Below are 57267 nucleotides of genomic sequence, written 5' to 3'. Positions count from 1 at the left end.
GCCGCCCCCTTCGCCCGTGGAGCCGACGCCCCCTTTGCCCGTTGAGCCGATGCCCCCTTCGCCCGTGGAGCCGAGATCCCCGTAGCCCGTTGAGCGGACGAGCCGCAAGGCGAGTCGTGTCGAAACGCACCCCTCAGCCCTTCGCCGGCCCGACGCGGGGCAGTCCCGTAGCCCGTTGAGCCGACGAGCCGCTAGGCGAGTCGTGTCGAAACGCACCCCTGGACACGAGAGCACTAGGGTCGATCGGGTGACCCGGGGTTCGGCGGAGATGCGGCGGTGGCGCGACGCGCGTGCGGCGCGTCGTGCCGCGGCGGACCGGCTCGCGGTCGCCGAATGCGCCGCCGGTGAACGACGACGCTGGTCCACCGGATTCCGGATCGGCCTCGCCGTGATCGCGGTGCTCGCCCTCGTCGGCGCCGGGGCGGCGGTCTGGTCGGCGGTGGATCGGGCCTCCCGATACACCGACGCTCAACTGGTCGACGCCGCCGCCCAGCGCGTGGAACTGCTGCTCACGGCGAATGCCGACGACCGGCAGCGGGCCCGGGAGATCCTCGACGGCGCCACGGGCGAATTCCACGACACCTTCGCGCAGTCGGCGCAGGCATACACCCGGTTCGTCGAACGCGCCGGAAGCTCCGGGTCGGCGCGAATCGACGGTGCGGCCCTCGCCTCCCGAGCGGGCGATCGCGGCGTGGTGCTGGTCGCCGCCTCGGTGCGCGTGGCCGCCGATCCCGCGAAGGCCGGGGAGCCGTCACCGACGCCCGCGGCCGGTCCCGTCGCCGTCGAGCACCGGCAACTGCGGCTGCGCGTGGTGATGGTCCCCGAGGACGGAGCCCTGAAACTCGCGGGCGTGGTGTTCCTGCCATGACGAACGACGCCGGATCCCGGCTGCCGGCGGTGGTCCGCGGGCTCCAGGCGCCGCTGACCGCGCGGTCGTGGGCAGCGATCGCCGCGGCCGTCGCGGTGCTGATGGCGGCGGCCGTGTGCTGCGCGTTCGCCTTGGACGCACGCGCACCGGTGGCGGCACGGGCGGGCACCGCGGACCAGTTGCAGCGCCAGGCGGGACCGATCGTCGCGGCGGTCTTCTCGGCCCGCGCCGAGACCTGGCAAGCCGATCGCGCCCATGCGCGCACCCTGGTGACCGGGGCGTTCGCGACCTCGGTCACCACCGGCCTGTCGGCGGGACCACCGGCCGGGGTCAAGTCGGTGCGATGGGAACCGTTGCAGGTCGGAGTGGTCGAAGCGCGGGCTCGGGCGGGTACCGCGCTGGTCGTCGCGCGTGTGGTGGTCACCGCCGGTCCGGGAGCCGAATCCAGTTCGGCGGTCAAATCGGTGAGTGCCGATTTCGTGCGGTCGGGCGACCGATGGCTGCTGAGCGGTCTGGACGAACTCCAGTGAGCACGACGGACCCGGGGCGATTGCGTGCGGCACGGGACGACTACGACGAGGCGGTGCGTGCCGAGCGACTCGCCGCGATCGCGGCGGCCGGCCGGCTGCGGCTGCGGGCGCGACGACGCCGGGCCGCCGCGCGGCTCACGGCGGTGACCGCGGTCATCGGCGCGGTGATTCTGCTCGCCGTGACGGGCTGGGCGCTGGCCTCCCGGTCGGCGGCGCAGGACGGTCTGCGCGAGCGTGACGCCGCGCGCGCCGCGGCGGCCCACGCGGTCACCGAGATGCTCACCGCCGATCCCGCGCACGCCGACGACTATCTGCCCCGGATCCGCGGGCTCACCACCGGCGAGCAGCGCGAGCGCCTGGACCAGGCGGGCCCGCAACTGCGGGCGGCGGTCGCCGGGCTCGGCGCGCCGAGCACCGGCCGGGTGATCTCCGCCGGCGCCCAGCCGGCCGACCGCGGAAAGGTCGGTGTCGTGGTGGTGGCGCAGGCGAGCGCGCCCCAGCTGGTCGGAGGCGCCCCCGGGACCGACCGCGTCGCGGTTCACCTCACGATGGTCCGCAGCGGGGACCGCTGGCTGGTCGCGGCGACGGAGAAGATCGCGTGACCCGGCGCATCGCGGTGCCGGCCGACCGGCGCTTTCTGGCCGGCTGGGCCGTCGTGGTCGGCGCGGCGGTGATCGTCGCGCTGGTCGCCGGGGTGCTCGCGCTGCGCGGTGGGAAGGACGAATCGGGCGAGCGCGCGGCCGTCGAGCACGCGGCGGCCACCGCCGCCGAGGCGCTGATGACCTTCACCCCCGCCGACGACCCCGCGCGCCGTACGGCGACGTCGTCGCAGCTCGCCGGGGTCCTCGCGGCCGACTACGAAGCGCGCGGACCGGATGTCGTCTTCCCCGGAGCGACGGCCTCGCGCATCACGATGTCGGTGAAGGTGCTCGACGTCGGCGTCACCGATCTGCGGCCCGACGACGCCCGCGCGCTGCTGTTCGTGGACCAGACCATCCGCGTCGGCGACGATCCCGAACCGGAGACGGTGGGAGTGGCCCGGTGGGCGACCATGCGGCGGATCGGCGGCCTCTGGCGGCTGGCCCGGCTGGAGCCGGTGTCGCCGCAGTAGTCCGGTGGATCGGTAGAATCGAGAAATGGTCGTCGATCGCATCGCCAAGGCACTGTCCGGTCTGCTGCTGTTCATGGGGGTGCTGCACTTCGTCGCGCCGAAGCCGTTCGACGCGATCATCCCGAAGGAGATCCCGGCCGACCCGCGGACGCTGACCTACGCGTCGGGGGTCGCCGAACTGGGCCTCGGTGCGGCGCTGCTGCCGCGCCGCACGCGCCGCCCGGCCGCCGCTCTCGCGACCGCGCTGTTCGTGGCGGTGTTCCCGGCGAACATCAACACGGTGCGCCTGTGGGTCGACAGGGGCCCGCTGCTCAAGACCATCGCCTGGGCGCGCCTCCCGCTGCAGATCCCGCTGATCGCCGGGGCCCTGATCGTGTGGCGTAAGAGCCCGTGCCCGTCCCACTCGGACGAGAACGCCGCATAGCGAGGGCTCTCCCGTGCGGGCACCCGCCGGTCTGGACGGGGATCGCCGCCGCCGGCCGAGCAGGCCGAGAGACGAGGCCGTGTCGAAGCCGGGCAGTCGTCCGGGGTGGTGGCTCCGGTACTCCGCATGACAACGGCAACATGGCCGGTCACGTGCGCGAATATGGATCGTGACCCGCCATGTTGCCGTCGTCGTGCTGAGCCCACGTCCGCCAGGCGTGGCTTCGACACTCCCCGGCTGGCGCCTCGGCGGCTCAGCCGGCGGGCAGCCGGGCCCGAGTCTTACCGCGTCGGCGGGCGGAGTGAGCGGTAGTGCGCCCGCTGGTCGGCGGTGAGGTGTTCGGTGGCGTAGCTGAGCGCCGTGCGGCCCAGATACGCGGCGTGGGCCTCCAGGTAGTCCTCGAGGAGTCGCCGGTCGACGCGCTTGCCGAGCTCGCGCAGCATCCAGCCGAGAGCCTTCTGGATCAGGTCGCGGCGGTCGTCGATCACCAGCGGCGCCACGTCGAGGATCGGCTGTGCCGCACCGGATTTGATGAACGCGAAGGTGCCGATGACCCCGACCCGGCGTTCCCACAGATCGGCGGAGGCCGCCCAGTCGAGGAGCTCGGTATGGTCGCCGCGCTCGACCAGCCAGGTGCCGAGCAGCGGGTCCGCGGAGCAGTCGACCAGGTCCCAGTTGTTCACCCGGCCGCGCCGGACCGCGTCGCGGTAGAGCTGGACCCAGTGCGCGCGCACGGCCGGTTCGGCCTTCGCCGCGCTCGCGGTGGCGACGAAGAGCCCGACCTGCCGGACCTCGTGGACCTCGTCGTCGAGCAGTGCGGTGACGGTCTCGAAAGGCAGGGCGCCGAGCCGCTTGGCGTAGGCGCGCAGGACCGGCACCCGGACGCCGGCGAACACGTCGCCCTCGCCGTACTCGCCCGGGCCGGTCTTGAAGAATCGCCGCTGCCCGGCCGCGCGCTCGGGATCGCCCAGGGCGCGGATCTCCGCCGCAAGATCGTCGGCGGATTCCCGCGATCGATCTCGACTCCGCGGGTCCTGAGCTCGCGTGGCGGAGCTTGCGACGACATGCGGTCGAAGGGCGACCGTCATGTAGCGAGACTTCCACGTTGATCGAGCGGAGTCGAGGCCCGGGTCGTCGTCGTGCCGAGCCCTCGCTCAGTCGGGCTGTTGCGGTACTCCTCGGCTAGTCCGCGTCTCCAAAATCTCTCTCCGGTCCTCGGCGGCCCGCGCAGCGCCTGGCGGCGTTGTCGTCGGTCGGCATAGCGCCGCTATGCCTCCCTCCTCCGCCTTGCCAGCCGCCCAGCGGATCCACCGATGCCTTCGGAGAAGATTTAGAGACACGGCCTAGTGTCGCGGGCTCAGCCGGCGATCGGTCTCGACGGTCACGTGAGGAGGTCGGCGACCGGGGTGGGGGTGAGCAGGTGGGGGCGGGTCTTCATCAGGCGGCCGACACGGCCGGCACCGACCACGCCGGTCAGGACGCCGTCGCGGCTGTAGTACGCCAGGAATTTCCGGCCGTCGTCGTCCACCACGTGCACGGTGTCGTCGGGCCGGGGCGAGCCGAGGAGCTGGACCTTGAGGTCGTACTGGTCGGTCCAGAAGTAGGGCACGGCCGGCGCGGGCCGCGGGTGGCCGCCGATCTCGGCGGCGGCGATCACGGCCTGGTCGACGGTGTGGTTCCAGTGCTCCACGCGGCGTCGTGCACCTCGCTCGTCCGCCCAGTTCGCGGCGTCGCCGATGGCGTAGACGTGCGGTGCGGAGGTACGGCCGGACTCGTCGCACGCGATACCGCCGCCGGTCGCCGGGTCGGCGAGTTCGATCCCCGAACCCGCGAGATAGTCCAGGTCCGGACGGCCGCCGATACCGACCACCACCAGGTCGGTGTCCACCACCGTGCCGTCGTCCAGCTCGACACCGGTGGCGCGCCCCTCGCCGAGGATCCGCGCCACCGACGTCGCCGCGCGCACGTCGACGCCCGCCTCGGTGTGCAGGCGGGTGACGAACGGGGCGACGGCCGGGCCGAGCGCCGCGGCGAGCGGCGCGGGGGCCGGTTCCACGAGCGTGACCCGCAGGCCGCGCTTGGTCAGGCTGGCCGAGGCCTCGCAGCCGATGAAGCCGGCGCCGATCACCACCGCGCGCCGGGCACCGTCGAGTTCGGCGCGGAGCGCGGCGGCGTCGTCGTAGGTCCGGATCACGTGTACGCCGGGCAGGTCGCCGCCCGCGCCGGGAAAAGGACGCGGGCGCAGTCCGGTCGCGAGGACCAGGGTGCCGTACTCCAGTTCGGCGGGTGCGTCCGCACCGGAGAGGACGACCCGGCCGCGCGCGGGGTCGACGCCGGTGACGCGGGTGCCCAGCCGCAGGTCGATGTCGTTGTCGGCGTAGTAGTCGGCGGGTTTGAGGTCGACGCGGTCGTCGTCACCGAGCAGAACGGATTTGGACAGGGGCGGCCTGTCGTACGGCGGGTGGTCCTCGGCGGCGAGGATGGTGATCGCGCCGGGAAAGTCGTTGCCGCGCAGGGCCTCGGCGAGCCGGGAGGCGCCGAGACCGCCGCCGGCGATCACCACGTGATCAGACACTCAGAACTCGACTTTCAGCTTGTCGCTGGTGGGTTTGGCCTGGCAGCCGAGGATGTAGCCGTCGGCGATGTCGTCCGGGTCGAGTGCGCCGGAATTGGCCATCTCGACGGTGCCCTCGGTCAGCGTGCACGCGCACGACCCGCATTCACCCTCCTGGCACGAATACGGCGCGTCGAGCCCGGCGGCCAGCATCACGTCGACCAGCGAGCGTGAGCGCGGCCAGACGAGGATGTGGGTGTCGCCGTCGAGTTCCACTTCCACCTCGGCGGCGGCCGCGGCCTCGTCGGCGGACAGTTCCTCGAGTTCGATGTCCTCGAAGGGATCGCCGGAGAGCGAGTTGTAGACCTCGGTGTGCACGGCGTGGTGCTCGAATCCGGCCTTCGCGAGGCCCTGGTGGACGGCGTCCATGAAGGGGCCGGGGCCGCAGAGGTAGGCCGTGTGCGTCGCCGCCATGGGCCGGAATGCGGTCGTCAGCAGCTTCGCCGACGGGCGGCCCTGGAGCGTCTCCAGCCAGTGGATCACGGTGAGCCGCCCGGGATTTCCGGCCTGCAGCTCGCGTAGCTCGCGGGCGAAGATCACGTCGTTCTCGCTGCGGTTGGCGTAGAAGAAGGTGATCGGTCCGGTGCCGGTGGCCAGCGCCGTCTTGAGGATCGACATCACCGGGGTGACGCCGGAGCCCGCGGCGATCAGCAGCAGCGGGGCGTGGATGTTCGCCGGTGTGAAGACGCCCGACGGGGGCAGGGATTCGATCTGGCAGCCGGGGGCGAGGTTGTCGCAGAGCCAGTTGGAGCCGTAGCCGTCGGCGGTGCGCTTGACCGTCACGGTGGGCAGTTCGCCGCGGCCCGGTGCGGACGACAGCGAGTAGCAGCGGGCCACCGAACCGGTCTGCTCGCTCGGGATCCGCAGGGTCAGGAACTGGCCGGCCAGGTAGTCGCTGAATTTGTCCGTGTGCGACTCCGGCAGCTCGAAGACGATGCTGCGAGCGTCCGCGGTCTCGTCGATCACCGCGGCGACCGTCAGGATCGCGCTCCGCGACGAGTGCGGGGTCAGCTCGGCCATGGGCACCCTTCCGGATAACTAGAACGTGTTCTAGTCAAGATTAGCAGGCCCCGGATCGCAGACGTATCGCGATCCGGACGGCATGTCAGGCGTCCAGGGCGCTGAGGCCGTGGGTCAGGACGGTGCAGCCCTCGTCGAGCAGCGCCAGCAGGTCCGATGAGGGGTCGGCGAGCCAGCGTTCGTAGGCGGCGAGGGAGACGCCGAGGAGTTGCCACGCGACGGTCTGCGGGATGTGGCCGTCCGGCCGCATACCGAGCCGGCCGGCGACGTACTCGGCCACGATCTGCCGCCACTCGGCGTACATCAGCATTGAATGTGCTTGCAGCGCAGGCACTCCCAGGAGGAGTTGCATGCGCCGGCGGTGGTGTTCGTGCTCCACGTCGGGGACGTCGTTGAAGTCGATGAGGGCTCGGCGGAGGGCCTCGCCGAGGGGGAGGCCCGCGGGGGTGTTGCGGAGCCGGAGCCGCATCTTCGCGAGGTGGCTGTCGAAGTCGCCCCAGGGGATCGCGTTCTTCGACGGGAAGTAGCGGAACAGCGTGCGGCGCGCGATGCCGCCGGCCGCCGCGACGTCGTCGACGCTGGTCTCCTCGAAGCCCCGCTCGATGAACAGGTCGATGGCGAGATTGCTGAGTTCGGCGCGCGAGGTCGCCTGGGGCCGTCCCGCTGGTCTCTTCATGACCTGTCCTTTCGGATGGGTTCTTCGGCTACTTTTCGGTACGGGTTGATTTTGCACCCGGTGTCATTACAGTGTGTCGTGAACCACTGGACAGCCTAGAAGGAGGTTGGTTCACATGGCCGATAAGGACACTCGGGAAGAGCTCGTCACCGAATCGCTGGTGGAGGAAGTCTCCATCGACGGGATGTGCGGCGTCTACTGATGACCACCGCGTCGACCAGTGCTTCCGGCGGCCTCGCGGCCGCCGGAAGCACGTCCTTCGATCTTTCCCGGCCCTGGCGCGTCAATCCGTCGGTGGCCATCCGCCCGGAGCCGTTCGGGGCCCTGCTGTACCACTTCGGGACCCGCAAGCTGAGCTTCCTGAAGAACCTCGTCGTCGTCGATCTGGTGCAGTCGCTGGCCGAGCATCGCGACGCGGAGTCCGCCCTGGCGGCCGCCGGCATCACCGACGACCAGCGACCGCTCTACCTGCAAGCACTGACCGCCCTGGCCGAGTCCGGGATGATCACCGTCCGCGACGAGAAGTGAACCGCGATGACCATTGAAGCCCTTCGCCCGTCCGTCTCCGATCTGCCGTCGACCGCCCCTCGGCTCGATCTGCCGACCGCGACGCCGCCCAAGGTCGGCCGCCTGGTGGATCAGTTCGAGAAGGGGCTCGACGCCCCGATCTGTCTCACCTGGGAACTCACCTACGCGTGCAACCTCGCGTGCGTGCACTGCCTGTCCAGCTCCGGTAAGCGCGACCCGCGCGAGCTGAGCACCGAGCAGTGCAAGGCGATCATCGACGAGTTGCAGCGCATGCAGGTCTTCTACGTCAACATCGGCGGCGGCGAGCCGACGGTCCGCCCCGACTTCTGGGAACTGGTCGACTACGCCGTCGACCACCAGGTCGGCGTCAAGTTCTCCACCAACGGCCTGCGGATCAATGCCGAAGTGGCGCAGCGTCTTGCGGCCACCGACTACGTCGACGTCCAGATCTCGCTCGACGGGGCGACGGCCGAGGTGAACGACGCCGTGCGCGGCCCCGGCTCGTTCGACATGGCCGTCCGCGCGCTGGAGAACCTCAAGAACGCGGGCTTCAAGGACGCCAAGATCAGCGTCGTGGTGACCCGCGAGAACGTCACCCAGCTCGACGAGTTCAAAGCCCTCGCCGACAAGTACGACGCCACCCTGCGCATCACCCGGCTGCGCCCGTCCGGCCGCGGCGCCGACGTCTGGGACGACCTGCATCCCCTGCCCGAGCAGCAGCGCGACCTGTACGAGTGGCTCGTGGAGCACGGTGACCGTGTGCTCACCGGCGACTCCTTCTTCCACCTGTCCGCCTTCAGCAAGGGCGGCGGCAGCGGCAGCGGTCTGCCCGGCCTCAACCTCTGCGGCGCCGGCCGTGTGGTCTGCCTGATCGACCCGGTGGGCGACGTCTACGCCTGCCCGTTCGCCATCCATGAGAACTTCCTCGCCGGAAACATCCTGAGCGACGGCGGTTTTCAGGAGATATGGCAGCGCAGCGACCTGTTCACGCAGCTGCGTGAACCGCAGAGCGCCGGCGCCTGCACCAAGTGCGCGCACTTCGACGCCTGCCGCGGCGGCTGCATGGCGGCCAAGTTCTTCACCGGCCTGCCGCTCGACGGCCCCGACCCCGAGTGCGTCCAGGGCTTCGGTGAATCGCTGCTGGCCGGTGAGCGCAGCAAGCCCACCGCCAACAAGGACCATTCGCGCGGTGTGCCGCTCACGCTCATGACCCGCCCGCCCTCGCGCGACTGCGACGAGAACCCGCTCGCCGGGTTCCTGCCGACGACCGCCACCGGGTGTTCGTCGGGTGCCTGCGGCACGCACTGAACCCGTTGCCCGGCAACAATTTTCGTTCCACCCCCATCCGAGAAGGTCCCCATCCCCATGTCGAAGCTGTCCGAACTCCTTGAACAGAACCCGTGGCGCCGCAACCCGTGGTTCGAGACCGTGGGGGAGGCGCAGCGTCGTGCGAAGAAGCGTCTCCCGAAGACCGTCTACTCGTCGCTGGTGGCCGGCACCCAGGCCGGTATCACCGTCAACGACAACGTCGAGGCCTTCAAAGAACTCGGTTTCGCACCGCATGTCGTGGGAGCGACGCCCGAGCGCAACCTCACCACGACGGTGATGGGACAGGAACTCTCGTTCCCGGTGATGATCTCCCCGACCGGGGTGCAGGCGGTGAACCCCGACGGCGAGGTCGCCGTCGCCCGGGCCGCCGCCGCCCGCGGCACCGCGATGGGGCTGTCGAGCTTCGCCTCCAAGCCCGTCGAAGAGGTGACCGCCGTCAACGACAAGATCTTCTTCCAGATCTACTGGCTCGGTAGCCGCGAGGACATCCTGGCCCGCGCCCAGCGCGCCCGCGAGGCCGGCTGCAAGGGCCTGATCGTCACCACCGACTGGGTCTTCAACGTCGGCCGCGACTGGGGCAGCCCGGAGATCCCGGAGAAGGTCGACGTCCGCGCCGTCGCCAAGCTGGCGCCGGAGATGATCACCAAGCCGAGCTACGCGATGAGCTGGTTCCGTGACGGTAAGCTCCTGATCCCGGACCTGTCCGCGCCGAACATCGCGCACAAGGGCGAGCCCGGCCCCACCTTCTTCGATGTGTACGGCACCTGGATGAACACCCCGCCGCCCACCTGGGAGGACCTTCAGTGGTTGCGCGAGCAGTGGGGCGGCGAGTTCATGGTCAAGGGGATCACCCGCATGGACGACGCCAAGCGGGCCGTCGACATCGGTGCCACCGCCATCTCGGTCTCCAACCACGGCGGCAACAACCTCGACGGCACCCCGGCCACCATCCGGGTGCTCGGCCCCATCGCCGACGCGGTCGGCAAGGATGTGGACGTGCTGCTCGACGGCGGCATCCGCCGCGGCAGTGACGTGGCCAAGGCGCTCGCCCTCGGCGCGAAGGCCGTGATGATCGGCCGCGCCTACCTGTGGGGCCTCGCCGCGAACGGCCAGACCGGTGTCGAGAACGTCCTCGACCTGCTCCGGATGGGCCTGGATTCCTCGCTGATGGGACTCGGGAAGGCCGACGTCGCCGATCTCGATCGTTCCGACCTCATCATCCCGGAGGGCTTCGAGCGCGTCTTCGGCGAGTAGCGGTCGCTTTCTGAACCCGCGAACGGCGGGCCCGGATTCCGGGCCCGCCGTTCGTGTCGCGTTCGAGTGCGTCGGCGTCGTCCGCGGCGGGTGCCGCCGCAACGGTCCCGGCCGCCCGCCGGTCACGACATGGCGAGCGCCTCGGTCGGCGCGATCGCGACCGCGCGACGGCTCGGTGGGAGCGACGCGAGGAGCACCAGAACGGCGGTCGCCGCCAGGGTTCCGACCAGGGCAGGCCACGGCAGTCCGAGTTCGAAGCCGGAGGTCACGGAGCCGACGAGTGACTGACTGCCGACAGAACCGAAGATGAGCCCGAACCCGAGTCCGGCGAGCGCCGCGGTTCCCGACAGAGCCAGCGATTCGAGACTGATCATGGCGCGCACCTGCTGCGCGGTGAAACCCATCGCGCGGAGCATGCCGATCTCCCGGGTCCGGGCGATCACGGTGAGCGACATCGTCGAGACGAAGCCGACGCCGGCGATCACCGCCGAGATCGCGATCAGCGCGATCAGCACCGCAGAGGTCGCGGACAAGAGACGCTCGGTGTCGGCCATCTGAGCGGGCGTCAGGTCGTGCCACGACCGGACCGAACGCTCCAGCGCGTTCATCCCGGCCGCGATCGTGGTGATCAGTGTGACACCGATCAGCAGGCCGACCGTCGACCTGGATGTGCGGGCCGGATCGCTCACCGCGTTCTTCCGGGCGACGAGCGCGGCCGGACCGTTCCCACCGAGCCGTGCCGTCGCGGTCACCAATCGCGGCAGAAACAGGCGTGCGCCGAGCAGCACGCCGACGCCGACGGTGGCCGCGCCGAAGAAGGCGAATCCGAAACCCGCGAGGCTGCCGCGTTCCCCGAGGACGCAGGCGGCCGCCAGCATCGCGGCACCGAGCATCGCGGTGATCGCCGCGACGGCGCCACGCAGACCGGACCGGACCGGCGCAGCGCCGCGCAGTGCGGTCGCGCCGAGAGGACGGCGCGCACCGATCACGGTGGCCGCCGCCGCGGTCGCCACCACCGCGAGAGTGACGACGATCGCACCGGCCGGAACCACCGCGTAGTGTCCCGCCGGGATCTGATCCCGGGCGCGCAGCACCGCGCGCACGATCACGAGGATCACGGCACCACAGGCCACTCCCACCAGCGCGCCGAGGGTGGCGACCCGGACCACCGCCCGCAACAGGCCGGCGCGCAACTGGCGGCTGTCCGCACCGATCAGCCGCAGCAGGGTCAGCTGGCGGAGGCGACCGGCGATCACCGTGTCGACACCGCCCGCGATCACGATCGCCGCGACGAACAGCGCGATCATGATGAACACCGCCGCGACCACGTCTAGTGCGGCACCGGCCGATCCGCCACGCGAGGCGGACAGTCGTTTCAGGATGTCGCTCGCGCCGAACAGGGTGGTCCCGTATGCCGCCGACAGTGCGCTGACCACGCCGATGGTCGAGACCTCGCGGAGGCGGCCCACGATCAGCCGTGCGCTGGTGGCCCTCATGCCGCCACCTCCAGGTTGATCAGCAGGTCGGAGATCTGCCGCGGGTCGAGCCTGCCGTATTCGCCGGCCACCCGTCCGTCGGCCAGGACCACGATGCGGTCCGCGTACGACGCCGCCACCGGATCGTGGGTCACCATGGCGATGCCCTGTCCGTACTCGCGGGCGGCGGTGGTGAGCAGTGCCAGTACCTCGCGACTGGTCCTGGTGTCCAGGGCGCCGGTCGGCTCATCGGCGAGGATGATCGTCGGCCGCCCGGCCAGTGCGCGCGCGATCGCGACCCGCTGCTGCTGACCGCCGGAGAGCTCGGCCGGCTTGTGGTCGAGCCGGTCTCGCAGACCGAGGACACCGATGAGGTGGGCGATCCAGGCCTGGGTCTGCGCGTCGATCGTCCGTCCGGCGAGGATGAACGGCAACCGGATGTTCTCGTCCGCGGTGAGGGTCGGCACCAGATTGAACGACTGGAAGACGAATCCGATGTGATGGCGGCGAAGTGTGGTCCGGCCGGTGTCGTTCAGGCCGGCGATCGGCGTGCCGCCGACGTAGATCTGGCCGGAGGAGACCTCGTCGAGGCCGGCGATCACGTTCATCAGGGTCGACTTCCCGGAGCCGGAGGGACCCATGACGGCGGTGAACTCCCGGCGGTTCAGGTCGAGGCTGACATCGCGCAGCGCGTGGACGGGATTGCGGGCGTCGCCGTAGACGCGGGAGACGTTGCGGACCGTGACGGCGGAGCGTCCTGATGTGGTGTTTTGCATGGTTTCCACGGTATTTCCGCTGATCAACGGCCACATCGGCCGCGATGTGCAATTGCGTTCATCCGCAGGACGGACCCCGGGTCATCCTTGAGATGTACGCGGAGCGGTCCGGTCTTCGCCGGATCGTCTCAGACGAGGCCGTGTTCGTATGCGTAGACCACCAGCTGCACGCGGTCGCGGAGATTCAGTTTGGTCAGGATCCGGGAGACGTGCGTCTTGACCGTCGCCTCGGACAGATACTCGGCGGCCGCGATCTCGGCGTTGGACAGCCCCTGGGCCGCGCGCACCAGGATCTCCCGTTCGCGGGGAGTGAGCGCGTCGTATTCGGGTCCGGGGCCGCCGCTCCGGACGCGGGTCTGCTCGAACAGCCGCCGGGTCGCCGAGGCTGCCACCACCTGGCTGCCGTCGGCCACCGCGCGGATCGCGGCCAGCAGGAAATCGGGCTGGGCGTCCTTGAGTACAAACCCGCTCGCACCGGCCTCGATCGCCGACGCGGCGGCGTCGTCGTCATCGAACGTGGTGAGTACCAGCACCTTCGGGGCCCCGTCGCCGCGGGCGGCGACCAGGCCCGCGGTCGCGGTGATGCCGTCGATGCCGGGCATGCGGACGTCCATCAGGATCACGTCGGGGCCTGCCTCATCGACCATCGCGGGCACGTCGCGGGCGCTCGAGAGCTCGGCGACCACGTCGATGTCGGGCTGGCTCGCCAGGATCATGGCGATGCCGTCGCGGAAGAGCGGTTGGTCGTCGACGAGCGCGACGCGGATCATGGGCGGGGCCCTTTCGGTGTCGGCACGGACAGTTCCAGTACCCAGTGGTCGCCGGCCGCTGCGCTGCGGACGGTGCCCCCGACCGTCGCCGCCCGCTCGGTCATCCCGAGGATGCCGTGACCGGCGCCGATCGCGCGGTGCGGCTCGGCGGGAACGGCGTTGCGCACGGTCAGCGCGGCCCCGTCGCGCCAGTCGTCCACCACGATCACCGGCTCACTCAGATCGCCGTGTTTGAGGGCGTTGGTGAGCGCCTCGGTGAGGATCCGGTGGACCGTCGCCGCGACGGCCGCATCGGCGTTCGCGGGGTCGCCCAGTTGCTCGGTAGCCAGGGTCATGCCCGCGGCGCGCATCCGCTCGAACAACCGGGTGCGGTCGTGCGCGGTGGCCTGCGCCGCCGTATCGCCGCTGCGCAACTCCTGCAGGACGCCCCGGACCTCGCCGAGCGCTTCCCGCGCGGTTCCGGCGATCACCCCCAGTGCGGCCGCCGCGTCGTCCGGCGACGACGCGAGCGCGAAGCGCGCGCCCTCGGCCTGCGCGATCACCACGGCGAGCGAGTGCGCGACGACGTCGTGCATGTCCCGCGCCAGGCGGGAGCGCTCGGCCTGCTCGTCGTACAGCTCGAGCAGGCGGCGCCGCTCGAGTTCGGCGATGGTCTCGGCGACGCGCGCCTCCTCGACGGTGCGGCGCTGGTACCGGGTGAATCCGTACGTCCAGCCGCCGACGACGACGATGGCGCTGCCGGCGTAGGCCGCCGCGAAGTCGAGCACGCCGGGGTCGTTGCCGAACTCGCTCACCGAGCGGTGGATCAGTGTCCAGGCGGCGACGGCGGAGCCGGCGATCGCCACGGCGAGCGAGATCCGCCGCACGGCCTGGTGCGCCGAGCCGCCCGCGACGAAGAACAGCAGCGCGTATGCCAGGCTCGGAATCACGGCGACCTGGAGGAAGCCGACCTGCAGGGCCGCCGAGATCAGGGCGAGCGGCATCATGATCGACGGTGCGATCCGGCGGCAGGCGACCGCGACCGCCACCAGGACGCCGACCGCGATCGTGACCGGTGTCCGCGGGTATTCGACGACCGCCGCGGCGGCGACCACGACGCCGAGGGTCACGTCGACCATGACGGACCTGGGCGGGATGCCGGGAGCGGCGAGCGGGTCGTGCACGACTCCTAGCCTGCCACCCTTCGGGCGGAAGTCAGACCTTGGAGTGGCCCATGTCGATCTGGAACTCGGCGCCGGTCACCGAGGGCGCCGAGGCGAGATAGAAGACGGCGTCGGTGAGTTCGTCGAGCGCCGCGACGGGGTGATACGGGAGCAGCGCGGGGAAGTGCATGCCCCAGTCCTGGAACGCCTGCCTGGCCGACGTGTCGTTCAGTCCCATCGGGGTGTCGACCGCGTACGGGTGCACGGTGTTGACCCGAATGTGCTTGGGGCCCAGCTCTTTCGCCGCGGTCTGGGCGAGGCCGCGCAGGCCGAACTTGGACGCCGAGTACGACGCCTGCACGGGCATCGCCTTCAGCCCGGCGACCGACGACATGATGGTGATCGACCCGCCGTTGCGCGCCTCGAGCATCTGCGGGATGGTGGCCTTGAGGGTCTTCCAGGTGCCGACCAGATTGACGTCGACGACGTCGCTGAACTGCGCCTCGGTCATCTCCCAGACGAGTCCCCAGGTGAGGATCCCGGCGTTCGCGACCACGTGGTCGAGACGGCCGAACCGTGCCGCGCCGTCCGCGGCGAGCTGCTCCTGGAAAGCCAGGTCGCGGATGTCTCCCCGGCGGGCGAGGATCTCGCCGCCCTCGGCCTCGACGAGCGCGATGGTCTCCGCGAGATCGTCCTCGGTGGCCGGCGGATACGTCGCGTGGTCGACGACGGGTCCGGCCACGTCGATCCCGATGACCGCGGCGCCCTCCCGCGCGAATCGAATGGCGTGATTACGCCCCTGCCCCCGCGCGATCCCGCTGATGTAGACCACTTGCCCGTCGAACCTGCCCATGCCCGGAACTGTAACACGTTCTAGTTCCGTGGTCGGCCCGGGTCGTGTCGGTTGGGCTCATGTCGATCGAGCCCCATGCCGGTCGAGACCACCCGCAGGTCACGGGGTCTGGGTCTCGACGGAGACGTGGGCCGAGCGGAGTCGAGACCCCGACCGTCGTAGGTAGCGCTCGACCGTCATAGACGGTGCTCGACAGTGGGGGCTGGGCGTTGGTGTCTCGGCTCGGCTGTCGTCGGCTTCGCCCGAGCGCCCATGTGCTCTGGCTCGGCTGGGGCATGGCGTCATGCCCCAGCCGAGCGGAGTCGAGACCGCCCGCTGGTCGTGGGGGCTGATCTCGACGGAGATGCGGGTCGAGCGGAGTCGAGACCTCGGCCGTCATAGCCGGCGCTCGGTCAGGGGTTATGCTCGGCCGTCTGCACTTCGCGCGACCGTGGTCGCCCCGGCCGGTTGTCCGGAGGTCAGTCGTTCCAGAGGGCGGCGGGATCGGTGGCGACCCGGGTCGGGGGCTCCGGCGTCCGGGTGGCGGAGCGCGCGAAGCGCGGCGCCACCTGCGCCTGCATCACGCCGTCGATCTCGACCAGGGTGCCGCGCGCGGCGAGGTGCGGGTCGTTCGGGGCCTCGGTGAAGTCCAGAATCGGCGACACGCAGGCGTCGGTGCCGTCGAAGACCGCGGTCCACTCGTCGCGGGTCTTGGTCTTGAAGACCTCGGCGAAACGCTCCTTCATCTCCGGCCAGCGGGAGGCATCGATCTGGTGCGGCAGCGACTCGGGGTCGATCCCCAGACCCTCGAGCAGCAGAGCGTAGAACTGCGGCTCGATGGAGCCGACGGCCATCCACTTGCCGTCGGAGGTCTCGTACACCTCGTAGAAGGGGGCGCCGGTGTCGAGGAAGTTGACGCCGCGCTTGTCCTGCCACATACCGGTGCCGCGGAAGGCCCACATCATCTGGCCGAGCACGGAGGCGCCGTCGACCATGGCGGCGTCGATCACCTCGCCCTTGCCGGAGACGCTGCGCTCGACGAGTGCGGCCAGGATCCCGATCACCAAGAACATCGAGCCGCCGCCGAAATCGCCGACCAGATTCAGAGGGGGAGTGGGCTTCTCATCGGTGCGGCCGATCGCGTGCAGCATGCCGGTCAGCGAGATGTAGTTCATGTCGTGCCCGGCGAGCTCGGCGCGCGGACCGTCCTGCCCCCATCCGGTCATGCGACCGTAGATCAAGGAGGGGTTGACGGCGGCGAGGTCATCGGGCCCGAAACCGAGACGTTCCATCACGCCGGGGCGGAAGCCCTCGAGCACCACGTCGGCCTTGGCGACCAGATTGAGGATGGTCTCCCGGTCGGCGGGGTTCTTGAGATTGGCCTCCACCACGCGCCGGCCGCGCAGCAGCGCGTCCGGCGTGGTGCCCTCGGCGGGCAGCTGATTCGGTCGCTGCACCCGGACCACGTCGGCGCCGAGATCGGCGAGCAGCATCGCGGCGTGCGGGCCGGGACCGATCCCGGCGAACTCGATGACGCGGATGGCGGCGAGCGGGCCGGAGCGGCCGGACGGCTGACGCGAAGGCGTGGTCATGTGCTGATCTCCTCGGTGGGGACGGCGATGGCGGGACCCTCGACGAGGGGATCCCATCGGCGAGTTCCAGCATGGCACAGTGTGATCTGGGCTACGGCTGTGGTCCCTGGTTCGCAAGGGGCTCGGCGGGCGCGAGGCTCGATGAATCATCCCGAGCGGAGGGTTCACCCCGACGGCGTGCGTCGGTAGAGTCGTCGCAATGGAAACGGCGACGGGGGCACTCAGGCAGGTGAACTCGTCAGTGCGGCATCTCGCCTCATCGGTGTGGCCGGACGTGGCATCGGCGGACGAGCCGACCCTGCTGGTTCCCCTGGGCTCGACAGAGCAGCACGGTCCGCATCTGCCGTTCGGCACCGATTCGCAGATCGCCGAGGCGGTCGCCGCGCGCGGACTCGTCGCCGTCTCGGCACAGCCGGGAGCGCCGTCCTGCCTCCTCGCCCCGACCGTTCCCTACGGGGCGTCCGGCGAACACGAGGGCTTCCCGGGGACGGTCTCCATCGGCACCGAGGCGCTCGCCCTGCTCCTGCTGGAGTTCGGCCGCAGCGCATGCCGCTGGGCATCGCGCCTGGTCTTCGTCAACGGCCACGGCGGCAACGCTCACGCGCTGGTGTCCGCCGTCGGCCGGCTCCGCGACGAGGGGCGCGACGTGGCCTGGTTCCCCTGTATGTTCGATGGCGCCGACGCGCACGCCGGTCGCACGGAAACCTCTGTGCTGCTTGACATCTCGCCGTCGCAGGTGCGGATGGATCGCGCCCGGCCGGGCGACACGCGGCCGATCGGGGAACTGCTGGACGATCTTCGCGCGCACGGTGTCGCCGGAGTGAGCCCGAACGGGGTGCTCGGCGATCCGACCGGCGCCACCGCGGAGGCGGGGAAGCGTGATCTGTCGGCGGCGGCCGATCGGTTGTCCGCCGCGGTGCTCGGCTGGCACGTGGACCAGACCGGACGGCTCCGATGAGCGCGCCCGCCACCGGGCCGGCGACCGACGTGCTGCCCGACGGCTTCCAGGTACAGATCGACCAGAGTTGTGTGCGTCGGCGCGACCTGCGCTATCTGGTCGGCGGATCGCCGACCCGCGTGCTGAAACTCTCCGACGCGGCCCTGGGGATGACCTCCGCCGACGGCCGGATCGCCGTGCACGACCCGGCGACTCGATCTCTGGCGCGCACCCTCCTGGACTCCGGCATCGGGCTGCCGAGACCGATGGGCGGCCCCGCGCACGACTCGGTGACGATCGTGATCCCGGTGCGTGACAACCAGGCCGGGATCGACACCCTGCTGCGGGCCCGCGGGGCGACCAGGATGATCGTGGTCGACGACGGCTCGGCCACGCCCATCCACGCCGAGGGCGAGGGGGTGACGCTGATCCGGCTGCCGGAGAACCGAGGTCCGGCCGCCGCCCGCAACGCAGGTCTCGCCGCGGCCGCCACCGATTTCGTGGCTTTCTTGGACTCCGACACCGTACCCACCCGCGACTGGCTCACCATGCTGCTCGGGCACTTCTCCGATCCGAAGGTCGCGATCGTGGCGCCGCGGATCGTCGGACGGCGCCGTCCGTCCGGCGGATCGGTGGTCTCGCGCTACGCGAATGCGCACTCGTCGCTCGACATGGGGCCCCGCGAAGCGATGGTGGCGTCCGGCACGGCGCTCGCGTACGTTCCGAGCGCGGCGATGGTGGTGCGGCGCGAGGGATTCCTCGGATTCGACGAGTCACTGCGCGTGGCCGAGGACGTGGATCTCTGCTGGCGCACCCAGCACGCCGGCTGGCGCGTGTACTACGACCCGGTGGCGAAGGTGCGTCACGACCACCGGGAATCGCTGTCGGAACTGCTCGATCGTCACCGCTACTACGGCACCGGGGCGGCCGAGCTGGCCGCGCGGCACGGCCCGGTGGCGGCGCCGGTGATGTCGACCGTGCCGATGGCGGCGGCCGTGATCGGGCTGCTGACGCGGACTCGGCTCGGTCTTCTGATCTCGGCGATCCTGGCCCTGCACTCGATCTACCGGACCCGGAACGCACTGGAAGGCGTGCCCGGCCGCGAGATGATGGCCGCCGGTTTCGTCGGCCGTGGCCTCGCATTCGGCCTGTTGCAGGCGGCGCAAGCTCTGCTGCGGCACTACTGGCCGGTCACGCTGGTGGTCTCGCTGTTCTGGTCGAGGTTCCGGAATCTGGTGTGGCAGTTGGCGATCGCCGAAGGCATCGCGACCTGGGTTCGGGTCCAGTTGCTGGAGTCGCGGGCCCCGGCGATGGGGCCGGTCGGCTTTCTCCTGATGCATCGGCTCGATGATCTGGCGTATGGCACCGGACTCTGGCAGGGCGTTGTGAAGCAGGCCAGCCCGAGCGCGCTGCGACCGATGCTGCGGCTCTAGGCCATGTCTCCTGAGTCTCTTTCCGGTCCTCGGCGGTCCGCGCAGCGCCTGGCGGCGTCGTCGTCGGCCGGCATGGCGCCGCTATGCCTCCTTCCTCTGCCTTGCCGGCCGCCCAGCGGATCCGCCGATGCCTACGGAGAAGACTCCGGACACACGGCCCAGGGCCGTCACCGGCGATGAGTCCGGAGTTGCCGCGGTCCGCGGACGTCGTGGTCGTGGGCGCTGGGACGGCGGGCGCCCTGGTGGCGGCCCGCCTGGCCGAGCGCGGTGACCGCTCGGTGCTGTTGGTGGAGCGGGGCCCCGTGGAACCACCCGGTCCCGAGACCACGATGCTGCGCCGTCTGCCGCTCGGTGATCCGGTGCGGGCCGCGGCGATCCCGGAGGCCGGTGGGCGGCCGGTGGTCCGCGGTCGCGGACTGGGCGGGTCATCGGCGATCAACGGCGGATACTTCCTGCGTCCGCACCTCGCGGACTTCGCCGACTGGCCGCAGTGGTGGACGCCGGAGCGTCTCGGTGCGGGCTATCGCGCGGTCGAGGAACTGCTGGGGGTGTCGGAGTTCGCCGATGACGAGCTCGGCGACGTACCGCGAACCTTCGAGGAGTACTGGTCGGCGGACGCGGGCGCTCGCCTGCTGCCCGATGGTCGTCCGGCGACCACGGAACAGCACGCCACGGGGGAATCGGGGACGGCGGCCGAGTGGGCGCGGCCGGGACTGCTTCGGGTGCGGACTAACCGGCGTGACGGCCGGCGGGTCACGACCGCCGAGGCGCTGGCATCCGCGGAGGGGAGGGCGCCGGCCACGCTGAGTCTTGCCGGGGAGGCGCCGGTTGATGAGGTACTGGTGCGCGGGGGCCGGGTCACCGGAGTCCGGATCGGCGCGGACGTGGTCACCGCGGGGGCGGTGATCCTGTCCGCGGGGACGCTCGGGACGGCGGCGCTGCTGGCACGCAGCGGTGTGCTCGCCGGGCTGGGGCTGGATTCGCTGGTGCCGCAAGAACATGCCGAGCGGATCGTGCGCTTCGCGCCGCGGCACCCGGTATCGGCGCCCGCGCTGCTGCAGTCGGTGGTTCACGCCGACGATGGAATCGAGATTCGTTGCTACGGTGACGATTTCGCGAGCTTCATCGACGGAGTGCCCTCGCGGGGGATTCCCGTAGGGGTGACCGATCTGGCGCACGCGGCGGCCGGATCGTGGCGGGACGGCCGTCTCGATCTGGGCGCGCCGGACGCGGCATCGCTGGCCCGGATGGAGCGCTGGGTGTCGGTCGTGTCCGAGATGCTGTCGTCGCCGGAGTTCGGCGAGTTGGTGGTTCCCGGTTCGGTAGAGGTGGACCCGGTGGTGGGGATGTCCCAGCACGCCTCGGGCACCCTCCCGCTGGGTGTGCTGGTCGATCCCCTGGGTGGTGTGCCCGGTGTCGCCGGCCTGCGGGTCGTCGACGGTTCGGTTCTCCCGCCGGGCCTGGCCAGCGGCCCGCACGCGACGATCGCGATGCTGGGCTGGGTCATCGGCGGCGCCATCGAATAGCCCGCGACGCCGGCCGGTCGTCTCGAGGAGTGCTCCGGCAGCAGGCTGAGCCCGGCGACGAGAGAACCGGTGTCGAAGACCGTCCGTGCGGTGGCCCGGTTTGAGTCCCGGCTGGTCCCTGCTGGGGCGACGGCCGGGTCGGTGGGTTGTGGTTCCACTCCGCTCGACCGTCATGGGGGAGTCTCGGTTTGACGGTGGATGTGTGGCCTCAGTGGAGATGTGGATCGAGGTCTCGGCTCCGCTCGACCACCAAACTCCGCCGAGGAGACCGCGACCGGCATCGGCGGCCTTGGTCAGCGGAGCGTGCAGAACCCTCGGAACGATGCAGTCGTCCGGGCCGCCTCGAACGTCGACGACAATCGCCTGCCGGATCGCGGAACTCTCCGCTGGGAGCGGCCGCAGAGGATGTTCTTTCGAGCCCTCCGCAGCCCGCTCTCGTGATCGGTGCGATCGCTAGTGCCGAGCGGCCGCGGAGGAAGGACATCCTCCGCGGCCGCGTCCGAAAAGCAAGAGGGATCAGAACAGCGTGACCCAGTAGTCCCAGAAGCGTTGTCCCCCACAGACGATCACGATCGCGTACCAGACGATCAGCAGCATCCAGCTCAGGTCGCGGGCCAGGCGGCTGCGCGGGCCGTCGCCGAGGGCGCGGGAAAGGCTGAGGTTCAGCAGGATCGGGGTGATGGTCCACACCACCATGCAGTACGGGCAGAGCGCGTTGATGCGGTAGATGCTCTGGAACGCCAGGTAGTTGACGAAGACGAACCCGATGGACAGGCCGAGGGTCTGGCCGATCCAGTACCAGCGCGGCAGCTGGACGCGGCCGACCGAGAGCACCGCGGTGGTCAGGATGACCGCGAACGCCGGCATGCCGAGCAGCGGGTTGGGGAAACCGAAGAACCGCGCCTGCTCGGTCACCATCACCGAACCGCACGACAGGATCGGGCTGAAGTTGCACGACGGCGTATTCGCCGGGTTGATCAGCAGATCGATGCGCTCGATGGTGAGCGTCGCCGACGCTGCCATGCCGAGGACACCGCAGACCAGCATCACCCACGACGTGACGACGCCGATCGGCCGCCGCGCCAGCAGCGGGTGCACCGCCGGACCGACGGCATCGTCGGTCACGTCGGCCGATGCGTCGGAGATCTCCGAGGCGACGGTGTCCGCGAGGTCGGGGACACCGTCGACCGCCGAATCCGGTGTGGAGGTGCCGGATTCGGCGGTCACGATCCGGCCTTGACGGCGTCGTCGATCTGCTTCTGCAGGTCTTCGGGGCTGCTCAGCTCAACGACCTTGCCGTTGATCCGCACGTTCGGAGTGCCGCTGAAGCCGGGCTCGCTCATCACCTTTTCGGAGTTCTTGACGATCCAGTTGCCGTAGTCGATGTCCCGCACGCACTTGTCGATGCCCTCGACACCGGCCTGCTTGGCGATCGCGAGGATCTGCTTGTTGGGCAGACCCGTGCCGCCCTCGGCGGGCTGATCGGCGAACATCAGGTTGTGGAACTCCAGCCATTTGCTGAAGTCGTGATCCTTGCCGGTGGTCTCGGCGACGCAGAGAGCGGCGTTCGCGGCGCGAGTCGAGTAGCGGGTTCCGCTCGACGAACGGTCGAGCATGTTGATGGTGGTGTAGTCGAGCGCGACCTGCGGGTTGTCGTGATACGTGGCCAGTGTCGGGCCGAAAGCGGTCTCGAAGGCCTTACACGCCGGGCACTGGAAGTCCTCGGTGATCGAGACCACGACCTTCGGTGTGGTGCCCGCCGGGGCACCGGTGAACCGGATCGCACCGTCGGTCAGGACGGTCGGCGTCGCGTTGCCGAGGTTCAGCGGATCGGCGCCGTCTCCCTGCTTCTTGTGGCCGCTGGTGGCCCAGAAGATGACGCCCACGGCGACGGCGATGAGCACGATGGTCGCGACGATCATGATCAGGATGGAGCGGCGCCGCTCGGCGGCCCGAGGGTCGATAACCCGGTTGGAACTCACGTCAATGTCCTTCAGCGCGGATACGCCCCGACGAATCGGGGCAGGTCGGGGACAACCCTACTGGGCGTTCCTGAGACGACGATAGGGTCCTCAGCCCTTGGCGGCGTCTATGGCACCCCGCAGGTCCTCGGCACCGCTGACGGAGAACTCGGTGCCGTTGATCAGCACGGTCGGGGTGCCCTTGAACGACTTGTCCGCCAGTACCGCGCGAGTGTTCGCGGTCACCTGCGCACCGTGGGCTTCTCCGGCGACGCACTCGGACAGGCCCGGGAACTGGCCGTCGCCGAGCGCGGCCAGGCGGGAGTCCGGCAGCCCGGCGCCGCCCTCGGCGGGCTGCGCTTCGAACAGCCGCTCCAGATAGGCGCGCCACGCCCCGGTCTTGCCCGCCAGCGCGGCATCGGCCCACGCGCAGTAGAGGGCGTTCGCGGCGCGCGACGAGTACCGGTCCGGGCCGGCACGGTCGAGGAAGGAGATCACCCGATAGTCGACGGCGACCTGCGGATCGGAGGTATAGCTCGCCAGTACCGGTCCGGCGATCCGATCGAACGCGCGGCAGGCGGGGCAGGCCGGATCGAGGATCAGCGTGACGACGGCACGCGGAGTGGCGCCGGCGGGTGCCGCACTGATGCGGAACGGCTCCGACAGGTTCGCCTGCGGTGCGGTTCCCGGCGCGGGCGCCGGCGTGGAGTCGATGGCGGATTGCCACGGCCCCGCCGCAGCAGAGGTCGTCGTGCCCGAGGCGGCCGGTGCGGGGAGGTCTTTCGCCCGCTGGCGAGCGTTGTCGCCGCACCCCGAGGCCAAGAGCGCCGTGGCGAGCAGGGCCGCGGCCAGAGCGGTGCGGATGGGATTCACGACTCCGCCGCGGTGACCCACGTGGTGATCTCGGCGTGGACCACCTCGGTGCCGGCGGTGTCGCAGACGCGAACCGACACCGTCACGTCCGTGCCGTCGGTGATGGTGGCGAAGTCGATCGGCTCGGCGAGTTCGGCATGCGCGGTCAGCCGGGTCTTCGCCTTCGCCAGGTACTGCACCTGCATCGCCTTGGGGATCCAGCGGTGCGACGTCGGAGTGGTGGCCTCCATCAGCATGCCCATGGCCGCCTCGGCGAGATTGCAGGCGGCGATCGCATGGAAGGTGCCGATGTGGTTGTGGACACCGAACCAGTTGGGGCTGGTCACCCGGCAGTAGCCGGGCCGCATCTCCTGGACCAGCGGCAGCACCGTGCCGAAATACGGCACCTTGGCGACCATCCCGAGGGAGAACAGGGTGTTTCCCAGCAGGTTCGACGGGAGGCGCTTGCGCAGCGCGTAGGTGGGCGAGTCAGCAGACATGAGGCGATCTTACTCGCCGGTCAGGTCGCCGCGTCAGCGACGGAAGGCCGCGCGCATCGCCTCGCGGTTCACCGCGGCGACGGCGGCCAGATCGATGTCCGCGGGGCAGACCTGGGCGCATTCGCCGAAAGTGGAGCAGGGGCCGAAGTCGTCGTCGAGCTGTCCGGTGATCGCGCGGGCTCGCCGGGAGCGCTCCTGCTTCCCGTAGGTCAGCATCGACAAGTGCAGCAGCTTGGCGCCCGCGAACAGATGCGCGGCACCGTTCGGGCACGCGGCGACGCATGCCCCGCAGCCGATACAGGCGGCGAAGTCGAGCGCCTCCTCGGCCACGTCGTGCGGAATGAGGCCGGTGTCGGCATCGGCGGCCTGGCCGGTGCGCACATCGACGTGGCCGCCCGCCTCGATCACCCGATCCAGGGCGGAACGATCGACGGCGAGGTCGTGCACCACGGGAAAGGCGTTGGCGCGCAGGGGTTCCAGCCGCAGGTGAGAGTCTTCGGGGAACTGCCACAGGTGCTGCATGCACGACGGCGTGTTGGGCACCGGGCCGTGCGGGCGGCCGTTCACCGTGATCCCGCAGGCGCCGCAGATGCCCTCGCGGCAGTCGGAGTCGAAGACGATCGGCTCGGTGCCCGAGTCGACCAACTGCTCATTGAGCAGATCGAGCACCTCCAGCAGGGACATCTCCGGACGCACCCCGTCGACCAGGTAGGTCACGAAGGCGCCCGGCGCGTCGCCGCCGGGCTGGCGCCAGACTTCGAGGGTGAGTTGCTCGTCCATGGGGGCCTATCGGTAGTTCCGCGTTTGCAGTGGTACACAGCGGAATTCGAGCGGTTCGCGATGCCGGACGAGGCCACCGGCGGCGGTGGACTCCCAGGCCGAGACGAAGGCCCACTCGTCGTCGTCGCGCAGCGCCTCGCCGTCCGGGGTCTGGTGCTCGGCACGGAAATGTGCTCCGCACGACTCGTCGCGGTCGAGTGCGTCGACACACATCAGACGCGCGAGTTCGAGGAAGTCCGCGACCCGTCCGGCCCGCTCGAGTTCCTGGTTGAACTCGGCCGTTCCGCCGGTCACGCGCAGATTAGACCAGAAGCGCGCGGACAGCTCGTCGATCGCCTCGATCGCGGTGGTCAGCGAGGCCGCGGTGCGAGTGACGCCGCACCCCGCGTAGAGGATCGCGCCCAGTTCGCGATGGAAGGCGATCGGTCCGGTAGTGCCGCCGATCGAGGTGAGACGGTCGATGCGCGCGCGGACGTCGGCCGCGGTGGCGCGCACGGCGTCGTCGTCCTGGCTCAGCACCGGCGTGCCGAGCAGGCCGGCGAGGAAGTCCGGCACCGATCGCGGCAACGTGAACCAGCCGTCGACGCATGCCGACAACAGCGAGTTGGCGCCCAGCCGGTTGGCCCCGTGGTAGCCCCAGCCGGCCTCGCCCCCGACGAAAAGCCCTGGGACAGAAGTCATCTGATTGAAGTCCGACCAGAGGCCGCCCATCGTGAAGTGCGCGGCGGGCGCGATCCGCATGGGCGTGGAGTACGGGTCCTCGCCGGTGGCCGACCGGTACATGTCGAAGAGGTTGCCGTAGCGCTCGGCGATCACCGGCCGGCCGAGGCGGCTCAGCGCGTCGGCGAAGTCGAGGTAGACGCTGTTGCGGAGCGGGCCGACGCCCTGCCCGCCGTCGATCTGCTCGCGGGCCGCCCGCGAGGCGACGTCGCGCGGGGTGAGGTTGCCGAAGGCCGGATACTTGCGCTCCAGGTAGTAGTCGCGCTCGGCTTCGGGGATCTGGCCGGGCGGTCGGGTGTCGCCCGCGGCGGCCGGCACCCAGATCCGGCCGTCGTTGCGCAGCGACTCGCTCATCAGCGTGGTCTTGGACTGCCACGGCGCGCTGACCGGCAGGGCGGTCGGGTGGAACTGCACGAACGACGGCGACGCCAGGTACGCCCCGCGCCGATGAGCCCGCCAGGCGGCGGTCGCGTTCGAGTTGCGGGCGAGCGTCGACTGGTAAAACACCGTGCCGTAGCCGCCGGTGGCGAGCACCACGGCGTGCGCGGTCCGCGCGCCGATCTCGCCTGTCACCAGATCGCGCACGACGATGCCCTGCGCCCGGCCGTCGGCGACGATCAGGTCGAGCATCTCCTGACGGGTGTGCAGCGTGACGGTGCCCGCGGCGACCTGCCGCAGCAGCGCCTGCGAGGCGGCGATCTGCAACTGCTGCCCGGTCTGGCCGCGCGTGTAGTAGGTCCGCGAGACCTGCACGCCGCCGAAACTGCGGGTGGACAGCGGGCCGCCGTATTCGCGGGCGAAGGGCGCGCCGAGAGCGTTGAGATGGTCGATCACCCGGGCCGACTCCTCGGCGAGCCGGAAGGCGTCGGCCTCGCGGCCGCGGAAGTCGCCGCCCTTCACGGTGTCGGTGACGAACCGCCGGATCGAGTCACCGTCGACCGTGCGGGCGCGGGCGGCGTTGATCCCGCCCTGCGCCGCGACGCTGTGAGCGCGACGTGGCGCGTCGTGAAAGGTGAAGGCGTGCACCCGAAAACCGAGTTCGCCCAGGGCGGCCGCGCACCCGGCACCGGCCAGCCCGGTGCCGACGACGATCACCTCGAGCCGACGGCGATTGCCCGGGCCCACCAGTCGGTAGTCGTCGCAGCGCCGGCGCCACGCGGTGGCCGGGTCGCCGGCGGGCACGTTGCCGGACAGGTCCATGTCAGCCCACCCCGCCGGCCAGCACGGCGATCGGGATACTGGCGTTGCCCAGCATCACCGCCGCGGCGAAGACCATCCCGGCCAGCGCCCAGACCCGGCGGGTGCGCCGCCCGGTGACGCCGAAATCGGTGGCCAGCGTCCACAGCCCGTGCACCAGATGCAGCCCGAGCAGCAGCATGACGGCCAGGTAGAAGAGTGCCATCGGCCAGCGCTGAAGGCTCTCCACCAGGTTGTGATAGGCGGGTGAGGTCTGCTCGGTGGCCGACTCGAAGCCTTGCGCCGCAACGGGTTTCGTCCCGGTCGTGAGGTCGAGAATGTGCACGACCACGAAGATCAGCAGCACCAGCCCGGTGACCGGCATTCCAGTGGCGGGCAGTCTGCGCCAGCCCATGCCTCGGCGGCGGAACCGGCCCTTCGCGCGATGAGCGCGGCCGATCAGCGCCAGAGACGCCCCGATGTGCGCCGCCAGACAGAGAATCAGGACCACGCGGAAGATCCAGAGCGCTCCTCCGTAGGGCAGCAGCGGTTCGGCGAGGGTGCGCAGCCAGTGCGCGTACGCGTCGAAATGCGCGGCGCCGGTGTAGACCTTCAGGTTTCCGACCATGTGGACCAGGACGAACAGCGCGAACACCGTGCCGGTGACGGCCATGGTCACCTTCAGCGTGACGTTCGACGGCCGCGGTGGGCGCGCTTCCGGGCGCCGGGCCACCGGCCGCGGTGCCGGTACCGCGATCGGGGTGCTGGACGATCCCATGATCCGACGGTAACCGGCATTCCGGCCCGGGACCGGGTGACCGGCCGAGCTCGGGACCATCGGCCCGGCCGGGCGCCGAGATACGGGGTGTGGCTTCGACTCGACCTTCGTCGCTGCGCTCCTCCGGTCGGCTCAGCCGGCGGGGACGGCTGGGTCGGGCGATGGTGTGCGTGACCGGGGGCTTCGACGTGGCTTTCGTCGTTGCGTTCCTTCGGTCGGCTCGGCTGGCGGGGACGGCCGGTCGGGGAAGGTGTGCGTGGCCGGGGGCTTTGGATGCGGCGTTGGTCGTTGCGTTCCTTCGGTCGGCTCGATTGGCGGGGACGGCCGGTCGGGGAAGGTGTGCGTGGCCGGGGGCTTTGGATGTGGCGTTGGTCGTTGCGTTCCTTCGGTCGGCTCGATTGGCGGGGACTGCCGGTCGGGGAAAGTGTGCGTGGCCGGGGGCTTTGATGCGGCGTTGGTCGTTGCGTTCCTTCGGTCGGCTCGGTCGGTGGGGCCGGTTGGTCGGGCGATGGTGTGTGTGGCCGGGGGCTTCGACGCGACTTTCGTCGCTGCGCTCCGTCGGTCGGCTCGACTGGTGGGGACGGCTGGTCGGGCGATGGTGCGTGGCCGGGGGCTTCGGCGCGACCGCGGTCGCTGCGCTCTTTCCGGTCGGCCCGGCCTGCGGGGGATCGGGGGTCAGTCGTCGAGAGGGCCGGTCGGCAGCATGCGGCGGACCAGCTTCCCGGTGGGGTTGCGGGGAAGATCCTCGACGAAGACCACGTCGCGGGGGACCTTGTAGCGGGCGAGGTGCGCCTTGACGTGGGCGCGGAGTTCGTCGGCGTCCGGAGTGGCGCCCTCGGCGGCCACCACGAAGGCGCGCAGCCGGGTGCCGTATTCGGCGTCGTCGACGCCGATCACCGCGATGTCGTCGACACCGGGGTGCTCGGCGAGCAGGTTCTCCACCTCCTGCGGGTAGACGTTCTCGCCGCCGGAGACGATCATGTCGTCGTCGCGCCCGGCGATGAACCACAGGTCGTTCTCATCGACGTAGGCCATGTCGCCGCTGGACATGTAGCCGTCGATGAAGTCCTTGTTCCGGCCGTCGGTGTAGCCCTCGAACGGGGCGCCGGTGCGGGCGAACAACCGGCCCTTGGTGTTTCGCTCCCGGATACGGTTGCCGTCGTCGTCGAACAGGGCGAGGTGGCTGGTGACCGGCGGTTTGCCGATGGTGCCGGGAGCCTGCCGCAGCTCGGCGGGCTGCGCCACCGAGGCGACACCGACCTCGGTGGAGCCGTAGAGGTTGTAGAGGACGTCGCCGAACGCCTGCTGAACCTGGGCGCACAGCGCGGGGGACAGGGCCGAACCGGCGACGACGATGGACTTCAGGTTGCTCAGGTCGTACCGGGCGATCACCTCGGGGCCGAGAGCCACCATCCGGTGCAGCATGGTCGGCACCGCGACAAGGGCCTGCGACCGGTGTTCGGCGAGCGCCGCGAGCGTCTTCTCCGCGTCGAAGCGGCGCATCAGCACCGTCTCGTTGCCCATCGCCAGGCCGACTCCCCACAGCGCGAAGCCGGTGGCGTGGAAGACCGGCGACACGATCACGATGGAGCCACGCTGCGGAAGCGCGATCCGGTCGACGATCAATGCACTCGCGAACGGCGAGAAGGTGGAGCGGCCCGCGCCCTTCGGCAGCCCGGTGGTGCCGCTGGTCAGGATCACCATGCCGGCCCACGCGTCGGGGGCCGGCGGCATCGCGGTCCGGCCGGACTCGACCACCTCGTCGAGGGTGGGGATGTCGCCGCGGATCGGCTGCTCGCCCTCGACCCAGGTGACGATCCGCGGCAGGTCGCCGGGCAGGGTGTCGGCGAGGTGGGTGAACTCCTCGTCGTGCAGCATCGCCTCGATGTGTTCGCGCTCGGCGACCTCGGCGAACTGGGTGGTCCCGAAGCCGGTGTTCATCAGCGCCAGACGGATTCCGGCGCGGCCGGTGGCGCACAGTGCCATCGGGAGGGCCCGGTGGTCGCGCGCGATGATCCCGATCACCGATCCGGGCCCGAGGCCGCTGTCGAGGAGATGATTCGCCAGCGCGTTGACCTGCCGGTCGAACTCTCGCCAGGACAGCGTGCCGCGCTCGTCACTGATCGCCGGGAGGTCGGGCATGTCCGCGGCGTTGTGCTCGAGCACCGCCGCGGCCGGTCCGACGCGCTTGTTGTTCTTGATCGTCTTCGCCAGGCGCCCGGGGTCGCCGAGTCGGAGGATCCCGGCCCTCCGCAACGTCTGGATGGCACCGAAGGTGTCTGACAGCTGTTCGCGGATCGCTCCGAGATTCGGCATTCGTGTGGCCCTCACTCGCGGCCGCTCGCCGCGCTAGACACTCGATTCACATTTTGTTTCAAGTCACGCTACCCGGATTCGGCACGGACGGGTGAGTGGTCTCGACGGCGACGTCGGTCGGGCGGAGTCGTGACCGCGGCCGGCGTGACGGCGGCCGGCGTGACGGCGGCCGGCGTCGGCGTCAGGCGGGGAGGAGTTCGGAGCGGCGGGCGCGGACCTCGCCGATCACGGCGTCTCGGAGGGCACGGACGACCGGATCGGTCACCCGGTCGCGATGTGCGGCGAGGGAGTAGCCGAGCCGGACGTCCACCTCGCGGCGGAGTACGCGCCGCAGCCCCGGATGCCGGTCGGCGACGAAAGCCGGGAGCAGGCCCACGCCGCCGCCGGCCAGGGTGGCCTCGACCTGGGCGAAGACATTGGTGGACATGAACCGCGGCGTCACCCCGGGCAGGTGCTTGTCGAGGTCCAGTTGGCCGACCTGAAGCAATGAGTCGACGTACCAGATGATCGGGTGATCGCGGACGTCGTCGACCGTCGCCGGCACTCCGTGGTCCGCCAGGTAATCGGCCGACGCGTAGAAACCGAGCGCGTATTCGCTGATCGGTTCGCTCACCAGCCTGCCGCCGAGCGGCGTTCCGACGGCGATCGCGAGGTCGTAGCCGGACTGGTGAACACTGAGCTCTCTTGTCGCCGTGAGCAGTTCGACGGTGAGGCCGGGATGCGCGGCACGCAGCCGGACCAGCGCGGGCGCCACGAAGTAGGTGCCGAAGGCGTCGGGCGCGGTGATCCGGACGTTGCCGCGCAGGGCGTCGCCGGCCGTCCCGGTGACCGCGCGGATCGCGCCGTCGACCGCGCTCTCGATACTGCGGGCGGTCTCCGCGACGGCGCGCCCGGCGTCGGTCAGTTCCCAGCCGGTGGGGCCCTGCCGGATCAGCGGAACACCCAGCGCCTGTTCCAGCGCGCGGATCCGGCGGCTCACCGTGCTGGCGTCGACCCCGAGGGCGGCGGCCGCCGCACTGCGGTTCCGGCTGCCGGACACGGCGAGGAGATAGCGCAGGTCGTCGGCGCGGACGGTGCGCGGATCGACGCTCCGGGGCGGCAGATCGGCCATGAGCCGAGCCTACGGCAGGAACGCACATCGCGGCCCCCAGGCCGGAGGCAGAATTGCACGGGCGCAGGTGCGGACTTGGTCGTTGACCCGTGCTCGCCGGGCCGGTGACGATGGACACACCGGTGCTGGACCGGGCCGAGAGGAGAACCCACCGATGACATCGCCGACCGTCGCGTCCGACCCCGTGCTCGTGCGCGTCGACGGCGGACTCGCCGAGCTGACACTCAACCGTCCCGCGTCGCTCAACGCACTCGATCGCGCCATGGTCGGCACGATGGCCGACCGGCTCGACGACTGGCGGCACGACGACGCGATCCGCGCGGTGCTGGTGTCCGGCGCCGGTGACCGCGCGCTGTGCGCAGGCGGGGACATCGTCGCGATCCACACCGACGCGCTCGCCGTCGCGGGAGCCGGCGATGCCGCTGCGGCGGCCAGTGAATCGGCCGGATTCTGGCGCGACGAGTATCGGTTGAACGCGGCCATCGCTGAGTACCCCAAGCCGTATGTGGCGTTCATGGACGGATTCGTGATGGGCGGCGGTGTCGGCATCTCCGCGCACGCGAGCGTCCGGATCGTCACCGACCGCACCCGCTTCGCCATGCCGGAGGTCGGCATCGGCCTGGTGCCCGACGTCGGCGGCACCCTGCTGCTGTCCCGGATCCCCGGCGAACTGGGCACCTACATCGCGCTGACCGCGGTACAGCTCGACGGTGCCGACGTGATCGCGGCGGGGCTGGCCGACCACTACGTCCCGGCCGACCGCCTCGACGACCTGCGCGCCGCGCTCGCCACCGCACCGGTCGACGACGCGGTGGCGCGCTTCGCAGTGGAACCGCCGCCGTCGGCGCTGGCCGCTGCGCGCGAGTGGATCGCCGGGGCGTTCGCCGCGGACTCGGTCACCGAGATCGTCGAGCGTTGCCGGGCCCTGCAGACCCCGGAGGCGAACAAGACCGCCGACCGGATCGAAGGCAAGTCGCCGACCTCGGTCGCCGTCGCGCTGGCCGCACTGCGGGCGGTCCGCGCCGACGACTCCCTCCGGGACATCCTGCGCCGCGAGTACCGGACGTCGCTGCGCTGCCTACAGCACCCCGACCTGGCCGAGGGCATCCGCGCGCAGGTGATCGACAAGGATCGGTCGCCCGACTGGCGGCCCCCACGCGAGCCGTCGGCCGCCGAGGTCGCCGCCTTCTTCGCGCCACTAGCCCCCGACCTGGAACTGACCTTCACCGACGAGGAGCACGCCCGATGACCGACCCGGCACGACCCACCGACGACTACACGACGATCGTCGCCGAGACACGCGGCCGCGTCGGCCTGATCACCCTGAACCGGCCCGAAGCGCTCAACGCGCTGAACACACGGCTGATGCACGAGGTGGTCGCCGCCGCGACGTCGTTCGACGAGGATCCCGGCATCGGGGCCATCGTGATCACCGGCTCGGACCGGGCCTTCGCCGCCGGCGCCGACATCAAGGAGATGGCGGACAAGTCGTTCAGCGAGATGCTTGCCGAGCAGTTCTTCGGCGAGTGGGACCGGCTCGCCGCGCTGCGCACCCCGACGATCGCGGCGGTCAACGGCTACGCCCTGGGCGGCGGCTGCGAACTCGCCATGCTGTGCGACCTGATCGTCGCCGGCGACACTGCCGCGTTCGGCCAGCCGGAGATCAATCTCGGCGTGATCCCGGGGATCGGCGGTTCGCAACGACTGACCCGAGCCGTCGGCAAGGCCAAGGCGATGGACCTGATTCTGACCGGGCGGCGGATGGACGCCGCCGAGGCCGAACGCGCGGGTCTGGTCGCGCGCGTCGTGCCGGCCGCCGAGACGCTCGACACCGCCCTCGGCATGGCCGCCGAGATCGCGGGCAAGTCGTCGCTGGCGACCGCCCTGGCCAAGGATGCGGTGAACCGCGCCTTCGAATCCGGTCTCACCGAGGGCGTCCGCACCGAACGCAGCCTCTTCTACTCCGTCTTCGCCACCGACGACCAGACCGAGGGCATGACCGCCTTCGTCGACAAACGCACGCCGAACTTCCGGCACCGCTGACCCCACCACCAGGAGAGATTCCATGACCGAGCAGATCCCCTACTTCATCAAAGGCCACCGCAGCGCGACGATCGGCGACGCCGCGCCGTCGGGCCGCACCGCCGACGTCTTCAACCCGAGCACCGGCCAGGTGCAGGCGCAGGTGCCGCTGGCCTCGACCGACGAGGTCGCGGCCGCCGTCGAGATCGCCTCGGCCGCGCAGCGAGAGTGGGCGTCGTGGAATCCGCAGCGGCGGGCGCGGGTGCTGATGCGCGCCGTCGACCTGATCAACCGGAACATGGACGAGTTGGCCACCCGGCTGTCGTTGGAGCATGGCAAGACCCTCGCCGACGCCAAGGGCGACGTGCAGCGCGGCCTCGAGGTTCTGGAATTCTCGATCGGCATCCCGCACCTGATCAAGGGCGAGTTCAGTGAGGGCGCGGGCGCCGGTATCGACGTGCATTCGATGCGGCAGCCGCTCGGCGTGGTCGCAGGCATCACACCGTTCAACTTCCCCGCGATGATCCCGCTGTGGAAGATCGGCCCGGCGCTGGCCTGCGGTAACGCCTTCATCCTCAAGCCCTCCGAGCGCGACCCCTCGGTCCCGGTGATGCTCGCCGAACTGTTCACCGAGGCCGGCCTGCCCGACGGCGTGCTCCAGGTGGTTCACGGTGACAAGGAGGCGGTCGACGCGCTGCTGACCCACCCGGACGTCAGGGCCCTCGGCTTCGTCGGCAGCTCGGACATCGCGCAGTACATCTACGCGACCGCGGCCGCCAACGGGAAGCGCTCGCAGTGCTTCGGCGGTGCGAAGAACCACATGGTGGTGTTGCCCGATGCCGACCTGGACCAGGTGGCCGATGCACTCATCGGAGCCGGCTACGGCAGCGCCGGTGAGCGCTGCATGGCGATTAGCGTCGCCGTTCCGGTCGGTGAAGAGACGGCTAACGCGTTGCGCGACAAGCTGGTCGAGCGAGTCAAGACGCTGCGGGTGGGCCACAGCCTCGACCCGAAGGCCGACTACGGGCCGCTGGTCACCGCGGCGGCGCGCGACCGCGTCGTCGACTACATCGGTCAGGGCGTGGCGCAGGGCGCCGAGCTGCTGGTCGACGGCCGGGAGCGGGCGGCCGACGAGTCGTCGTTCGACGGCGAGGAGCTCTCCGGCGGCTTCTTCATCGGCCCCACCCTGTTCGACAACGTGACCAAGGACATGTCGATCTACACCGACGAAATCTTCGGTCCGGTACTCGTCATCGTGCGGGCCAAGGACTACGAGGAGGCCCTCGCGTTGCCGTCCGAGCACGAATACGGCAACGGTGTCTCGATCTTCACTCGTGACGGCGACGCCGCCCGCGACTTCACCTCGCGGGTCGACACCGGCATGGTGGGCGTCAACGTGCCGATCCCGGTACCGGTCGCGTACCACACCTTCGGCGGCTGGAAGCGGTCCGGCTTCGGCGACCTGAACCAGCACGGCCCGTCGTCGATCATGTTCTACACCAAGACCAAGACGGTCACGACGCGCTGGCCCTCGGGCATCAAGGACGGCGCGGAGTTCGTCATCCCGACGATGCACTGAGGCGGCGACCATGGGTGAGTTGTCAGGATCTCTGACGGGTCTGGACGACGACGAACGCGTGATCGTCGAGACCGCCGCGGGTTTCGCCGCGAAGCGGATCGCGCCGTTCGCGAGAGAATGGGATACGGCCAAACACTTTCCGGTCGATGTCCTGCGTGAGGCCGCCGGCCTCGGCATGGGCGCCGTCTACTGCCGGGAGGACGCCGGCGGCTCCGGGTTGCGGCGGCTCGACGGGGTGCGAATCTTCGAACAGCTGGCGTACGCCGACCCGGCCGTCGCGGCGTTCTTGTCGATCCACAACATGTGCGCGTGGATGGTCGACGCCTACGGCACGGATTCTCAGCGGATGTCGTGGGTGCCTCGGCTGGCGACCATGGAGACCATCGCGTCGTACTGCCTCACCGAACCCGGTGCCGGTTCGGACGCCGCCGCGTTGACGACCAAGGCCCGCCGCGACGGCGACGACTACGTGCTGAGTGGCGTGAAGCAGTTCATCTCCGGTGCCGGAAGTTCCGACCTGTATGTCGTGATGGCACGCACCGGTGGACCGGGCCCGAAGGGCATCTCCACGTTCCTTGTCGAAGACGGTTCTCCCGGCCTGAGTTTCGGCGCGCAGGAAGTGAAGATGGGCTGGCACGCCCAGCCCACCGCCCAGGTGATCTTCGACGACGTCCGCGTCCCGGCCGCCAATCTTCTCGGCGGCCGGGAGGGGATCGGCTTCGGCATCGCGATGAGCGGACTCAACGGCGGGCGGCTCAACATCGCGGCGTCGTCGCTCGGCGGTGCACAGGCCGCGTTCGACGCGGCGGCGTCGTACGTCGCCGGACGAAGAGCGTTCGGCGAGGCGCTGATCGACGAATCGACCATCCGCTTCACCCTCGCCGACATGATGACCGGCCTGCACACGTCTCGGCTCACCCTGTGGCACGCGGCGCGAGCGCTCGACGACGGTGCCGCCGACCGCGTGGAACAGTGCGCGATGGCCAAGCGGTACGTGACCGACACCTGCTTCACCGTCGCCGATCAGGCGTTGCAGCTGCACGGCGGTTACGGGTACCTGTCCGAATACGGGATCGAGAAGATCGTCCGCGATCTGCGCGTGCACCGGATTCTGGAAGGCACCAACGAGATCATGCGCGTGGTGCTCGGCCGCTCGGTCGCCGCGCGTTTCACCCAGGATCAAGGAGCACTCCGATGACGACGATCGCCTTTCTCGGGCTCGGCAACATGGGCGGCCCGATGGCCGCGAATCTGGTCGCGGCCGGACACACCGTCCGCGGCTTCGACCCGGTACCGGCGGCGGTTGAGGCCGCCCGCGCCACCGGTGTGGTGACCTTCTCCTCGGCCGGTGAGGCCGCGGCGGGTGCGCAGGTGGTGATCACCATGCTGCCGAACGGGTCGGTGGTCCACGCGGCGTACGACGCCGTGCTGCCGGCCGCCGAGCCGGGTGCGCTGCTGATCGACAGTTCCACCATCTCCGTCGACGACGCCCGCGCGGTGCACGCGCGCGCGGTGGCGGCCGGGCACGTCCAGGTCGACGCGCCGGTCTCCGGCGGAGTGAAGGGCGCCGTCGCCGGGACCCTCGCCTTCATGGTCGGCGGCGATGACGACGTGATCGACTGGGTGCGCGAGGTGCTCGAGCCGATGGCCGGCAAGGTGGTCCACTGCGGCGCCAGCGGCGCCGGGCAGGCGGCGAAGGTCTGCAACAACATGCTGCTGGCCGTCCAGCAGATCGCGGTGGGGGAGGCCTTCGTGCTCGCCGAGAAGCTCGGCCTGTCGGCGCAGTCGCTGTACGACGTCGTGACCGGTGCCACCGGCAACTGCTGGGCCATCCAGGTGAACTGCCCGGTTCCCGGTCCGGCGCCGTCGTCGCCGGCCAACAACGACTTCAAGCCGGGCTTCGCGACCGCCCTGATGAACAAGGACCTGGGCCTGGCGATGGACGCCGTCGGTTCCACCGGCTCACAGGCCCCGCTCGGCGAGCACGCCGCCCGGCTGTACGCGGCCTTCGCCGAAGACCATGCGGGCCTGGACTTCTCGGCGATCATCGAGACCCTGCGGGACTGACCCGTCGTGGGGTAGCAGCGGGTAGACACATGAGCAGCAGTCGCGGGCGCTGCTCATGTGTCGAAGCGCTGCTACGGCCGCGGGCGCACCGATTTGGGTTGCAGCGCGGCGTCGTGCATACTTGGGGGGTTGCCTCTCGCGAGGCGATGAACTCCACCGGACCGCGAACGCGGAGCCGGGCGTGTAACGCGTGCTCTTCTCGATGAGAATCACGGTCACGACACGCCCGACCGCGGGTGCCGGGGGAAGCGTACAACGACGAAAAGAACAGCGTCGATCGCGCCCGCATGGTCGGGCCGTGGTCATTGTGGCTCACGTTGCCGCCCGTTGCTCCCCGAGCTTGTCGAAGGGGGCGGGTGTTGAGCCGCGCGGTGTTCTGTTCGTCGAGAGACATACAGACGGAAGAGGACACAGCGTGGCGGGACAGAAGATCCGCATCAGGCTCAAGGCCTACGACCACGAGGCGATCGACGCTTCTGCGCGCAAGATCGTGGAAACCGTGACCCGTACGGGTGCACGGGTGGTCGGCCCGGTGCCGTTGCCCACCGAAAAGAACGTGTACTGCGTCATCCGTTCGCCGCACAAGTACAAGGACAGCCGCGAACACTTCGAGATGCGCACGCACAAGCGACTCATCGACATCCTCGACCCGACGCCGAAGACGGTCGACGCGCTGATGCGCATCGACCTGCCGGCCAGCGTCGACGTCAACATCCAGTGACGGGGGACTGAGCGAATATGAGCAACCAGACTGCAAAGAAGGGCCTGCTGGGCACCAAGCTCGGCATGACCCAGGTCTTCGATGAGAACAACCGGGTCGTCCCGGTGACCGTCATCGCGGCCGGCGGCAACGTCATCACCCAGCTCCGCGACGAAGAGCGCGACGGCTACACCGCCGTGCAGCTCGCGTACGGCGCCATCGACCCCCGCAAGGTGAACAAGCCGGTCTCCGGCCAGTTCGCCAAGGCGGGCGTCACCCCGCGCCGCCACCTCGCCGAGATCCGCGTGCAGGACACGTCGGACTTCGAGGTGGGCCAGGAGCTCGGCGTCGACATCTTCGCCGACGGCGCCAAGGTCGACGTGACCGGCACCTCCAAGGGCAAGGGCTTCGCCGGCGTCATGAAGCGTCACGGCTTCGCCGGCCTGGGCGCGAGCCACGGCGCGCACCGCGTGCACCGCTCGCCCGGTTCCATCGGTGGCTGCGCCACCCCGGGCCGCGTGTTCAAGGGCATGCGGATGGCCGGCCGGATGGGTAACGACAAGGTGACCACCCAGAATCTCACCATCTACAAGGTGGACTCCGAGGCCGGTCTCCTGCTGATCAAGGGCGCGATCCCCGGCCGCAAGGGCGGCATCGTGGTGATTCGCGACGCTGTGAAGGGTGGCGACAAGTGAGCACCGAAACCGCAACCACGCTGACGCTCGACGTCCGCACCCCGGCCGGTGCCACCAACGGCACCGTCGAGCTGCCGGCCGAGCTGTTCGACCAGGACGCGAACATCGCGCTTCTGCACCAGGTGGTCGTCGCCCAGCAGGCTGCGGCCCGCCAGGGCACGCATTCGACCAAGACCCGCGGCGCCGTCCGCGGCGGTGGCGCCAAGCCGTACCGCCAGAAGGGCACCGGCCGCGCCCGTCAGGGCTCGACCCGCGCACCGCAGTTCGTCGGCGGTGGCACCGTGCACGGTCCGCAGCCGCGCGACTACACGCAGAAGGTCAACAAGAAGATGAAGGCCGCCGCCCTGCGCGGTGCCCTCTCCGACCGGGCGCGCAACGAGCGCATTCACGTGGTCACCGAGCTCGTCGAGGGGCAGACCCCGTCGACCAAGGCCGCGCGGACGTTCCTCGAGGCGATCAGCGATCGCCGCAAGTTCCTCGTCGTGCTCTCCCGTGAGGACGACGCCGCTCGCAAGAGCATCGCGAACCTGCAGAACGTGCACGCCATCGCGCCGGACCAGCTGAACACCTACGACGTCCTCGATTCCGATGAGGTCGTGTTCAGCGTCGAGACGCTGAACGCCTTCATCGAGGCGCACACCAAGAAGGAGGCCTGACATGACGACGCACGCTGATCCGCGCGACATCATTCTGGCGCCGGTGATCTCGGAGAAGGCTTACGGCCTGCTCGAGGAGCAGCAGTACACCTTCGTGGTGCACCCGGACGCCAACAAGACCCAGATCAAGATCGCCATCGAGAAGATCTTCGATGTGAAGGTCGAGAGCGTCAACACGGCGAACCGCAACGGCAAGCGCAAGCGCACTCGTTACGGCTACGGCAAGCGCAAGGACACCAAGCGCGCCATCGTGACGCTGCGTGACGGCAGCAAGCCCATCGAGATCTTCGGGGGCCCGGTCGCCTGACCGGAGCGCTCAGAGAGGGACTTGAAAACCTATGGCTATTCGTAAGTACAAGCCGACGACGCCTGGCCGTCGCGGCTCGAGCGGAGCCGACTTCTCCGAGGTCACTCGTGACCACCCGGAGAAGTCGCTGGTCCGCCCCCTGCACAGCAAGGGCGGGCGTAACGCGCACGGCCGGATCACCACCCGGCACCGCGGCGGCGGGCACAAGCGTGCCTACCGCGTGATCGATTTCCGTCGCAACGACAAGGACGGGATCAACGCGAAGGTCGCTCACATCGAGTACGACCCCAACCGCACCGCGCGCATCGCGCTGCTGCACTACATCGACGGCGAGAAGCGCTACATCATCGCGCCGAAGAACCTGAAGCAGGGCGACATCGTCGAGTCGGGGCCCAACGCCGACATCAAGCCGGGCAACAACCTGCCGCTGCGCAACATCCCGACCGGTACCCAGGTCCACAACGTGGAGCTGCGTCCGGGCGGCGGTGCGAAGATGGCTCGCTCGGCCGGCGCCTCGATCCAGCTCCTCGGCAAGGAGGGTCCGTACGCGACCCTGCGTATGCCGTCGGGTGAGATCCGCCGCGTCGACGTGCGCTGCCGCGCCACCGTCGGCGAGGTGGGCAACGCCGAGCAGGCGAACATCAACTGGGGCAAGGCCGGCCGTATGCGGTGGAAGGGCAAGCGCCCCACCGTCCGCGGTGTCGTGATGAACCCGGTCGACCACCCGCACGGTGGTGGCGAGGGCAAGACCTCCGGTGGTCGCCACCCGGTCAGCCCGTGGGGCAAGCCCGAGGGCCGCACCCGCAAGAACAAGGACAGCGACAAGCTGATCGTCCGCCGCCGTCGTACCGGCAAGAACAAGCGATAACTAGGAGGAGGTAAAAAATGCCACGCAGCCTGAAGAAAGGCCCGTTCGTCGACGACCACCTCCTGAAGAAGGTGGATGTGCAGAACGAGAAGGGCACCAAGCAGGTCATCAAGACCTGGTCGCGCCGCTCGACCATCATCCCCGACTTCATCGGTCACACCTTTGCCGTCCACGACGGACGCAAGCACGTGCCCGTGTTCGTGTCGGACAACATGGTCGGCCACAAGCTGGGCGAGTTCGCCCCTACCCGCACCTTCAAGGGTCACATCAAGGATGACCGGAAAGCGAAGCGCCGGTAAACCATGGCTACTCAGACAGACAACGCAGTGCAGAGTGCACGCGCCACGGCGAAGTTCGTGCGCGTCACGCCGATGAAGGCCCGTCGTGTGATCGACCTGATCCGCGGCAAGAACGTCGACGAGGCCCTGGACATCCTGCGGTTCGCACCGCAGGCCGCGTCCGAGCCCGTCTCGAAGGTGCTGGCCAGCGCCGTCGCCAACGCCGAGAACAACCTCGGCCTGGACCGTCGCACCCTGGTCGTCACCGAGTCGTTCGCCGATGAGGGCCCGACCATGAAGCGGTTCCAGCCGCGCGCTCAGGGTCGTGCCTTCCGTATCCGCAAGCGCACCAGCCACATCACCGTGGTGGTCTCGAGCGTCGGCACGGTCGGCGATCGCAAGCGTTCGCGTCAGCAGAAGAAGAAGGGAGCCTGAGCATGGGCCAGAAGATCAACCCGCACGGCTTCCGTCTCGGCATCACGACCGACTGGAACACCCGGTGGTACGCGGACAAGCAGTACGCCGAGTACGTGAAGGAAGACGTCGCGATCCGCAAGCTGCTGAACACGGGCCTCGAGCGCGCCGGCATCTCGGGTGTCGACATCGAGCGCACCCGTGATCGGGTCCGCGTCGACATCCACACCGCCCGCCCGGGCATCGTCATCGGCCGCCGCGGCGCCGAGGCCGATCGCATCCGCGGCGAGCTGGAGAAGCTCACCGGCAAGCAGGTGCAGCTGAACATCCTCGAGGTCAAGAACCCCGAAGCGGATGCGCAGCTCATCGCCCAGGGTGTGGCCGAGCAGCTGAGCAACCGCGTGGCCTTCCGCCGCGCGATGCGCAAGGCGATCCAGTCCGCCATGCGACAGCCGGGCGTCAAGGGCATCCGTGTCCAGTGCTCCGGCCGTCTGGGCGGCGCCGAGATGAGCCGCAAGGAGTTCTACCGCGAGGGACGCGTGCCGCTGCATACGCTGCGCGCCGACATCGACTACGGCTTCTTCGAGGCTAAGACCACCTTCGGCCGCATCGGCGTCAAGGTGTGGGTCTACAAGGGCGACATCGTCGGTGGACGCCGCGAGCAGGCTGCGGCCGCTCCGGCTGCCGAGGACCGTCGTTCGCGCCGCCCGAGCCGTCCGCGTCGCAGCGGGTCGTCGGGCACCACCGGTACCAGCACCGAGGCCGGTCGCGCAGCGGCCACCGCGGAAGCCACCGCGCCTGCTCCCGAGCAGGCCGAGAACCAGGAGGGCTGAGGCATGTTGATCCCTCGTCGGGTCAAGCACCGCAAGCAGCATCACCCCAGCCTGAAGGGTCAGGCCAAGGGCGGAACCAAGGTCACCTTCGGCGACTACGGTATCCAGGCGCTGGAAAGCGCTTACATCACCAACCGTCAGATCGAGTCCGCTCGTATCGCGATCAACCGCCACATCAAGCGTGGCGGCAAGGTCTGGATCAACATCTTCCCGGACCGCCCGATCACGAAGAAGCCGGCCGAGACCCGCATGGGTTCCGGTAAGGGTTCGCCCGAGTGGTGGGTCGCCCCGGTCAAGCCGGGTCGCGTCCTCTTCGAGATGACCTTCCCCAACGAGCAGGTGGCTCGCGAGGCTCTGCGTCGCGCGCAGCACAAGCTCCCGATGAAGACCCGTATCGTGACCAGAGAGGAGCAGTTCTGATGGCACTCGGAATCGCTGCGGGCGAACTCCGCGATCTCAACGACGCCGACCTGGTCGACCGTCTGAAGGAGTCGAAGGAAGAGCTGTTCAACCTTCGTTTCCAGATGGCCACCGGCCAGCTCGACAACAACCGCCGCCTGCGGACCGTGCGTCGCGAGATCGCCCGGATCTACACCGTCATGCGGGAGCGTGAGCTGGGCCTGGCGTCCGGACCGGACGGTGACGACGCATGAGTGAGGACCAGAACGTGAACGTCGAAGAGCGCGGCCGCCGCAAGGAGCGGATCGGCTACGTCGTCAGTGACAAGATGCAGAAGACGATCACCGTCGAGCTGGAGGATCGCAAGAGCCACCCGCTGTACGGCAAGATCATCCGCACCACCAGCAAGGTGAAGGCGCACGACGAGCAGGAAGTCGCCGGCGTCGGCGACCGCGTGCGGATCATGGAGACCCGCCCGCTGTCGAAGTCGAAGCGCTGGCGCCTGGTCGAGGTGCTGGAGAAGGCCAAGTAGGTTTCTTTCGCTCCTGGAGCTGGTTCGCTGGCTCGTTGAGTTTGTCCATACCCAGAAGGTCCGGTATCCCTGTTCGGGACCGGACCTTCTGGCATCCGGTCTGCACTACCCCCGAACCGGGAGAGTTCTTTGTGCCCGTGAGCACGCGGATCGTTTGGTCGCTGCCGCACAGCGGTGCGGCGCGGTGGACGGGAACGAGAAGGAGGGGGGCCAATGCGCCGGACACTGTCGGCAGCGGGCAGTCGGGACGATCACAGGTACACCGACTGCTACGACATCGACACGCAATTGCGGATGTTGCGATTCGAGCCGAACGGCCCGTTGGTCCGCGCGCGGAGGATGGCGTTGGTGGCGCGCTGGTATGGGTTGAAGCACTATTGAGGGTACCCCGCCGCCCGGGCGGATGTGGCTCCGCAAGCTCGGCGGCGGCAGAGTGCTCCCCGACTTCGCGTGCGTGGGTTCGATCAAGGGCGGGACGTCTGATCTCGCGGCCAATCTGTTTTCGCACCCGAGCGTCGTCCCGCCCTTCGCCAAGGAGGTTTTCGACACGGATCCGGAAGTGCGGCGGGAGCACTACCCGACGGTCACGGAGATGCGTCGCGTGCGCCGGCAGACGGGGAACGCCCGCACGGGCTACTTCACCCCCGCGCTCACGTTTCTCGACCTGCCCGGCCGATACCGGGCGGCGGTGCCCGACGCCAAAGTGGTCCTGGTGCTGCGGGATCCCGTATCGCGGGCGTATTCGCAGTACAAATGGGAGCTGCTCGTCGGTGGCCCCGAGGCTGCGGTCGCGCCGGCGTACGCGGCGTTCGTGGAGGCGTCGTTGGCCGCATACCCAGAGCCTGCTCCCACCTACTGCGGTCTGCCATTGCTCCGATCCGGTGAGTACGACGTACTGACGGCAGCGTGGCTCGCCGCGTTCGGGCTGGATCGGATTCACCTGGTGCGTTCCGAGGACTACTTCGCGGATCGCACCACGCTGGCCGGGATCTATGAGTTTCTGGAGCTCCCGGCGATTGACTTTGTGCCGGTGCCGAGAGTCAACGAGAATCCCTTGGTGACGCCGGGCGAGGATCCTGCGTCGAAGGCACTCCTTGCGGAGTTCTATCGACCTCACAACAGGCGCCTAGAGGAATCGTTCGGCCGCGACATGGGATGGACGTGAGGTCGAAGCCAGGCAACTGAGCGGCGCCTTTCGGCGACATTGGCTGCGGGCTCGACGTGGGGGGAGTGGCGCATGTGATTCGCTGGCCCCGATTCGGGTGACAACCGTGTGGACGAAATTCTTTCTCACTTGCCGCAAGAGTCCGTCTCAGCGGGGCCTGTGTTGCGATCCGCATTAGCATCGATGCTGATTCCCGACCGCTGACTCCCATCCGGGTCGGGGGGACCCGAACCGTGGTCCCCGACGATCCGGTCCGGCTGCGGCACGACGAAAGTTGATAGAAGTATGCGCCACCACCCGCGCGCGGCATGGCGCCGCGTCCTGATCGCACTGCTCGCCGTCGTGGCGCTTCTTCCGATCGCCGTCGGCGAAGCGGCTGCGAAGCCGGACTCGCCGGACGAGGTTCGTGCGACCGTTCAGCGGAACCGGGACGACGTCAAGATCGCGGTGGCGAACGGCTCCGTGGCGGTCGAGGACGGTTACCTGCTGTTCAAGAACAGGGCCGGCAAGGTGGTAGACAAGCACAGCCTGATCTTCGTCGCACCCGATAAGGCCGAGTACGACATCGCGGCGACCGTGCGGGGCAACACTGCGACCCTGGTGCCCAGCAAAGTAGCCAAGAAGCGTAAGCCGGGGCAGATCATCTGCGGCCCGCAGACTCGAGCGCAGCGCGATCATGAAGCACGTCAGGCGCTGCTGAGTGAAATCAGTATCTCGACAGCCATCGGCGCCCTGATCGGGACCGCAGTCGGTGCGATCCTCTCGATCGCGCTGACCGCCGGTGGCGGCCTTCCGATCGGCGTGCCGATCGGCGCTCTTGTGGGAGCCGGCATCGGCCTCGGAGGTGCCGTCGTGAACGGCGCGTTCGATCGCTACTTCAAGAAGGTGAACAGCAAGTTCGAACCCAAGTGGTGCTGAGTCGATATCGGTGACCGGCCCCGACTGTCGGGGCCGGCAACGTTACCGGGGAGTAGACGTACGTTCGGTGGAACTTGCGTGCTGTTTTCCCTGGTCGCTGACCGAATACCGTGTCATGCGTTACGAAGTGTGACGCTCACGACGATAGACTCATGGGTGGATTCGTCTGACGCCACGAAGCGGTCGGCAGCGGGGCGGTCGATCCTCACGACTGTGCAGACCCAGCCGGAAGGACCACATGCAGGCTTTTGAGAGGCGTCCCGAAGGCGGGACGACGCCTGAGCTGTCTCATGCCTCCGCGGGGCAGCGGCCCCCGCGCGACCCGCTGGTCGACACCGTGCCGTGGATTCCGGACGACGATCCGACGCTCAATCAGCTGCGGGCGTGGCGCGATCAGCTGAACAGCGACTCTATCGAGACGCGGCAGCCGCTTTCCGGCGCCCCGAACGCGGCCGATTCCGCGCCCCCTGGGTCCGGACCGGAACCCGCGAGCAACGTCGGTGCCCACGCCGTCGTCAAGCACGCCGGCGCCGGCGACGACGATCTGCCGAGCACCACATCCGGTGAACGCCGAGGTGCTCCGACTCGCAGGGGTGGCGCCGCGGCGGCGGGTGGTCGCCGGCATCGGCGCGTCGGGCCGGCTGAGTCCCGGTCGACCGGTGCATGGGTGATTCCGGGTTTCAGCCGAACCCGTCCAGAGCCGTCGACCATCGACGTCTCCGCCCCGGCGGTGGAGCGACCGCTGCCGTCGCGGCATCGCGCCGGCTGGGACGTCAGCGGCCAGAAGGAACAGAATCCTCCCGCCCCGATCGAATCCCGGGAGGAGTTCGTGGCGGCCCAATTGGCGACGACGGCCTTCCCCTCCCTGGATCTCGTCCCGGTCGGTGAGAACGTCGATCTCGAGATCGCCATCGAAGCCAATGGTCTGCGGAAGAAGTTCAGGGACTTCACGGCCGTCGACGGCGTGAGTTTTCAGGTCCCCAAGGGCCGGATCGTCGCGATTCTCGGGCCCAACGGGGCCGGCAAGACGACGACGGTCAACATGCTGTGCACCCTCCTCGCTCCCGACGGTGGTTCCGCGTCGGTCGCCGGTCACGACGTGCAACGCGAGGCGCCCGCCGTGCGTCGAGCGATCACGCTGACCGGACAGTTCGCGGCCCTCGACGAGCAACTCACCGGTCGTGAGAATCTGGTGATGTTCGGCCGTCTGCTCGGCCTCACGAAGAAGAAGGCGCAGGTCCGGGCGGGTGAGCTGCTCGAGTTCTTCGGTCTGGAGTCAGCGGCCTCCCGCAAGGTCCGCGAGTATTCCGGCGGTATGCGCCGACGCATCGACATCGCGTGCGGCATGGTGACCAGGCCGGAGGTGGTGTTCCTCGACGAGCCGACTACGGGCCTCGACCCGCGCAGCCGCCAGGATGTCTGGGCGTTCGTCGAGCAACTGCGTGCGCTGGGTGTCACGATCCTGCTGACCACCCAGTACCTGGAAGAAGCCGACATGCTCGCCGACCGCATCGTCGTGATCGATAAGGGCAAGGTGATCGCGGAGGGAACCTCCGACGAGCTCAAGGCGGCCACCGGAGCCGCCTACTGCGAGGTGACTCCGGTCCATCCCGCTTACGTGCACCGCCTGCGCGCGGCGCTCGGCGACCTGCTCGGACCCACCGCGGCGGAGCTCGACGTTCCGCCGGACGGCACGGTCTCGGTCCCGGCGCCCAACGGGCCGGCCACCCTCGCGGAGGTGCTCAAGCGGGCGGAGCAGGACCAGATCCCGCTCGCCGACGTCGTGCTGCGCAGGCCTTCGCTCGATGAGGTGTTCCTGTCGCTGACCGATCCGGACGCGGCTGGCGCGGACTCGACGCCCGCAGGGGACGGTCGATGACGGCGGTCTCCGAGTCAATCGCAATCTCCGACGCTGGCTGGTCGCCGCCACGGCCGAACGCGATTCAGCAGTGGTGGGTCCTGACGTCGCGCGGAATCCTCAACGCGTACCGGAACGGCGAGTTCATCTTCTGCTTCGTCTCGCCGGCGATGCTGGCGGTGTGCTTCTACCTGCCGCTTCGCCAGGTCGTGGATGAGGCTGCGAGCATCGACTACGCCCAGTTTCTGATGCCGATCATCATGCTCCAGGCGATGGCTTTCGTGGCGTCGTCGGCCGCGCTGAAGTCGGCGATGGACGGCCATGCCGGGGTGCACGACCGGTTCCGGTCGCTTCCGATGGCCGCAGTGATTCCCTTCCTCGCACGCACGGCGACCATCGGGGTGCTGCTGCTGGTGGCCCTCGCCTTCGGTCTGATCTCATGCGTGATGATCGGCTGGCGGCCGATCCCGGTCGACGAGGGCGGCGGTGGTATGCGGGGCGCCCTGCTCGCCGTCCTGATCGTCGGTGCGATCGGCTGGGCGCTCTCGTTCATCTCGGACGGCATCGGCATGGTGAGCAACAGCCCGACCGTGACGAGCCAGCTCGTCGCCTTTCCGACCCTGATCCTCGGAATGCTGTCGGGCGGATTCATGCCGCTGGCGCTGTTCCCCGAATGGATTCGCGGGTTCGTGCGGAATCAGCCGATCTCGCAAGTGGTCAAAGCGATGCGGGAAGCGATGGAGGGAACCGCGACCTGGGCGACCGTCAAGCCCACGTTCTGGTGGTTCATCGGGTTGGTGTCGATCGGCCTGCTGCTATTCGGGATCGCGGCCAGGAAGGAGCGGTAGCGGTGTCGGTTCTCGCGAATGCTCCCGTCCTCGACCAGCAGGCCAGCGCTCTGCCAGAGCGGTCCGTCCGCGCGTGGTGGTGGCAGACCCGGGTGCTCATCGGTCGTCAACTGCTGGTCGCCTTCCGGGACCCGGCGACCCTGATTCAGGTTCTGGTCTTTCCCGCGCTCACGATGCTGATGTTCAAGGTGGTACTCGGCGACGTCGTCAGCAAGGCGACCGGCACCGACAGTGTCTACGGCACCGTGCCGTTGATCCTCCTCACCAGCACGATGTTCGGGTCCGGCGTGTCGGCGATCCGCGTCGTGATCGAGCGGTCGACCGGCCTGCTGAGCAGGCTGTATGTGCTGCCCATCAATCGCGGCGCGGACTTCTCGGCCCGTGTTCTCGCTGAGACGGTCCGGGCGCTCGCGACCTCCATCGCGCTGGTCGCGGCGGGGTTCCTGATCGGGTTCAGATTCACACAGGGCATCGGGCCCGCGCTGGGCCTCTTCGGCGTTGCCATGCTGTACGCGACGGCGTTCGCCATGGTGACCCTCGCGGTGGCCGTGATCTCCCGCCCGGGGCTGCCGCTGGTCGCCTACATCGGGCTGCTGACCACACTGATGATGTTCTTCAACTCCGGCTTCGCTCCGGTCGACGGCTACCCCGGCTGGCTGCAGCCGATCGTCGCCAATCAGCCGATGTCGCCCGCGATCGAACTGATGCGTTCGCTGGCGGCGGGTGGTCCGATCACCGAGAATCTGATCAAGGTGATCATCTGGGCCTTCGTGGCCCTGGCCCTGACGACATACCCGGCGATGCGCGGCTACCGCAAGGCGGCTGCGAACGCATGACGATGTCGATCGAACGAACGGTTCTGTGGGAAGTGTGTCACAGTACCTACTGCGAAAACCGCAGGTCATCCTGGCCACCTCGCACCGGGACCGGCAGAGAGGTCACAGGTTTGGTGCTTCCGCTGTCGCCGGGCAGGAAGAATGGGACCGTTACGAGATGGCATGTGGAACGAGAGGGAGGGGCCGCACCCGACGGACGGTTTGAGTACGGCTGGGCCCCGTACGGGGTTGACGCGGTAGTGAACGACGAGCGGGTGCATTGAGAGGTGAGAGCGCAGTGGCGCAGCAGGTAGACGCCGGGAATGCGGCGAGGGAAAGCTCGGGAGTGGCCGGTCGGCGACCCGGGTTGCTTCCGCTGACCCCGGCCCAGCGCGGAATCTGGTTCGCCGATCGCCTGACGCCCGATTACTCGGTCAACATCGCTCAATATGTCGACATCCGGCACGAACCGGGCGAACTCGATCTGGATCTGCTCGCCGACTGCACTGAGGTCGTCGGCCGGGAGCTCGAATCGCCGTATCTGAGGATCGTCGAAGTCGATGGCATTCCTATGCAGTACGTCGATCCGGAGTACGACCAGAAGGTCGAACGGATCGACTTCCGGTCCGCCCCCGATCCCCTCGGCGAGGCCAAACGCTGGATGCTCGCCGAGTACGGTCGCACGATCGACCTGATCCGGGATTCCCTGGCCGCGTCGGCGCTGATTCGGGTCGCCGACGACCACACGATCTGGTACTTGCGTGGACATCATCTGGTGATCGACGGTTACGGCGCCATGACCATGCTCAAGCGAGTGCTGCGCCGCTACAACGCACTCCGTGCCGGGGGCGTGGTCGATGCGAAGCCCGGCGCGACGCTCGCCGAACTCAACGAGTACGCCTACGGATACGAAGACAGCAGGCGGCGGGAGACCGACCGGGCGCACTGGTCCGAGCGGGTCCGGGACCTGCCCGAGGGGATCGGCCTCGCCGACCCGAAGGGCGCCGTCTCGCCCTCGTTCGAGAACATCGTGAGCGAACGGGTGCTCACGGCGGATCTGCAGAACGGCATCGAAGCCCTCGCTCATGCTCTCGGCAGTTCTCCCGCGGTGGTGGTCACCGCCGCGTTCGGCGCCTATCTCGCGAGGATGAGCGGCTCCGACGACGTCGTCCTCAGTCTGCCGGTGGCGGGCCGGCTCACGGCGAAGATCAAAGACTCGGCGGGCATGGTCTCCAACGTGGTCCCGGTACGACTGCAGGCGCACGCGGCGGCCACCGGCCGGGAGCTGATCGCGGCGACACTGCTGGAACTGACGGGTGCGCTCCGCCATCAGCGGTACCGCTCTGACGACATCCGCCGGGATGCGGGCCTGTCGAGTGCCTCGATGTCCTTCGGCCCGACGGTCAACATGATCTTCTTCGACACGCCGCTCGCCATCGACGGCGGGGAACTCGACTACCACATCCTCGCGGCCGGAGCGCTGGAAGACCTGCTCGTGATGCTCTACCAGCCGGGGCCGGACGCTCCGCTCTCGGTGGATCTACACGGCAATCCGGGCCTCTACACCGGGGAGACGCTGGGCGCGCACCACGTGCGGTTCATCAGCTTCCTCGAACGATTCGTTCGCACCATGCTCGACGATCCGGATCGGTCCCTCGCCGAACTGAGCCTGGTGCCGCACAGCGAGCGTGAGGCGCTCACGCGGCGCGCGCGCGGTGCCCAGCCGTCCACCCTGCGGGACATCCTGAACCGGGGCGAGGCGCTGCGCCCGCCCGACGCGGTGGCCGTCATCGGCGCGCAGAGCATCGGGGCGCAGCAGTTCGAGCAGGCGACCAACCGGCTCGCCCGCGAGCTGATCGCCCGGGGCGCCGGACCCGGCTCCGTGATCGCCGTCGACATGGCGCGGTGCGAATGGTCGGTGGTTGCCTGCGTCGCGGTAGCCAAGACCGGCGCCGCCTTCGTCAGCGTCGATCCCCGGCACCCGGCGGAGCGGCGCGAGATGATGCTCGCCGACGCCGGAGCGATTCTCGGCCTGGCGCTCGGTGGCGTCGGGATCGAATGTCACCTCGGCACCGACTGGATCGTCATTGACGACCCGCAGGCGCAGGAGGCGCTCACGGCACACAGTGCCGAGCCGATCACGAAGGCCGAACTCCTCCGGACTCCGCAGCTCGACGATCCCGCCTATCTGATCTACACCTCCGGCTCGACGGGTACGCCGAAGGGCACCGTCGTGCCCAACCGCGGTCTCGCCAACCTTGTGGAGAACCAGCAGCGGGTCTTCGGTCTCACCGAGAACTCACGTGTCCTGCACGTCGCCTCGCCGAGCTTCGACGCGTCGGTCTTCGAGATGCTCATGGCGCTCGCCCCCGGTGGCCGGCTCGTGGTCGCCGAGGTGAACACCTACGCGGGTCAGGAATTGGAACGCCTGATCACCGAGAACGGTGTGAGTCACGCCGTCATGACGCCCTCGGCGCTGCGCACCATCGATCCCGCCGCGGTGCCCTCGCTGGAGGTGGCCCTCAGCGCAGGCGAGGCCTGCCCGCCCGACCTCATGCGCCAGTGGAGGGCGGCGGACCGCGCCTTCTTCAACCTGTACGGACCGACCGAAGCGACGGTCTGGGCGACCGGCGACGGCCCCTACGAGCAGGACGACGAGATCACCATCGGTCGCGGCCTCGACGGGGTCGGCGCACTGGTGCTCGACGCCGCGCTGCATCCGGCCCCCGTCGGCGCGACGGGTGATCTCTACCTCACCGGCGATCAGCTCGCTCTCGGGTACCTCCACAACCCCGGCCAGACCGCGACCGCCTTCGTGGCGAGTCCGTTCGAGCCTGGCACGCGGATGTACCGCACAGGCGACCGCGCCGCGCGCCGCGCGGACGGGCGGCTGGACTTCCGCGGACGGAGCGACTTTCAGCTCAAGATCCGCGGGATGCGGATCGAGCCGGGCGAGGTCGACGCCGCGTTGCTGTCGCACCCGGACGTCGGCAACGCGTTGAGTCTTGGTGCGCAAGGGCCCGCCGGCGACACGGTGCTCGTCTCCTACGTGAGTCTCGTCGAGGGTTCGGACATCGGGCCCGACGAGGTGCTGGAGTTCGTGTCCGCGCACCTGCCGCCGCACCTGGTGCCGCACACCGTGATGGTGATCGACGAGTTCCCGACCACGCTCGTCGGCAAGATCGACCGTCGGCGGATGCCCCGGGTGGAGTTTCATTCGTCCAGGTCGGAGTACCTTGCACCGCGAACCGCGCTGGAAGAGACCATCGCTCAGATCTACGCCGAGATGCTCGACGTCGAACGGGTCAGCGTCCGGGACAGCTTCTTCGCGCTGGGCGGAACGTCGCTGTCGGCGGCGCGGCTGGCGGCCCGGCTGTCCGAGGCGGTGGGTCGTTCGGTCACCGTGCGCACCATCTTCGACGGCGACGACGTCGCCGGCGTCGCCGCCGAAGTCGAGAAGCTGACTGACACCGATCGCGGTCCGGAGTTGACGGCGCTCGACCACCCCGGCCCGGTGCCCGTCTCCGAAGCCCAGCGCGGCATGTGGCTGCTCAATCAGGCCGACATCGACTCGGCGGCGTACAACCTCCCGCTCGTCCTCCGGCTGCGGGGATCGCTCGATCTCGCCGCGCTGCGGGGGGCCGTCGCCGACCTGGTGGAACGCCAAGCGCCGCTGCGCACCCGCTACCCGATGCAGGGTGGCACCCCGATGATGGTCGTCGAGCCGGCCGAGGTGATGCTGGCGGCCCTCGACCTGGAGCCCGTCGACGTCACCGGGCCGCTTGAGGCGGCGATCTCCGAGGTCACCGATCGTGGCTTCGACGTGGCGACGACCGTGCCCGTCAACATCCGGCTGTTGAAGGTCGCCGAGGACGATCACGTGCTGGCCTTCGTGATCCATCACATCAGTGCTGACGGTGCGTCGATGGCGCCGCTGGCGCACGACTTCATGGTCGCTTACGGTGCTCGCCACTCGGGCGAGAGTCCACGGTGGTATCCGCTGGCCGTGCAGTACGCGGACTACGCCGTCTGGCAGGAAGGGCGGCTGTCGGCGTCCGACGACGGGGTGACCCTGCGTGACCGGCAGGTGAACTACTGGCGCGAGCGCCTGACCGGAGCGCCGGAGTCGATCGATCTGCCCGCCGACCGGCCGCGGCCGGCCACCTCGAGCGGTGCCGGCGGAACCATTCATTTCGATCTGCCCGCCGACCTGGTGGTGGACTTGGAGAAGGTCGCGCGTCAGCACAACGCCACGCTGTTCATGGTGACCCATGCGGCACTCGCCCTGCTACTCGGAAGGCTCAGCGGCAGCACCGACGTGGTGGTGGGCACGCCGCACGCGGGACGCGGGCAGGCCGTGCTCGACGACCTCGTGGGCATGTTCGTGAACACGCTGGCCTTGCGTACGGCCATCGACCCCGGCATGCCGTTCGGCGCGTTCCTGGAGCAGGTGCGCGATGACGATCTGGCCGACATGGCGCATGCGGACGTGGCCTTCGAGTCTGTCGTCGCCGAGCTCGGCGTGCCGCGCTCGAATGCGTTCAATCCGGTGTTCCAGGTGGTGTTCTCGTTCCAGAATCTCGAATTCCCGGCGGTGGCCCTCGATCGTCTGACGATCACCGCAGTGCCTGAAGCCGACACTCCGGCCAAGGTCGACCTGCAGTTGACGCTGTTCCCCAGCGACCCGATCGCGCTCGGTGCACGCACCGCCGACGACGCGATCCGCGCGGAGCTGCTGTATTCGGCGGACCTGTTCGACCAGCGCACCGTGCAGGTGTTCGCCGATCGCTATCTGCGGGTGCTGGAGACGATCGCCGCCGATCCCGAAACGATCCTGGGTGACATCTCGATCGCGACGCCGGACGAAGTGGCCGCCGCCGAGGACGCCGTCACCGAGATCGATACCCCGCTCAGCGACTTGGTCGTGCAGGCCGCCGCGGCCGCTCCGCAGATGCGCGCGGTGTGCGCGATGGGCACGGAGGTCGACTTCGCGACGCTCTCCGGAACGGCTTCGGTGATGGCCGCGGCCATGGCCGATGCGGATGCGGCACTGACCACGGCGCTGCTCACAGTGGTTCCCGGGCTTGCCGCGGCCGGCGCCGAGGCCCTCGGTGATGCACTCGGAGAATTGCGCCGGCACGCCTTGGAGGCCACCGGCGTACTCGAACCGGAGGGATCCCAGCCGAAATGACACTTCCCACGCCAACGGGACTTGAGTTCGCTCGGCTGTGGGGAGGCTCCCCGGCCGTCGTCGACCAGATCGCCTTTGTGGCCGCCGTCGATCCAGACCGGATCGCCATCGATCGCGAAGGTTCCCCGGTCACCTTCGCGAGCTTGCACGCCCAGGTGTCGGCGACCGCGGGTGTGCTCGCGGCACAGGGTCTGGACGCGGGTATCGCGGTCAACGCGGCGATCACCGGAGCCCTCCCGGTCACCGAGCTCTCACCAGATGAGATCGCGGCGCGTTCGGCCGCGGTCCTGTCCGGGATCGCCGCCGCGGTGTACGACGCTGCGGGCAGCGAAGACCTCGCCTCGATGCCGGGGATCTTCCGCGGCGTGGCCCGCCGTCAACCCGACCGGGTCGCCGTCTCGGACCTCGACGGAGGCTCGCTGACCTACCGGGAGCTCGATGAGCGCTCGGACACCCTCGCCGCGGGGCTGATCGCCGCGGGGGCGGGCCCGGAGACCCGGGTCGGCGTGGCGCTGCCGCGCACCGTCGACCTGATCGTCGCCCTGGTGGCAACGCTCAAGACCGGTGCCGCCTATCTGCCGCTGGACACGTCGCACCCGGTCGACCGGCTGCGTTCGATCATCGACGACGCCGCGCCCGTGCTGATCCTCACCGATCCGGCCGGGCGGGAACTGTGGGCGGGCACCGGTTTTCCGCTGATGACCGTCGACGAGGCGGCCGACGGGGCGACCGAGCCGGCGCGGTCGATGATCCCGCGCGCGGTCGACCCGCGCCACGCCGCGTACGTGATGTACACGTCGGGCTCCACCGGCCGGCCCAAGGGCGTCGTCGTGACGCACGCCGACCTGGTCGCCCTGCTCGCGGCGCTGGCGAACGAGTACGACTATTCGCCCGACGACGTGTGGAGCATGTTCCAGTCGTACGGCTTCGACCTCTCCGTCGGCGAGATCTGGCCGGCGTTGGCCTTCGGCGGGCGTCTCGTCGTCCTCGACTACCTGACCACGCGGGCTCCCGACGAGTTCGTCAAGGTGCTCGAGCGCGAGCGGATTTCCGTCGTCAACCTCACCCCGTCGGCGTTCTATCAACTGGCCGCGGCGGTCCGCGAGCCGGCGCCGGGAAGGTTGTCGCCGTCGGTGCGCTCGATGATCTTCGTCGGGGAGGCCCTGGACTTCGCGCAGGTGCGCCGCTGGTTCGACGATCGCGAGCGGTACGACGGCAATGACGGACCTCAACTCAACAACATGTACGGCCCGACCGAGGCGACCGTCTATCTGACGCGGCGGGAGCTGACCCGGGAGTTCGTTCGCGAGACCCTCGCCAGCGACGTGGGCACTGCGCTGCTGACGTCGCGCGTCTACGTGCTGGATGCGCGCTTGAAGCAGGTTCCCGACGGGGTGCCGGGCGATCTCTACCTGGCCGGTGACCAACTCGCGCGCGGTTACGACGGCCGCTTCGATCTCACCTCGACCCGCTTCGTCGCCGATCCGTTCGGCGAGCCCGGCGACCGCATGTACCAGTCCGGCGACGTGGCGATCATCCGCGGGGGCGGCCTGGAGTTCCTCGGCCGCGCCGACGATCAGGTGAAGGTGCGCGGCTACCGGATCGAGCTCGGTGAGGTCGAGGCCGCGCTCGAATCCGCCGACGGTGTCAACGCCGCGGCCGCCGCGGTGAAGCAGCGCGACGGCTTTCCGGAGCAACTCGTCGGGTACGTGGTCGGCACGATGCCCGACGGCGGCTCCCTCGATGCGGCGAAGGTACGCGAAGCGGCATCTTCGAAGGTGCCCGACTACATGGTCCCGGACGTCGTGATGGTGCTGGACCGGCTGCCCCTGAACGTCAGCGGCAAACTGGACCGCCGCGCGCTGCCGAAGCCGGTCGTCGCCTCGCAGGCCGAGTTCGTGGCCCCGGCGAACCGGGTGGAGCAGCAGCTCGCCGGGATCGTCGGCGAGATGCTGGGCCTCGACCTCGTCAGCGTGACCCAATCGGTGTTCGAACTGGGCGGAAACTCGCTCCTGGCCGCCAAGATCGTCGGACGCGCCTGCGAGGTGCTGGGCGTCTACGTGAACATGCGCGACATCTTCGCCGCGCCCACCGTCCGCGGACTCGCGGCGAAGGTGAGCGACCTGGGCGCGGCGTTGCCCGCGCTGACCGCTCCGGACGCCCGCCCGGACCTGCTGCCGTTGTCGTTGGCGCAGGAACGGATGTGGTTCATCAACCGGTTCGATCCGGACGACCCCGCCTACAACATCCCGATGACGCTGCGCATCGGGGGAGACCTGGACCTCGACGTGCTGCGCGCCGCCGTCGGCGACGTGGTGGCACGGCACGAAGTGCTGCGCACCGTCTTCGCCGACGTCGACGGCGTCGCGGTACAACTGATTTCGCCGGTGACCGACATTCCGGCGAAGCTCGATTGGCGAATCCTCGACTCGGCGGAGCAATTCGCCGGGGCCGCGGCGGAGGGGTTCGACGTCACGACGTCGTGGCCGATCCGCGTGCTGGTCTGGCAGAGCGCGCCCGGGGAACATCTCCTCGGGCTGATCGCCCATCACATCGGCGCGGACGGCGAGTCATTGCTGCCGCTGGTCGCGGACCTGGTGACGGCCTACACCGCGCGGCGAGGCGGTGAGATCCCGAGCTTTTCGCCGTTGGCGATCCAGTTCGCCGATTTCGCGCTGTGGCAGCGCACGGCGCTCGGCAGCCCGGACGACGCGGCCTCGGTGCTCGGCGCGCAACTCGCGTACTGGCGTGGACGACTCGCCGGCCTCCCCGACGTCTTGGAACTGCCCGCGGATCATCCGCGGCCGGCCCGGGCGTCGCACCGCGGTGAACAGATCGACTTCGGGATCTCGGCCGCCGTCGCCGGCCGGCTGACGGCACTGGCGCGGGAACTGGACGCGACGCCCTTCATGGTGCTGCACGCCGCGCTCGCGGTGCTGCTCGCCCGGCTGTCGGCCACCGACGACATCGCCGTCGCGACACCGACGGCGGGCCGCGGCCAAGAAGTCCTCGAGCCGCTGGTCGGCATGTTCGTCAACACTCTGGTGCTGCGTGCGCACGTCGATCCGGCCGCCTCGTTCCGCACGCTGGTCGAGCGGATTCGCACCGACGACCTCGACGCCTACGCCAACGCGGACATTCCGTTCGAGGCACTCGTGCAGGCGCTGGATCCGGTCCGCAGCGAAGCGTTCTCCCCGCTCGCCCAGGTGATGCTGTCGCTGGATCCGGCGGCGTCCGCGGCCGCCGCCGGGCTCGAGGTCGCCGGGCTGTCGATCGTGCCCGCGCCGGCGCCCGTCGTGCCCGCCCAGGTGGATCTGACGGTGACGATCGCGAGTGCCGCCGAGTCCGAGGCGTGGAGCGGAACGATCATCTACGCGACCGACCTGTACGAGCCGGCGTCGGCGGAGCGGTTCGCCGAGCGGTTCGTCCGGCTGCTGGGCGAGTTGACCGCACACCCCGACACCCCCGTCGGCGACGAGCCCTTGGTGCTCGACGCGGAGGCGGCCCGGGTCCTCGCGGCCTCGGCTGGACCGGTCGTCGACGTTCCGGCCGGCCGGCTGGCCGATGTCGTCGCCGCCTGCTGCGCGCGGACTCCGTCCGCGCCCGCGGTGGTCTTCGAGGACCGGATTGTCTCCTACGGCGAGTTCGGCGCGCGAGTGGCCGCCCTCGCGCGGGAGCTGATCAGCGTGGGCGTGGGCCCCGATGTGGCCGTGGGTGTGTGCCTGGAGCCCAGCGTGGAGCTGGTGCTCGCGGTTCACGCGATCTCGGCGGCCGGTGGCCAGTATGTGCCCGTCGGTATGGATGCGCCACGCGAACGAGCGGTGGGCATGCTGGCCGCTGCCGGGGCGTCGCTCGTGCTGGTCGCCGCGGGAGATGTGCCCGCGCCGCTGGCCGGCGTGGCGGGTGTGCGACTGCACGAGGTCGATTCGTCGGCCGAGGTGGATCGTGCGGCGGGACCGGTGACCGACCGCGAGCGCTTGGCGCCGGTGCAGGGTGATACCGCCCTCTACACGCTCTTCACGTCCGGATCGACGGGCGTTCCCAAGGGCGTGACGGTCGCGCACGATGCGGTGGTCAATCGCCTCGAGTGG

The 57267-nt window shown here is 69.6% G+C and carries 55 protein-coding genes (2 of these 55 running past the window's edge); 36 read left to right on the top strand and 19 right to left on the bottom strand.

Going from position 1 to position 57267, the window contains the following annotated elements; genetic code table 11:
* The 6 genes from MYK68_RS17405 to MYK68_RS17380 all read left to right on the top strand — a co-directional run.
* On the top strand, position 1 holds a 1-nt sliver of the coding sequence (locus MYK68_RS17405; RefSeq protein WP_247865005.1) for an SDR family oxidoreductase. Its footprint begins 872 nt before the window's first position; only 1 of the gene's 873 nt is visible here; its start codon lies off the left edge, out of view; its stop codon straddles the left edge of the window (only 1 of its three bases is visible, at position 1).
* Positions 2-247: 246 nt separating this feature from the next.
* Complete coding sequence (locus tag MYK68_RS17400) at positions 248-868, top strand: Rv1363c family protein (RefSeq protein WP_247865004.1); 621 nt, start codon at positions 248-250, stop codon at positions 866-868.
* Positions 865-1398, top strand: coding sequence for a hypothetical protein (locus tag MYK68_RS17395; protein ID WP_247865003.1), 534 nt, complete (start codon positions 865-867; stop codon positions 1396-1398). The genes MYK68_RS17400 and MYK68_RS17395 overlap by 4 nt, the downstream gene beginning before the upstream one ends.
* On the top strand, positions 1395-2000 hold the full coding sequence (locus MYK68_RS17390) for a hypothetical protein (protein WP_247865002.1): 606 nt from the start codon (positions 1395-1397) through the stop codon (positions 1998-2000). Before MYK68_RS17395 ends, MYK68_RS17390 begins: the two co-directional genes overlap by 4 nt.
* A complete protein-coding gene (locus MYK68_RS17385; RefSeq protein ID WP_247865001.1) occupies positions 1997-2509 on the top strand; it encodes a hypothetical protein in 513 nt (170 codons plus the stop codon). Before MYK68_RS17390 ends, MYK68_RS17385 begins: the two co-directional genes overlap by 4 nt.
* Positions 2510-2534: 25 nt before the next feature.
* Positions 2535-2933 carry a DoxX family protein gene (locus MYK68_RS17380; protein ID WP_247865000.1) on the top strand — a complete coding sequence of 133 codons (399 nt, stop codon included), beginning with the start codon at positions 2535-2537 and terminating at the stop codon, positions 2931-2933.
* Positions 2934-3214: 281 nt separating this feature from the next.
* Here the strand turns inward: MYK68_RS17380 and MYK68_RS17375 are convergent, their stop codons facing one another.
* The 4 genes from MYK68_RS17375 to mftR form a co-directional block, all read right to left on the bottom strand.
* Complete coding sequence (locus MYK68_RS17375) at positions 3215-4021, bottom strand: DNA alkylation repair protein (RefSeq protein WP_247864999.1); 807 nt, start codon at positions 4019-4021, stop codon at positions 3215-3217.
* A gap of 293 nt (positions 4022-4314) precedes the next feature.
* Positions 4315-5508 carry an NAD(P)/FAD-dependent oxidoreductase gene (locus MYK68_RS17370; RefSeq protein WP_247864998.1) on the bottom strand — a complete coding sequence of 398 codons (1194 nt, stop codon included), beginning with the start codon at positions 5506-5508 and terminating at the stop codon, positions 4315-4317.
* Positions 5509-6567, bottom strand: a complete 1059-nt coding sequence (locus MYK68_RS17365) for a ferredoxin--NADP reductase (protein WP_247864997.1) — start codon at positions 6565-6567, stop codon at positions 5509-5511.
* Between the two features lie 85 nt (positions 6568-6652).
* A complete protein-coding gene (gene mftR, locus MYK68_RS17360; protein WP_247864996.1) occupies positions 6653-7243 on the bottom strand; it encodes a mycofactocin system transcriptional regulator MftR in 591 nt (196 codons plus the stop codon).
* Between the two features lie 115 nt (positions 7244-7358).
* Between mftR and mftA the strand changes: the two genes are divergently transcribed.
* The 4 genes from mftA to mftD are packed head-to-tail and all read left to right on the top strand — an operon-like array spanning position 7359 to position 10354.
* Positions 7359-7445, top strand: a complete 87-nt coding sequence (gene mftA, locus MYK68_RS17355; RefSeq protein WP_247868093.1) for a mycofactocin precursor MftA — start codon at positions 7359-7361, stop codon at positions 7443-7445.
* Positions 7445-7771: a mycofactocin biosynthesis chaperone MftB gene (mftB, locus tag MYK68_RS17350; protein WP_247864995.1), complete on the top strand. Its 327-nt coding sequence runs from the start codon at positions 7445-7447 to the stop codon at positions 7769-7771. The genes mftA and mftB overlap by 1 nt, the downstream gene beginning before the upstream one ends.
* Positions 7772-7777: 6 nt before the next feature.
* Positions 7778-9079, top strand: a complete 1302-nt coding sequence (gene mftC, locus MYK68_RS17345) for a mycofactocin radical SAM maturase (RefSeq protein WP_247864994.1) — start codon at positions 7778-7780, stop codon at positions 9077-9079.
* Between the two features lie 57 nt (positions 9080-9136).
* Positions 9137-10354, top strand: coding sequence for a pre-mycofactocin synthase MftD (gene mftD, locus MYK68_RS17340; protein WP_247864993.1), 1218 nt, complete (start codon positions 9137-9139; stop codon positions 10352-10354).
* A 122-nt stretch (positions 10355-10476) separates the two neighbouring features.
* On the opposite strand, the gene MYK68_RS17335 is transcribed toward mftD, so the two are convergent.
* From MYK68_RS17335 to MYK68_RS17310, 6 genes are all read right to left on the bottom strand, one after another.
* A complete protein-coding gene (locus MYK68_RS17335) occupies positions 10477-11850 on the bottom strand; it encodes an ABC transporter permease (RefSeq protein WP_247864992.1) in 1374 nt (457 codons plus the stop codon).
* On the bottom strand, positions 11847-12605 hold the full coding sequence (locus tag MYK68_RS17330) for an ABC transporter ATP-binding protein (RefSeq protein WP_247864991.1): 759 nt from the start codon (positions 12603-12605) through the stop codon (positions 11847-11849). Before MYK68_RS17330 ends, MYK68_RS17335 begins: the two co-directional genes overlap by 4 nt.
* A gap of 128 nt (positions 12606-12733) precedes the next feature.
* A complete protein-coding gene (locus MYK68_RS17325) occupies positions 12734-13375 on the bottom strand; it encodes a response regulator transcription factor (protein WP_247864990.1) in 642 nt (213 codons plus the stop codon).
* Positions 13372-14538: a sensor histidine kinase gene (locus MYK68_RS17320; protein ID WP_247864989.1), complete on the bottom strand. Its 1167-nt coding sequence runs from the start codon at positions 14536-14538 to the stop codon at positions 13372-13374. Before MYK68_RS17320 ends, MYK68_RS17325 begins: the two co-directional genes overlap by 4 nt.
* 31 nt (positions 14539-14569) lie before the next feature.
* Complete coding sequence (locus MYK68_RS17315) at positions 14570-15370, bottom strand: mycofactocin-coupled SDR family oxidoreductase (protein WP_247864988.1); 801 nt, start codon at positions 15368-15370, stop codon at positions 14570-14572.
* A gap of 458 nt (positions 15371-15828) precedes the next feature.
* Positions 15829-16941 carry a CaiB/BaiF CoA transferase family protein gene (locus tag MYK68_RS17310; protein WP_247864987.1) on the bottom strand — a complete coding sequence of 371 codons (1113 nt, stop codon included), beginning with the start codon at positions 16939-16941 and terminating at the stop codon, positions 15829-15831.
* Positions 16942-17140: 199 nt separating this feature from the next.
* Between MYK68_RS17310 and mftE the strand changes: the two genes are divergently transcribed.
* The 3 genes from mftE (at position 17141) to mftG (ending at position 20837) form a co-directional block, all read left to right on the top strand.
* Complete coding sequence (gene mftE / locus MYK68_RS17305) at positions 17141-17899, top strand: mycofactocin biosynthesis peptidyl-dipeptidase MftE (RefSeq protein WP_247864986.1); 759 nt, start codon at positions 17141-17143, stop codon at positions 17897-17899.
* Positions 17896-19311 carry a mycofactocin biosynthesis glycosyltransferase MftF gene (gene mftF / locus MYK68_RS17300; RefSeq protein WP_247864985.1) on the top strand — a complete coding sequence of 472 codons (1416 nt, stop codon included), beginning with the start codon at positions 17896-17898 and terminating at the stop codon, positions 19309-19311. The genes mftE and mftF overlap by 4 nt, the downstream gene beginning before the upstream one ends.
* Positions 19312-19487: 176 nt before the next feature.
* A complete protein-coding gene (gene mftG, locus MYK68_RS17295; protein WP_247864984.1) occupies positions 19488-20837 on the top strand; it encodes a mycofactocin system GMC family oxidoreductase MftG in 1350 nt (449 codons plus the stop codon).
* A 516-nt stretch (positions 20838-21353) separates the two neighbouring features.
* Here the strand turns inward: mftG and MYK68_RS17290 are convergent.
* The 9 genes from MYK68_RS17290 to MYK68_RS17250 form a co-directional block, all read right to left on the bottom strand.
* On the bottom strand, positions 21354-22064 hold the full coding sequence (locus MYK68_RS17290) for a vitamin K epoxide reductase family protein (RefSeq protein ID WP_247864983.1): 711 nt from the start codon (positions 22062-22064) through the stop codon (positions 21354-21356).
* On the bottom strand, positions 22061-22819 hold the full coding sequence (locus tag MYK68_RS17285; RefSeq protein ID WP_247864982.1) for a DsbA family protein: 759 nt from the start codon (positions 22817-22819) through the stop codon (positions 22061-22063). The genes MYK68_RS17290 and MYK68_RS17285 overlap by 4 nt, the downstream gene beginning before the upstream one ends.
* A gap of 90 nt (positions 22820-22909) precedes the next feature.
* Positions 22910-23671, bottom strand: a complete 762-nt coding sequence (locus MYK68_RS17280; protein WP_247864981.1) for a DsbA family protein — start codon at positions 23669-23671, stop codon at positions 22910-22912.
* On the bottom strand, positions 23668-24150 hold the full coding sequence (locus MYK68_RS17275) for a hotdog fold domain-containing protein (RefSeq protein WP_247864980.1): 483 nt from the start codon (positions 24148-24150) through the stop codon (positions 23668-23670). Before MYK68_RS17275 ends, MYK68_RS17280 begins: the two co-directional genes overlap by 4 nt.
* A 33-nt stretch (positions 24151-24183) precedes the next feature.
* Positions 24184-24930: a succinate dehydrogenase/fumarate reductase iron-sulfur subunit gene (locus MYK68_RS17270; protein WP_247864979.1), complete on the bottom strand. Its 747-nt coding sequence runs from the start codon at positions 24928-24930 to the stop codon at positions 24184-24186.
* 6 nt (positions 24931-24936) lie between these two features.
* Positions 24937-26850: a fumarate reductase/succinate dehydrogenase flavoprotein subunit gene (locus tag MYK68_RS17265; RefSeq protein ID WP_247864978.1), complete on the bottom strand. Its 1914-nt coding sequence runs from the start codon at positions 26848-26850 to the stop codon at positions 24937-24939.
* 1 nt (position 26851) lies between these two features.
* Positions 26852-27604 (bottom strand): succinate dehydrogenase cytochrome b subunit, encoded by a 753-nt coding sequence (locus MYK68_RS17260; protein ID WP_247864977.1) that lies wholly within the window; start codon positions 27602-27604, stop codon positions 26852-26854.
* Between the two features lie 675 nt (positions 27605-28279).
* The gene (locus MYK68_RS17255; protein ID WP_247864976.1) at positions 28280-29920 is read right to left on the bottom strand and encodes an AMP-binding protein; all 1641 of its coding nucleotides are present in this window, start codon (positions 29918-29920) and stop codon (positions 28280-28282) included.
* A 181-nt stretch (positions 29921-30101) separates the two neighbouring features.
* Positions 30102-31031, bottom strand: coding sequence for a LysR family transcriptional regulator (locus MYK68_RS17250; protein ID WP_247864975.1), 930 nt, complete (start codon positions 31029-31031; stop codon positions 30102-30104).
* A gap of 154 nt (positions 31032-31185) precedes the next feature.
* Between MYK68_RS17250 and MYK68_RS17245 the strand changes: the two genes are divergently transcribed.
* From MYK68_RS17245 to MYK68_RS17135, 23 genes are all read left to right on the top strand, one after another.
* Positions 31186-32280, top strand: coding sequence for an enoyl-CoA hydratase/isomerase family protein (locus MYK68_RS17245; RefSeq protein ID WP_247864974.1), 1095 nt, complete (start codon positions 31186-31188; stop codon positions 32278-32280).
* Entirely contained in the window at positions 32277-33074 is a 798-nt protein-coding gene (locus tag MYK68_RS17240) for an enoyl-CoA hydratase (protein WP_247864973.1), read from the top strand. Before MYK68_RS17245 ends, MYK68_RS17240 begins: the two co-directional genes overlap by 4 nt.
* A gap of 22 nt (positions 33075-33096) precedes the next feature.
* On the top strand, positions 33097-34632 hold the full coding sequence (locus tag MYK68_RS17235) for a CoA-acylating methylmalonate-semialdehyde dehydrogenase (RefSeq protein ID WP_247864972.1): 1536 nt from the start codon (positions 33097-33099) through the stop codon (positions 34630-34632).
* Positions 34633-34642: 10 nt separating this feature from the next.
* Positions 34643-35830, top strand: a complete 1188-nt coding sequence (locus MYK68_RS17230) for an acyl-CoA dehydrogenase family protein (RefSeq protein ID WP_247864971.1) — start codon at positions 34643-34645, stop codon at positions 35828-35830.
* Positions 35827-36699: a 3-hydroxyisobutyrate dehydrogenase gene (gene mmsB / locus MYK68_RS17225; RefSeq protein WP_247864970.1), complete on the top strand. Its 873-nt coding sequence runs from the start codon at positions 35827-35829 to the stop codon at positions 36697-36699. The genes MYK68_RS17230 and mmsB overlap by 4 nt, the downstream gene beginning before the upstream one ends.
* Positions 36700-37114: 415 nt before the next feature.
* Positions 37115-37420 carry a 30S ribosomal protein S10 gene (rpsJ, locus tag MYK68_RS17220; RefSeq protein WP_003938093.1) on the top strand — a complete coding sequence of 102 codons (306 nt, stop codon included), beginning with the start codon at positions 37115-37117 and terminating at the stop codon, positions 37418-37420.
* A 17-nt stretch (positions 37421-37437) separates the two neighbouring features.
* A complete protein-coding gene (gene rplC, locus MYK68_RS17215) occupies positions 37438-38094 on the top strand; it encodes a 50S ribosomal protein L3 (RefSeq protein ID WP_247864969.1) in 657 nt (218 codons plus the stop codon).
* The gene (gene rplD / locus MYK68_RS17210) at positions 38091-38750 is read left to right on the top strand and encodes a 50S ribosomal protein L4 (RefSeq protein WP_247864968.1); all 660 of its coding nucleotides are present in this window, start codon (positions 38091-38093) and stop codon (positions 38748-38750) included. The genes rplC and rplD overlap by 4 nt, the downstream gene beginning before the upstream one ends.
* Position 38751: 1 nt before the next feature.
* A complete protein-coding gene (gene rplW / locus MYK68_RS17205; protein ID WP_247864967.1) occupies positions 38752-39057 on the top strand; it encodes a 50S ribosomal protein L23 in 306 nt (101 codons plus the stop codon).
* A 31-nt stretch (positions 39058-39088) separates the two neighbouring features.
* Positions 39089-39925, top strand: coding sequence for a 50S ribosomal protein L2 (rplB, locus tag MYK68_RS17200; RefSeq protein WP_247864966.1), 837 nt, complete (start codon positions 39089-39091; stop codon positions 39923-39925).
* 17 nt (positions 39926-39942) lie between these two features.
* On the top strand, positions 39943-40224 hold the full coding sequence (gene rpsS / locus MYK68_RS17195; RefSeq protein ID WP_006332376.1) for a 30S ribosomal protein S19: 282 nt from the start codon (positions 39943-39945) through the stop codon (positions 40222-40224).
* Positions 40225-40227: 3 nt separating this feature from the next.
* The gene (gene rplV / locus MYK68_RS17190) at positions 40228-40638 is read left to right on the top strand and encodes a 50S ribosomal protein L22 (protein WP_247864965.1); all 411 of its coding nucleotides are present in this window, start codon (positions 40228-40230) and stop codon (positions 40636-40638) included.
* 2 nt (positions 40639-40640) lie between these two features.
* Positions 40641-41450 carry a 30S ribosomal protein S3 gene (gene rpsC / locus MYK68_RS17185; RefSeq protein WP_247864964.1) on the top strand — a complete coding sequence of 270 codons (810 nt, stop codon included), beginning with the start codon at positions 40641-40643 and terminating at the stop codon, positions 41448-41450.
* 3 nt (positions 41451-41453) lie between these two features.
* Positions 41454-41870 carry a 50S ribosomal protein L16 gene (gene rplP, locus MYK68_RS17180; RefSeq protein ID WP_105943244.1) on the top strand — a complete coding sequence of 139 codons (417 nt, stop codon included), beginning with the start codon at positions 41454-41456 and terminating at the stop codon, positions 41868-41870.
* The gene (rpmC, locus tag MYK68_RS17175; protein ID WP_247864963.1) at positions 41870-42103 is read left to right on the top strand and encodes a 50S ribosomal protein L29; all 234 of its coding nucleotides are present in this window, start codon (positions 41870-41872) and stop codon (positions 42101-42103) included. The genes rplP and rpmC overlap by 1 nt, the downstream gene beginning before the upstream one ends.
* Positions 42100-42381: a 30S ribosomal protein S17 gene (rpsQ, locus tag MYK68_RS17170; RefSeq protein ID WP_247864962.1), complete on the top strand. Its 282-nt coding sequence runs from the start codon at positions 42100-42102 to the stop codon at positions 42379-42381. The genes rpmC and rpsQ overlap by 4 nt, the downstream gene beginning before the upstream one ends.
* A gap of 454 nt (positions 42382-42835) precedes the next feature.
* Positions 42836-43546, top strand: a complete 711-nt coding sequence (locus tag MYK68_RS17165) for a sulfotransferase domain-containing protein (RefSeq protein WP_247864961.1) — start codon at positions 42836-42838, stop codon at positions 43544-43546.
* A 285-nt stretch (positions 43547-43831) separates the two neighbouring features.
* Positions 43832-44464, top strand: a complete 633-nt coding sequence (locus tag MYK68_RS17160; protein ID WP_247864960.1) for a DUF8020 domain-containing protein — start codon at positions 43832-43834, stop codon at positions 44462-44464.
* Between the two features lie 238 nt (positions 44465-44702).
* A complete protein-coding gene (locus tag MYK68_RS17155; protein WP_247864959.1) occupies positions 44703-46343 on the top strand; it encodes an ATP-binding cassette domain-containing protein in 1641 nt (546 codons plus the stop codon).
* Entirely contained in the window at positions 46340-47170 is an 831-nt protein-coding gene (locus tag MYK68_RS17150; RefSeq protein WP_247864958.1) for an ABC transporter permease, read from the top strand. The genes MYK68_RS17155 and MYK68_RS17150 overlap by 4 nt, the downstream gene beginning before the upstream one ends.
* A gap of 2 nt (positions 47171-47172) precedes the next feature.
* Positions 47173-48006 (top strand): ABC transporter permease, encoded by an 834-nt coding sequence (locus tag MYK68_RS17145; protein WP_247864957.1) that lies wholly within the window; start codon positions 47173-47175, stop codon positions 48004-48006.
* Positions 48007-48283: 277 nt separating this feature from the next.
* On the top strand, positions 48284-53176 hold the full coding sequence (locus tag MYK68_RS17140; protein WP_247864956.1) for a non-ribosomal peptide synthetase: 4893 nt from the start codon (positions 48284-48286) through the stop codon (positions 53174-53176).
* Positions 53173-57267, top strand: the beginning of a protein-coding gene (locus MYK68_RS17135; protein WP_247864955.1) for a non-ribosomal peptide synthase/polyketide synthase. It continues 16797 nt past the right edge of the window; only the first 4095 of its 20892 coding nucleotides appear in the window; its start codon is at positions 53173-53175; its stop codon lies beyond the right edge, outside the window. The genes MYK68_RS17140 and MYK68_RS17135 overlap by 4 nt, the downstream gene beginning before the upstream one ends.

This window comes from Gordonia sp. PP30 (genome assembly GCF_023100845.1).
In the GTDB taxonomy this organism is placed as follows: domain Bacteria; phylum Actinomycetota; class Actinomycetes; order Mycobacteriales; family Mycobacteriaceae; genus Gordonia.
The sequence above is the reverse complement of the archived record's forward strand: the minus strand, read 5'-3'. Positions and strand labels throughout refer to the sequence as shown.

Excerpts from the sequence above, each read along its gene's own strand:
- MYK68_RS17395 (WP_247865003.1), top strand. The coding sequence starts at position 865 with ATGACGAACGACGCCGGATCCCGGCTGCCGGCGGTGGTCCGCGGGCTC.
- MYK68_RS17380 (WP_247865000.1), top strand. The coding sequence starts at position 2,535 with ATGGTCGTCGATCGCATCGCCAAGGCACTGTCCGGTCTGCTGCTGTTC.
- MYK68_RS17375 (WP_247864999.1), bottom strand. The coding sequence starts at position 4,021 with ATGACGGTCGCCCTTCGACCGCATGTCGTCGCAAGCTCCGCCACGCGA.
- MYK68_RS17365 (WP_247864997.1), bottom strand. The coding sequence starts at position 6,567 with ATGGCCGAGCTGACCCCGCACTCGTCGCGGAGCGCGATCCTGACGGTC.
- mftR (WP_247864996.1), bottom strand. The coding sequence starts at position 7,243 with ATGAAGAGACCAGCGGGACGGCCCCAGGCGACCTCGCGCGCCGAACTC.
- mftA (WP_247868093.1), top strand. The coding sequence starts at position 7,359 with ATGGCCGATAAGGACACTCGGGAAGAGCTCGTCACCGAATCGCTGGTG.
- mftB (WP_247864995.1), top strand. The coding sequence starts at position 7,445 with ATGACCACCGCGTCGACCAGTGCTTCCGGCGGCCTCGCGGCCGCCGGA.
- mftC (WP_247864994.1), top strand. The coding sequence starts at position 7,778 with ATGACCATTGAAGCCCTTCGCCCGTCCGTCTCCGATCTGCCGTCGACC.
- mftD (WP_247864993.1), top strand. The coding sequence starts at position 9,137 with ATGTCGAAGCTGTCCGAACTCCTTGAACAGAACCCGTGGCGCCGCAAC.
- MYK68_RS17335 (WP_247864992.1), bottom strand. The coding sequence starts at position 11,850 with ATGAGGGCCACCAGCGCACGGCTGATCGTGGGCCGCCTCCGCGAGGTC.
- MYK68_RS17330 (WP_247864991.1), bottom strand. The coding sequence starts at position 12,605 with ATGCAAAACACCACATCAGGACGCTCCGCCGTCACGGTCCGCAACGTC.
- MYK68_RS17325 (WP_247864990.1), bottom strand. The coding sequence starts at position 13,375 with ATGATCCGCGTCGCGCTCGTCGACGACCAACCGCTCTTCCGCGACGGC.
- MYK68_RS17315 (WP_247864988.1), bottom strand. The coding sequence starts at position 15,370 with ATGGGCAGGTTCGACGGGCAAGTGGTCTACATCAGCGGGATCGCGCGG.
- MYK68_RS17310 (WP_247864987.1), bottom strand. The coding sequence starts at position 16,941 with ATGACCACGCCTTCGCGTCAGCCGTCCGGCCGCTCCGGCCCGCTCGCC.
- mftE (WP_247864986.1), top strand. The coding sequence starts at position 17,141 with ATGGAAACGGCGACGGGGGCACTCAGGCAGGTGAACTCGTCAGTGCGG.
- mftF (WP_247864985.1), top strand. The coding sequence starts at position 17,896 with ATGAGCGCGCCCGCCACCGGGCCGGCGACCGACGTGCTGCCCGACGGC.
- mftG (WP_247864984.1), top strand. The coding sequence starts at position 19,488 with ATGAGTCCGGAGTTGCCGCGGTCCGCGGACGTCGTGGTCGTGGGCGCT.
- MYK68_RS17275 (WP_247864980.1), bottom strand. The coding sequence starts at position 24,150 with ATGTCTGCTGACTCGCCCACCTACGCGCTGCGCAAGCGCCTCCCGTCG.
- MYK68_RS17270 (WP_247864979.1), bottom strand. The coding sequence starts at position 24,930 with ATGGACGAGCAACTCACCCTCGAAGTCTGGCGCCAGCCCGGCGGCGAC.
- MYK68_RS17265 (WP_247864978.1), bottom strand. The coding sequence starts at position 26,850 with ATGGACCTGTCCGGCAACGTGCCCGCCGGCGACCCGGCCACCGCGTGG.
- MYK68_RS17260 (WP_247864977.1), bottom strand. The coding sequence starts at position 27,604 with ATGGGATCGTCCAGCACCCCGATCGCGGTACCGGCACCGCGGCCGGTG.
- MYK68_RS17255 (WP_247864976.1), bottom strand. The coding sequence starts at position 29,920 with ATGCCGAATCTCGGAGCGATCCGCGAACAGCTGTCAGACACCTTCGGT.
- MYK68_RS17250 (WP_247864975.1), bottom strand. The coding sequence starts at position 31,031 with ATGGCCGATCTGCCGCCCCGGAGCGTCGATCCGCGCACCGTCCGCGCC.
- MYK68_RS17245 (WP_247864974.1), top strand. The coding sequence starts at position 31,186 with ATGACATCGCCGACCGTCGCGTCCGACCCCGTGCTCGTGCGCGTCGAC.
- MYK68_RS17240 (WP_247864973.1), top strand. The coding sequence starts at position 32,277 with ATGACCGACCCGGCACGACCCACCGACGACTACACGACGATCGTCGCC.
- MYK68_RS17235 (WP_247864972.1), top strand. The coding sequence starts at position 33,097 with ATGACCGAGCAGATCCCCTACTTCATCAAAGGCCACCGCAGCGCGACG.
- MYK68_RS17230 (WP_247864971.1), top strand. The coding sequence starts at position 34,643 with ATGGGTGAGTTGTCAGGATCTCTGACGGGTCTGGACGACGACGAACGC.
- mmsB (WP_247864970.1), top strand. The coding sequence starts at position 35,827 with ATGACGACGATCGCCTTTCTCGGGCTCGGCAACATGGGCGGCCCGATG.
- rplC (WP_247864969.1), top strand. The coding sequence starts at position 37,438 with ATGAGCAACCAGACTGCAAAGAAGGGCCTGCTGGGCACCAAGCTCGGC.
- rplW (WP_247864967.1), top strand. The coding sequence starts at position 38,752 with ATGACGACGCACGCTGATCCGCGCGACATCATTCTGGCGCCGGTGATC.
- rplB (WP_247864966.1), top strand. The coding sequence starts at position 39,089 with ATGGCTATTCGTAAGTACAAGCCGACGACGCCTGGCCGTCGCGGCTCG.
- rpsS (WP_006332376.1), top strand. The coding sequence starts at position 39,943 with ATGCCACGCAGCCTGAAGAAAGGCCCGTTCGTCGACGACCACCTCCTG.
- rplV (WP_247864965.1), top strand. The coding sequence starts at position 40,228 with ATGGCTACTCAGACAGACAACGCAGTGCAGAGTGCACGCGCCACGGCG.
- rpsC (WP_247864964.1), top strand. The coding sequence starts at position 40,641 with ATGGGCCAGAAGATCAACCCGCACGGCTTCCGTCTCGGCATCACGACC.
- rplP (WP_105943244.1), top strand. The coding sequence starts at position 41,454 with ATGTTGATCCCTCGTCGGGTCAAGCACCGCAAGCAGCATCACCCCAGC.
- rpmC (WP_247864963.1), top strand. The coding sequence starts at position 41,870 with ATGGCACTCGGAATCGCTGCGGGCGAACTCCGCGATCTCAACGACGCC.
- rpsQ (WP_247864962.1), top strand. The coding sequence starts at position 42,100 with ATGAGTGAGGACCAGAACGTGAACGTCGAAGAGCGCGGCCGCCGCAAG.
- MYK68_RS17160 (WP_247864960.1), top strand. The coding sequence starts at position 43,832 with ATGCGCCACCACCCGCGCGCGGCATGGCGCCGCGTCCTGATCGCACTG.
- MYK68_RS17155 (WP_247864959.1), top strand. The coding sequence starts at position 44,703 with ATGCAGGCTTTTGAGAGGCGTCCCGAAGGCGGGACGACGCCTGAGCTG.
- MYK68_RS17150 (WP_247864958.1), top strand. The coding sequence starts at position 46,340 with ATGACGGCGGTCTCCGAGTCAATCGCAATCTCCGACGCTGGCTGGTCG.